The sequence below is a fragment of the Frigidibacter sp. SD6-1 genome, from assembly GCF_030143255.1.
Taxonomy (GTDB): Bacteria; Pseudomonadota; Alphaproteobacteria; order Rhodobacterales; family Rhodobacteraceae; genus TMP-24.
Map to the genome: position 1 here is coordinate 224,190 of NZ_JARJNR010000005.1, position 56,244 is coordinate 280,433.

Here is a 56,244-nt window from a genome sequence, read left to right on the forward strand (position 1 = left end):
GGACAGGGAGAGAAGATCGGCCATCGCCTCGCGTCCGATATCGCGCAGCCCGGCCTTGGCCAGAAGCGCCTCGATCTCCTCCCGGCTTGGCGGATCGTCATAGATCGCCACGGCATAGGCGTTGGCGTGATCCTCGAACAGCTTCTTCAGGGCCGATGCCTTGGTGAGCGCTCCCGCCGTCACGATCAGCGTCGCGTCGCCCGTCTGCCATTCCGCCAGCGCATTCTTGAGAATCAGGGCAATCCCGTCGCCTGCCTCCTCGACGAAAGCCACGCGCGGGCCGGGGAAGAAGCCCTGCGCCTTCAGCGCGTCCTGCACCAGGGCTGGGTCCTTGCGCAGGTCGGAGGCCGGGATCCGGGTCAGGCGCATTTCCGCCTCGCCCTCCGGCCCCACAAGCGCCGCGATCACCTCTTGCCGCTTCAGCGCGACGCGCATCGGATCGGCGCCGTGAATCAGCAGGCCCGCGCGGTCGGGTTCGGGCCGGGCGAAATAGCGCGAGGCGGCGGCCCCGGCGAGCTTCATGTGCCCGCCCAGGCGGCCGATGTGGCGATGAGGTCGGTGACGATCTGGTCGGCAAGGATCCGCATCAGCCGTTCATGCGCGTCCTGTTCGGACGCTGCGGTGGAGATGACGGTGCCCGAGGCCGAATAGGAGGTGAAATTCTTCACTTTCCCCTTGGTTGCGGTGCGGCCCGTCGCCACCTCGGTCAGCCGGTAGGTGACGATGCCGACGACATTGTAGCGGGTGATGGCGTTCGAGGAGGTGATGCCCAGCCCGACCCGGCTGACACTGATCGAATAGCCCAGTTGCCAGCGCGGGTTGCGCGAGCGGCCGAGCCGTTCCTGCAGGCGCCCGACCAGATCGAAACTGTCGCGGTCGGAGGGGTCGGCGATGCCGATCTGGCCGGTCATGCCGCGCGCCGGACCCGCGGGCCCATAGGCGGGCGTGAAGCCGCAGGCCGCGAGCGGCAGGGCGGCCATCAGGCCCAGAAAGATGCGGCGATCAGATGACGACATTGACGATGCGGCCCGGAACAACGATCAGCTTCTTCACCGGCTGACCGGCAAGGAACCGGATCACAGCTTCATCCGCCAGCGCGATCTTTTCAACCTCTGCCGGCGGCATATCTTTCGGCACGCTGATTTCCGCCCGCCGCTTGCCATTGATCTGGATCGGCAGGGTGACGGTATCGTCCTCGAGCATCGCCGGATCGGCCTTGGGCCAGGGCGCATTCGCCACAAGCCCCGCGCCGCCTTGGTGCGCCCAGATATCCTCGGCCAGATGCGGCGTCATCGGCGCCATGAGTTGCGCGAGCACCATGACCGCCCGCCGCTGCGCGGCTTTCGAGGCATCCGAGCGCTGGATCGCGTTCGCGAGTTCGTAAAGCTTCGCAATCGCCTTGTTGAAGGCAAAGCCCTCGATCCCCTTTGTCACGTCGGCGATGGCGCGGTGGGTGGCGCGCATCAGGTCTTCGTCGCCGGTGCCGGGCTTGTCCGCAGGCAAGCTGGCGATCCGGTCGCAGAGCGTCCAGACCCGGTTCAGGTGCTTGAAGGCCGCGTCCGCCCCGGCGGCGGTCCATTCCACGTCGCGCTCGGGCGGGCTGTCGGACATCACGAACCAGCGCGCGGTATCGGCGCCATACTGGGCGATGATGTTCATCGGATCGACGACATTCTTCTTCGACTTCGACATCTTGGCCGAAGGGACGACTTCCACCAGAAGTCCTTCATCGCTGAGGGCGCGCATCCAGGCGTCAACGTCGTCAACCAGGTCAAGGGGCGGGGGCACGTTGCCGCGCACGACGATCCGCCGGTCGGCAACGTTGAAGATGGTGACATCCTCGGGCAGGTGATAGACCGGGCGGCCCTGCGCATCGCGCGTCATGTAGATCTCGTGCGTCACCATCCCTTGGGTGAAGAGCGCGTTGAAGGGTTCGATCGCCTTCGCAGGCAGATGGCCGGTCTTCATCATCGCCCGAGCGAAGAAGCGGGAATAGAGCAGGTGCAGGATCGCATGTTCGATCCCGCCGATATATTGATCGACGTTCATCCAGTAATCGGCATCCGCCATCACGGTCGGCGTCTTGGCATGCGGCGCGGTGAAGCGGGCGAAATACCAGGACGAATCGACGAACGTATCCATCGTGTCCGTCTCGCGCTTCGCGGGCGCCCCGCAGTTCGGGCAGGCGCAATCGCGCCAGGTGGGGTGACGGTCGAGCGGATTGCCCGGTTTGTCGAACTTCACATCATAGGGCAGCTCGACCGGCAGGTTTTCCTTCTTCTCCGGCACGATGCCGCAGGCGTCGCAATGGACGACCGGAATCGGGCAGCCCCAGTAGCGCTGGCGTGAAATGCCCCAGTCGCGCAGCCGGTATTTGGTGACGCCCGCGCCATAACCGTTCGCCTCGGCATGGGCGATGGCGGCGGCGATGGCCTCGTCCCCGGTCTGCAGATCGGCCCCGGCGAAACCGCGCACATAATGGACGCGCTCGGATTTCATCGGCACATAGGCTTCCGTGAGGCGCGTATCCTCGGCGCCGTCGGCGATATAGACCGATTCGATCGGCAGGGCGTATTTGGTCGCGAATTCGAAGTCGCGCTGGTCATGCGCCGGGCAGCCGAAGATGGCGCCGGTGCCGTAATCCATCAGGATGAAATTGGCGATCCAGACCGGCAGTTCCCATGACGGATCAAGCGGGTGTTTCACCTTGATGCCTGTGTCGAAACCGATCTTCTCGGCGGTCTCGATCTCTTCGGCGCTCGTGCCGCCCTTGCGGCATTCGGCGACGAAGGCCGCGACCTTCGGGTCGCTTTCCAAGGCCTTCGCCAGCGGATGGTCGGGCGAGATTGCGGCAAAGGACGCGCCCATCAAAGTATCGGGGCGGGTCGTGTAAACCTCAAGTTTTTCAAAGCCTTCCGGCGCGCCGACCGTGTCGAAAGCAAACTGCAAACCGCGCGACTTGCCGATCCAGTTGGCCTGCATCAGCCGCACCTTCTCGGGCCAGTTGGCCAGCCCGTCGAGCGCCTCCAGGAGCTCCTCGGAATAGTCCGAGATGCGGAAGAACCATTGCGTCAGTTCCCGCCGCTCGACCGCCGCGCCGGAACGCCAGCCCTTGCCGTCGATCACCTGTTCATTGGCCAGAACCGTCATATCGACCGGGTCCCAGTTCACGACTGCCGCCTTGCGGTAGACGAGGCCCGCCTCAAGGAAATCGATGAACATGGATTGCTGCTGGCCGTAATAGTCCGGGTCGCAGGTGGCGAACTCGCGGCTCCAGTCGATGGAGAGGCCCAAGGGCTTCATCTGCGCCCGCATGTCGGCGATGTTGCCGTAGGTCCAGTCCTTCGGATGGCCGCCGCGTTCCATCGCGGCGTTTTCGGCGGGCATGCCGAACGCGTCCCAGCCCATCGGATGCAGGACACTGAACCCCTGCGCGGCTTTGGTGCGCGCCACCACATCGCCCATCGTATAGTTGCGCACATGGCCCATGTGGATGCGCCCCGAGGGGTAGGGAAACATCTCCAGCACATAGTACTTGGGCTTCGCCGGATCGCGCAGGGCCCGGAAGGTTCCGGCCTCGTCCCAGGCCTTCTGCCACTTCGGTTCGATGTTTGCGGGATCGTAGCGCGACATGTCAGGCCTCAAGACTGGATCGCGCCGGTTATACAGGCCAAAAGGCCGAGGTCCAGTGCCTCGGCCCCGTCACTCCTGCCGAAAGTCCGGCGCGTCTACAGCTTTCCGTCGCGGATGCGCAGCTGGCGCGCGCGCGTCAGAATCGCATCCTCGACCGCCCGGACGGTCGCCGCATCGACCGGCCCGCCGCCGCGGTTCACCAAGGCGATCTTCAGCGAGCGGGCGTCAAGGGCGGGGTCCTGCACATAGATCGTCGCGCGATAGGCCCGCCCGCCGCCGGGCGGTGTGCCGTAACCGGTCACGATCACGCCAGAGAACGGATCGACCGATTCGATGGGCAGGAAGTTCAGAACCTCGAGCGAGGCCTGCCAGAGGTACTTGTTCACCTTGACGGTGGTGTTCGGATCATCCTGGCCCGAGAACAGGTCCCAGATCGTGCGGCGCTTCTTCACGCCGTTGATCTTGTCGAGATTCGCCCGCTGTTCCAGCGCCACGGCGCGCTTTTCAGCGGTGTCGGCGGTCGGAGCCTTGTTGCGGCGTCCGAACAACCCGCTGTCGCCGCTGCCGATCCCGCCGCAGGAAGCGGTTGCAGCAACAAGCGTGCAGAGAATCGCCGCGCGCGTGAGAGACCCTGCCGTTTTCCGCATGCCCGCCCGCTCCTTCACTGCCCGCATCATGAGACCCGCTTGCCCGTCCATTTCGTCCTGAAGGCTGTCTAGCCGACGCCCCCGCGCCGGACAAGGCTTTTCCCGGCCGGGTCCCGCCGGGCAGGACTGTGGCAAGTCTGCACCATCGCCCCCGTTCTTCCCGGCCGTCCGCCCCTTTCGATTGCATTGACCGGGGCGAGAGGGGAAATAGAAGCCCATACCCAATTCGGATTCCCCTGAGTTGGGCCTACCTTTGACACAACGAGGGAAAACGAAATGAAAAAGATCCTTCTTGCGACCACCGCTCTCGTCGGCTTCGCCGGCGCTGCGGCCGCTGAAGTCAGCCTCTCGGGCTACGCCGAAATCGGTATCGCCGGCGGTTCGGGCGATATCGATCCGCTAACTCCCGGCATTCAGGAGTTCGACACCCAGTTCTGGAATGACATCGACGTCACCGTCACGCTCTCGGGCGAGTCGGACTCGGGCCTGTCGTTCGGCGCGACCATCGATCTGGACGAACTGAACGGCGACTCGATCGACGCTACGGGTGGCGGCAACGCCGGCCCCAAAGAAAATGACTCGTCCGTCTGGGTTTCGGGCTCGTTCGGCAAGGTCACCCTGGGTGACACCGACGGCGCGCTCGACTGGGCGGTCTCGGAAATCTACACCGGAACGGCGATCGCTGACGACCACTCGACCCATGCTGGCGCTTACTGGAACACCGGCCTTGACGGTCTCTACGACGGTCAGGTCATGCGCTACGAATATTCGTTCGGTGACTTCGGTGTTGCCGTCTCGGCAGAGCTCGACGACACCGGTACTGGCGATCCGGTTCTCGGCCTCGGTCTGAAATGGTCGGGCGATATGAACGGCACCGAAGTGTCGGCCGGTATCGGTTATCAGGCGGCAAGCATCGGTGCGTTCGATGTTGATGCGACCGCTATATCGCTCGGCGCAAAAATGGCGAATGGCTTCTCGGCTAACCTCGGCTGGGCCAGCTATGACCTCACGGGCGCTGGCGATATCGACTGGTGGGGCCTCGGGCTCGCTTACACCACGGGCGCTCTGACGGTTGGTGCGAACTACGGTTCCTACGACCTCGGCGCGACCGATGTTGACGGCTGGGGCCTCGTGGTCAACTACGATCTCGGCGGTGGCGCAGTTGCGATGTTCGGCTACGGTGATGGCGATTTCAATTCGTCGAACGGTCATGGCGACAAGACCTGGTCGGCTGGTCTCGGCCTGTCGTTCTGATCCTCGGGTCGGATGGACTTCTGGAAGAGCGGGCTTCGGCCCGCTCTTTCTTTTTCGCGACCTCATTTTCGGGCCGTGAACTCGACAATAGCAGGGGGGCTAGATAAGGTCCGCGCGACTTTATCAATCGGACCTTGATGATGCCGCCTCTGACCAACGACCAGCTCAAGAGCTTCTATGCCGCAGCTCTGAAGGATATCGCGGCAAAGCGGTTTGACGAGGCGCTGAAGCGGCTGGAAGCGATCGTCGAGACCAACCCGAACCTGGCCGAGGCGCATTTTCAGGTCGGCCGCGTTGCGATCGAATCCAACCGACCGAAACTCGGCCTGAAGCCCCTGCGGTCCGCCGCCCGGCTGAAGCCAGCCGAAAGCGCGATCTGGCTCAGCTGGGCCGAGGCGCTGGCATTAGGCGGCGCGGCCGAGGATGAGGCCGAATTCCTCACGGCGATCAAGGGCGCGATGCTTCGTCCCGAGCTGAAGATCGAGCTTCAGGACCGCTTCGCCACCAAACGCGCCAAATCGCACCGCTCCGGAATCGGGCAGAAGGCCCGTGACACGGCACGGCTTCTCGACTTGATGGGCAAGGGCGACTTCGAGAAGGCCGAAGCACTGGCGTCTGCCCTTCTCAGGCAGGACCCGACACTGGCGGTGGCTGCGAATGTTCTCGGTGGCACGAAGGCCATGCGTGGCCGTCTCGCGGAGGCCGCCCCGCACTTTCGGCATGCGATCAAGATCGACCCCGGCTATGCCGAAGCGCACGACAATCTCGGCCGGGTTCTGATGGAGCTGCATCGCCCCGCCGAGGCAATTCCGCATCTGCGGCAGGCGGTGATCGTCGCACCCTACATGGTTTCGGCCATCATCAATCACGCCGCCTGCCTCGCACTCCTCGGGCAGGCGCCAGCGGGCATACCGCCGCTGGAACGGGCGGTCGCGGCCAATCCCAAATCGCCGACCTGCTGGCTTGCGCTCGGCAATGCACACACACGCGCGCGCAATTATGCGAAGGCAGAAACGGCGCTTGAGAAGGCGGTGGAGCTCAGCGACGGCAAGATGGCAGAGGCGCTCGGCATGCTCGCCCAGGCGCAGGCCCGCCTTGGCAAGGACGAATCTGCACTGGAAAACTACGAACGGGCGCTTGTGATCGACCCCAACTCGCCCATCGCGACGGGCGGCAAGGCGATGGCACTTCAGACGCTCGGCCGTTTCGAAGAAGCGCGCCCGCTCTTCTTGCGTGCCTTCGAGATCGATCCGACCAACGGGGAGAACTACCGCTCCTATATCGCCGCCCACAAGACCAAGGCGGGCGATCCGGTGATCGATCGTATGATCAATATCTATAATCAGAAAGGCCTCAGCGACTTCGACCGGATGAACCTTGGCTTCGCCATCGCCAAGGCGTTGGAAGATACGAAGGACGATGGCCGCGTATTCGGTTACCTTGACGCCGCGAACGCGTTGATGCGCAAGATATTTGCCTATGACCCTCAGAGCCAGTTGCGCGAGCGCGAGGCACTTAGGGCGGCCTATGCCGGCTCAGACTGGCGCGGCCGTATTGTCGCGGACACCACAAACTACGCTCCGATCTTCGTCACCGGCATGCCGCGATCGGGTACGACGCTTGTTGAACAGATCATCTCCAGCCACTCGCGCGTTCGAGGGGCTGGAGAAGTCGGGAAGATCACGGGCCTCGCGCAGAAACTTCTGACTCGTGGAACCGGCCTGCGGGCCGTCCGGACCCTGACCGACGCAGAGCTTGCCGGTTTTGGCGATGAATATGCCGCCTATATGCGCGAGCGGTTTGGCGACGATCTCCTTGCCTCCGACAAGTCGATCCAGACCTATCTCTATCTTGGCCTGGTAAAGCTTGCGTTGCCAAACGCCCGCATCGTCGTGGTGCGCCGTGACCCGCGCGACAATCTCCTGTCGATGTACAAGAACAAATTCCCCGACGGCGCCCATCTTTACGCATACGATCAGCACGATCTTGTCGTGCTCTACGAGACCTTCGTTCAGATCGTCGACTATTGGCGCGAGGTGATGCCAGGCGGTTTCTACGAAGTCGATTACGACAAGCTCGTCGCCGATCCCGAACCCGAAACCCGCAAGCTGATCGCGGCCTGCGGGCTGGAATGGGAAGATGCCTGCCTGCGGCCCGAGGACAACGATCGCAAGGTCGAGACGCTAAGCCTCTATCAGGTGAGGCAACCGATCACCAAAAGCTCGGTCAAGGGGTGGAAACGGTTCGAGAAGGATCTCAAGCCCATGCTCGACGAACTGAAGGCGCGCGGCCTTGTCTCTGACTGATATCCTTGCCCGGGTGCGGGCGGCCGAGGCGGCAGCGGGGCGGGCGGCGGGTTCGGTCCGGCTGATCGCCGTGTCGAAGGTCCAGCCGGCGGAGCGCGTCGAGGCGGTGCTGGGCGAGGGGCACAGGCTTTTCGGCGAGAATTACGTGCAGGAGGCGGGAGCCAAGTGGCCCGGCTGGCGGGCGCGGTTTCCCGGCGTCGAGGTCCATATGATCGGGCCCTTGCAGACCAACAAGGCCAAGCTTGCGGTCGAGCTCTTTGAGGCGATCCATACGCTCGACCGGCCGTCGCTTGCGGAAAAACTCGCGCGGCTCGCCGAGGCGCGGGGCGCCTCGCCGGACCTGTTCGTGCAGGTGAACACGGGCGAGGAGCCGCAGAAGGCGGGCGTCCTGCCGGGCGATGCGGACGGATATGTCCGCGACTGCCGGGCGATGGGGCTGCCACTTTCGGGCCTGATGTGCATTCCGCCGGAAGGCGAGGCGCCGACGCCGCACTTCCGGCTTCTGCGGTCGATCGCAGAGGCGAACGGCCTTTCGGGGCTTTCCATGGGCATGTCGGGTGACTTCGAGGCGGCAATCGCCGAAGGCGCCACCCATGTGCGCGTCGGATCGGCGATCTTCGGCGCCCGCGCCTACGGCTAGCCGCTCATCGGGCCTTGCAGCCCTCTTCGCTGCGAAGACGCCTGTCAGGGCGGATGAGCAGCCGGGTGCCCGGCGCGGCGCGGCCCGCGATCCAGATCAGATGGTCGCGGCGGAAAGCGAGGCAACCGGCGGTCGGATGGCACATCCGCCGCCATTGATGCAGGAAGATCGCCGATCCGCGATAGGGTACCGCCTCGGGCCAGTTCCAGTCGGTGATCATCACCAGGTCATAGAGCGGATCGGCGCGGCGCAGGCGTTCATTGGTCTGGCCGAAGGGTTTGGTCACCAGCTGATTATAGTCGGGATGGTCGGGCGCATCGCACCAGCGGTCCTGCAGGCCGATCGGCGCCGCCCAGGGCGGGATTTCTTGTGGTGACATTCGGTCGGGCCGGTAGAGCGTGGCGACGATCCTGAGGCTGCCCGACGGGGTGCAAAGGTCGCCCTCCCGCTTCTTATCCGTGATGCCCCTGCGACCCCAGGTGACCGGGAAGCGGCGACCGTGAAAGAGAAGGCCGGTCGGTGTCAGCACCATGTCGGCGGGGCTCACAAGAGGTGCCCCGACTTCTTCGCCTTGGTCGCAAGGTAGGCGGCGTTCTGGCGCGTTCGGCCCACCTTCAGCGCCACGCGCTCGGTCACGGCGATGCCAGTGCGTTCCATCATCGTGATCTTCGCCGGATTGTTGGTCAGAAGCCGGACCGCGGCAAAACCCATCCGCCTTAGAATCTCGGCCCCGATGCGGAAATCGCGTTCGTCATCCTCAAAGCCCAGCCGGTGGTTGGCCTCGACCGTATCGAACCCCTGATCCTGCAGCGAATAGGCGCGCATCTTGTTGGCAAGGCCGATGCCCCGGCCTTCCTGATTGAGATAGAGGAGCACGCCCGCGCCTTCTTCCGCCATCTGCGCCAGCGCGGCCGCAAGCTGCGCGCCGCAATCGCATTTCAGACTGCCGAGCACATCGCCGGTGAAACAGGCTGAATGGAGCCGCGCCAGAACCGGCCTGTTGCGGTCGGGGCTGCCGATCTCGATGGCATAATGATCCTCGCCGCCTGCCGCGGGCCGGAAGACATGGACGCGGCCCGCCTCGGCTGCGGCCAGCGGCACGCGGGCGGCTGCGACCGGATGGAAGGGCGAGGCGGCGGCCAGAAGCGCAGGCAGTTCGGCCAGGTCGAGATGCGTCAGCCCGGCCTCGGCCCCGGTCAGCGTCACGGCGATGGCGGCGGGCAGAAGATGCGCCGATTTGATCAGCGACAGTGCGGCGCGCATGGGCGCAGCATCACCGGCGCGCTCTGCCCGGAACGGGCCTTTCATCGGCCGCGACAGATCGTGCGACGGATCGGCAAGGTCGCGGATCCAGCCGATATCGGCGTCCGCGGGCAGCGCGATCCTGACCAGATCGCCGTCATAGGCAGCGATCTTCAACACCTCGGCCCGGCGCGCGGTCAGCCCGACGACGGGTGGCCCGAGCGCGCGAAGGGCCGCCAGCCGCCCAGGCTCAAGCGTTTCGGCGGCCGCGACCACCAGCGCCGCCCCGGCCGAGACGATCGCCACCGGCACCCCCATGCGCAGATCGGCGCGGGCGCGGTTCAGCCGTTCGACGGGAGAGGGGCCGAGCGTCATCGGTATTCCAGGGCGCGTGGTTTGCAACAATCGACCCGCCCTAGATAGTCCGCGCTGCAGGAAATTGAAACATAGCGCGGCTTTTCGACACGACCGCGTGAGACTTATGTCGCATCCCTTGTCGATCAGGGTCCAAGCCGCCAAGTCTCGATCAACGATATAGGCGGAGGGCAGCATGGCGACCCTGAAGAAAATCCTGCTTGTCGACGATGACGAGGACCTGCGCGAGGCACTGGCCGAACAGCTCGTCTCGACCGACGACTTCGATGTGTTCGAGGCGGGCAATGGCGCGGAAGCGGTCGAGAAGACCAAGGGTGCCGCCTATGACCTGATCGTGCTTGACGTGGGCCTGCCCGATACCGACGGGCGCGAGCTGTGCCGCAAGCTTCGGAAGCTGGGCGTCAAATGCCCGATTCTCATGCTGACCGGGCATGATACGGATGCTGACACAATCCTCGGGCTCGACGCGGGCGCGAACGATTATGTGACGAAGCCCTTCAAGTTCCCGGTTCTGCTGGCGCGCATCCGCGCGCAGCTGAGGACGCATGAACAGTCGGAAGACGCGGTCTTCGGCCTTGGGCCCTATACGTTCAAGCCGGCGATGAAGATGCTAATTGACGTGAAAGACAAGAAAATCCGCCTGACCGAGAAGGAAACCAGCATCCTGAAGTTCCTTTATCGCGCGGGCGAAACGGTCGTGGCGCGCGATGTGCTGCTGCACGAGGTCTGGGGCTATAATGCCGGGGTGACTACCCACACTTTGGAAACACACATTTACCGATTGAGACAAAAAATAGAACCAGATCCGTCAAACGCCCGCCTTCTTGTTACCGAATCCGGCGGCTATAGACTTAACCCATGAGTTCCCCTGGCCGCATCGGGGTCATGATGCGGCATCCTCCCTGTTGGACTGGCCCGGGCTCACGCCCGGGTCTTTTTTTGGCGGAAGGCGCGGGTGGGCGGCCCGGCGAAGGCCCCTGTCATGGCCGGGCCACGAACCTTAAGGCCGCTTGGCGAAGCGCAGGTAGGGCAGCTTGATATCAAGCTTGCCGAACCGTTCTTCCGCCTCCGCGGTCGGCACGGAAAGCGCCACGATCACATCCTGGCCGGGAACCCAGTTCGCGGGCGTGGCGAAGGGCACGCCATCGGTCGCGCGCACCGCGTCAAGCGCGCGCAGGATTTCCGCGAAGTTCCGGCCGATCGACATGGGGTAGGTCATGGTCAGGCGCACCTTCTTGTCCGGCCCGATGATATAGACGGTGCGGACGGTGGCCGAATGGGCGGGTGTGCGCCCTTCGGTCGGCAGGTAATAGTCGGCGGGCAGCATGTCATAGGCCTTGGCAACGGCCAGCGACGTATCGTCGATGATCGGGAAGTTCGCGGGCGCACCGGCGAAGGCCTCGATGTCGCGTTTCCATTTGGCGTGGTCTTCGACGGAATCGACAGACACGCCCATCACCTTGGTGCCGCGCTTCTCGAACTCGGCCGCAAGCTGCGCCACGGCGCCGAATTCGGTGGTGCAGACCGGCGTGAAGTCGCGCGGGTGGGAAAAGAGGATGGCGTAGCCGTCACCGATCCAGTCATGGAAGCGGATCGTGCCGTCGGTCGATTCGGCGGTGAAGTCTGGGGCGATGTCATTGATGCGCAGGCCCATGGGACTCTCCTTGTCTGGTGTTGTCGTTCATGGGCCATGACATAGGTCTTTTGGAACAGAATATCACCTGCCCATGGCTAGGTTCCCGCAAAAGAGGACGAGGTTCCGCAGGAGGCGCAGCTGGGCTGACGGGCATCCCGGTTTCATGCACGGGCAAGGGGCAAGTCGATCTGTTTGAAGTCTGCCCGGCGCCATGCTAACATTTGATCAAATTATTATGCGGCATGTTCGCCGCGCCCCGGACTCGCAGGAAGGAACGACAGGATGATCGAGAAACGCGACTTCTACATCAACGGTGCCTGGGTGAAGCCCGCCGAGGCGCGCGACTGGCAGGTCATCGACCCCTCGACCGAGGAGCCCTGTGCCGTCATATCGCTTGGGTCGGTGGCCGACGCCGACCGCGCGGTGGCGGCCGCAAAGGCGGCCTTCCCGGCCTGGGCCGCGACGCCGCCCGCCGAACGGCGCGAAATCGTCGCCCGCATCCTCGACCAATACGAGACGCGGAAGGAAGAATTCGCCCAGGCGATTTCGATGGAGATGGGGGCGCCCATCGACTTCGCGCGCGAACAGCAGGCGCCCTGCCTGCCCTGGCATACGAACAATTTCCTGCGCGCGTTCGACAAGATCGACTGGATCAAGCCCCTGGGCGCTCACGCTCCCGGCGCCATGATCGCGCTGGAGCCGATCGGGGTCGCGGTTCTCATCACACCCTGGAACTGGCCGGTGAACCAGATCGCGCTGAAGGCGATACCGGCGATGCTGGCGGGCTGCACCTGCGTTCTGAAACCGTCCGAGGAAAGCCCGCTGAACGCGATGCTCTTCGCCGAGTTCTGCCATGATGCAGGCGTGCCGCCGGGGGTCTTCAACCTGGTGAACGGCGACGGCATGGGCGTGGGCAGCCGCCTCTCGGAACATCCCGATGTCGAGATGATTTCCTTCACCGGCTCGACGCGGGCGGGCAAGGCGATTTCGAAGGCCGCGTCGGAGACGCTGAAGCGCGTGACGCTGGAACTGGGCGGCAAGGGCGCGAACCTTCTCTTCGCAGATGCCGATGAGGGCGCGGTCGAGCGGTCTGTGCGGCGGATGATGGACAACACCGGCCAGTCCTGTAATGCGCCCTCGCGGCTTTTGGTCGAGCGGTCGGTCTATGAGGATACGGTCGCGAAGGCCGCCGCGATTGCCGAGGGGATCAAGGTCGGTCCGGCAAGTGCCGAGGGCGATCATGTCGGCCCGGTCGTCAACAAGCGCCAGTGGGAGCAGATCCAGGGCTACATCCAGAAGGGCATCGACGAAGGCGCGCGGCTGGTCGCGGGCGGCCCGGGCCTGCCGGACGGGTTCAACCGGGGCTTCTATGTGAAGCCCACGATCTTTGCCGATGTGACGCCGGGCATGACCATCGAACGCGAGGAAATCTTCGGGCCCGTCCTGTCGATCATCCCGTTCGAGAGCGAGGAAGAAGCCGTGCGCATCGCCAATGACACGCCTTACGGCCTGACGAATTACGTCCAGACCGGCGACAGCGCGCGGGCGAACCGGCTGGCCCGGGTGCTGAAGTCGGGGATGGTCGAGATGAACGGCAAGCCGCGCGGCGCAGGCGCGCCGTTCGGCGGGGTGAAGGCCTCGGGGCGCGCGCGCGAAGGCGGGCATTGGGGACTTGAGGAGTTCCTGGAAGTGAAGGCGATTTCCGGCTGGACGGCCGATCTGGCGGCCGAATGAGATGACTGACCAGCCCGGATCGCGAGGGGCATCGAGCCCCTTGCGATCCGGTCCGGCTGTGCCGGACGGCGCCCGGCCCTCGGGCGAAGTGTCAAAGCGACATTTTCGAGCCGGTTCATGTCGCCTCCGCGTCTTGTCTGCCCCGACAGGGCTCCTAGCATGTGTGAGGCATGACAGGAGGGTCCGATGAGCGAGGCGGCAAGAGCACGGCATGGCGGCCGCGAGGCGCGGCGCAGGGAACGTTCGAGCCACGACCATTCTCACCTGCACCGTCCCTACATCACCCGCAATATCCCGACCTACGACATTCTGGGCGAGGAAAGCCTGCAGGCGATCGAACGCGCCGCCGACCGTATCCTGGCCGAGGTCGGTATCGATTTCCGCGACGATCCAGAGGCTCTGGCGCTGTGGAAAAATGCGGGCGCGAAGATCGACGATCTGCGCGTCCGGTTCGAGCAGGGCATGCTGCGCGAAATCCTGAAATCGGCGCCGCCTATCTTTACCCAGCATGCGCGCAACCCGGCCAATTCCGTGCAGGTCGGCGGCAAGGGCGTGGTCTTCGCGCCGGCCTATGGCTCGCCCTTCGTGATGGACATGGACCGGGGGCGGCGGTTCGGCACGCTGCAGGATTTCCAGAACTTCATCAAGCTTGCGCAATCCTCGCCCTGGTTCCACCATTCCGGCGGCACCATCTGCGAACCGACCGACGTGCCGGTCAACAAGCGCCATCTGGACATGGTCTATTCCCACATCCGTTATTCGGACCGGGCGTTCATGGGCTCGGTAACCGCCGAAGAGCGGAGCGAGGATTCGATCGAGATGTGCCGCATCCTCTTTGGCGCGGATTTCGTCGACCGCAATTGCGTGATCCTCGGCAATGTGAACGTGAACTCGCCGCTCGTCTGGGACGGGACGATGACGAAATCGCTGCGCGCCTATGCCCGTGCCAACCAGGCAGCGGTCATCGTGCCCTTTATTCTCGGTGGCGCCATGGGTCCGGTGACGAACGCCGGTGCCATCGCCCAGGCCGTCGCCGAAACCATGGTCGGCTGCGCCCTGACCCAGCTGGAACGCAAGGGCGCGCCTGTGATCTTCGGGAACTTCCTGTCCTCGACGCAATTGAAGACCGGCTCGCCCACTTTCGGCACGCCGGAACCGGCGATCGGCTCGATGGTCATCGGCCAGATCGCGCGGCGCCTGAACCTGCCCTTGCGCTGTTCGGGCAACTTCTCCACCTCGAAGCTGCCTGACGCGCAGGCGATGACCGAAGGCACGATGTCGATGCTGGCCGCCGTGCATTGCGGGGCGAACTTCATCCTGCATTCGGCCGGCTTCCTCGACGGCCTTCTGTCGATGTCCTACGAAAAATTTATTCTGGACGCCGACCTCTGCGGCGCGCTGCACACTTATCTCGATGGCGTGAAGATCGACGAAAACCAGCTGGCGGAAGGCGCCTTTGCCGAGGTTGGCCCCGGCAACCATTTCTTCGGTTCCGCCCATACGCTGGCCAACTACGAAACCGCCTATTGGGACAGCGAGACGGCCGACAATTCGCCATTTGAGCAATGGGAGGCAGCCGGTTCGCTCGATGCTGCGACGCGCGCCAACAAGCTCTGGAAAGAACGGCTGCGCGAATATGAGGCGCCGCCCCTGGACGAGGCCACAGACGAGGCGTTGAAGGATTTCATCGCTCGCCGGAAGGACGGAATGGCGGACGCCTGGTACTGACATGGATCACCCGCGCCTCCTCTCGCCGATCACGCTGCGCGGGCAGACCCTCAAGAACCGCATCGTCTTCGGCGCCCATACGGCGAACATGTCCGACATGGGTCAGCCGGGGCCGCGCGCCGCGGGCTACCTATTGGAACGCGCGCTCGGGGGCGCGGCGATGATCGTGGCCGAACCGGTGCCCGCCCACCGCACCGGCGTGCTGACCCGCGGCAACTACCTGCACGAGACGGACGCGATCATCCCCGCCTTCCGCAAGCTCACCGAACCGGTGAAGGAGGCGGGCGCCGTCATCCTGCAGCAGATCTACCATGTCGGCGCGCATGGCGATTCCGACCTCAGCTTTCAGCCGCACTGGTCGCCCTCGGGCGGGCCCTCCTATCACGACAGCGACGGCAGCCACCGGATGACTGGCGCCGAGATCGAGGACCTGCTCGACGCGCACGCCGCCGCCGCCCGGCGGGCCAAGGCGGGCGGCTTTCAGGGGGTCGAGCTCTGGGCGGCCTATCATTCGCTGATCGACCAGTTCTGGACCCCCTGGTCGAACGACCGCACCGACCAATGGGGCGGGTCCTTGCAAAACCGCACCCGCTTCTCGCGCCTTCTGATCGAGCGTATCCGGCGCGACTGCGGCGAGGATTTCATCGTCGGCCTCGCCGTCAGCCATTCGACCGCCTATCCGGTGATACTTTCCCCCGACGACCTGTGCGAGGTGGTCGCGCTGCACGATGCCACCGGCCATGTCGATTATGTGACAGTGGGCTATGGGTCCTACCTCGATTTCGAGGGGATCATCCCGGCCTTCACCGAGGGCGAGAAACTCACGACGCCCTTCACCCGGCAACTGAAAGGGGCGCTCGTCCACGCGAAGGTCACGTCCGAAGCGGGCATCCGCACGCCCGAGAATGCCGAGACGATCATCGCGAGCGGCGAGGCCGACATGGTCTCGATCGTGCGGGGCCAGATCGCCGACCCGCATCTGGCAAGGAAGACGATGGAGGGCCGGGCCGACGACATAAGGGGCTGCATCTCCTGCAATCAGATGTGCTGGGGCCGCCGGTCGCGCGACTACTGGATTTCCTGCCTGATAAATCCGTCGGCGGGGCGCGAATGGGAATGGGGCGGCGACCGGTTTACCCCGGCCGCAGAACCGCGCGATGTCCTGGTCGTGGGCGCCGGCCCGGCCGGGCTCGAGGCCGCGCGCGCGGCCGCCGAACGCGGTCATCGGGTCGAACTACATGAAGCCGCCCCGCAGATCGGCGGCCAGTTCCGGCTGGCCGGATTGCAGCCGCGGCGGGCGCAGATCCTCGACCTGATGGGCTGGTACGAACGCCAGTTCGCCCGGCTGGACGTCACGCTGAAGCTGAACAGTTTTCTCGACGCCGACGAGATCGCCGCCCACCCTGCTGAGAGCGTGATCCTCGCCACCGGCTCGCTGCCCGACCCGAGCGGTTTCCAGCGCTGGCTGCCGCATCTTGCCCGCCTGCCGGGGATCGACCTTGGCCATGTCTGGTCGCCCGAAGAGGTGATGCGCCGCGAGGCGCGGCTCGGGCAGACGGTCATTCTTTACGACGAAGGCTCAAACTGGCGCGGCGTCGGCACGGCCTGGGCGATGGCCGAACAGGGCAGGCAGGTCGTGATCGTCACGCCCGAACCCTTCGTCGGACGCGAAGTGGCCCGAACCTCGGCCGACGGCGCCGCCCGCCGCAAGCTCGCCCGCCTCGGCGCGCGCTTCCTGACCGAGAGTTGCATCGCCGCCTGGCACGGCAACGGCGCCACCGTACGCAGCCTGCTGACCGGCGAGGAACAGGTGATCGAAGCCTCCGATCTGGTGATGTCCACGACGAACCGGTCTTTCGACCCGTTCCCCGAAAGCTTCCCCGGCAAGGACACCCGCCGCATCGGCGACTGCGCCGCCCCGCGCCTGGCCGCCTATGCCTTCCACGATGGCCGCAAGGCAGCGCTCTCTCTCTGACCCTCTTTCGTTTCCAAATATCCCGGGGGAGTCCCGGACAGGGTCCGGGACGGGGGCAGAGCCCCCTCCGACGACCCCCCGGATGCGCTGCCGCGTCTCGACCTTGTGCCGGCCCTGAGCGGCGATATCAGAGGTTGAACACCCGGCTCGGGTGAACCTCGCCGCCGCGATATTGGCCGACGGCGATGGGGCGGCCCTGATGGCTGACCCAGACCTCCTCGCCGAACTCGGCGCCGGTGATGACCTGCCCTGGGTTGCCGTTCTTCAGCCGGACAGCACCTTCGGCGGTGGCCCGCACCTCGGTCAGGCCGTCAAGCCCGATCTCCAGCGGCAGAAGCCGCGCGTCCAGCGCCTCGGTCCGGGCCAGCCGGTCCATCTCCTCAAGGCTGATCCCATCCTTGGCCTCGAACGGGCCGGACCATTCACGGCGAAGCCACAGAACATGGCCAAGGCAACCCAAAGCTTGCCCAAGGTCGCGCGCAACCGAGCGGACATAGCCGCCCTTGCCGCAGACCATCTCCAGAAGAACCGTGTCGGCGTCTGGCCGCCCGACAAACTCCAGCCTCTCGACCCAGAGCGGGCGTGCCGCCAGATCAAGCCGTTCCCCTTCGCGGGCCAGATCATAGGCCCGCTCGCCCTCGACCTTCACGGCGGAAAACTGCGGCGGCACCTGCATGATCTCGCCCCGGAAGGCGGCGAGCGCGGCTTCGATCTCAGTCTCCTCGGGTCGTTTGTCCGACGTGGCGATGACCTCGCCTTCGGCGTCGTCGGTGGTCGTCGCCGCCCCGAGGCGCACGGCGAACCGGTAGCATTTCAGCGCGTCGGTGACATAGGGCACTGTCTTGGTCGCCTCGCCCAGAGCCACGGCCAAGACGCCGGTCGCCGCCGGGTCGAGCGTGCCCGCATGTCCCGCCTTCCTGGCATCCAACGCCCAGCGCACCTTGCCCACAACGGCGGTCGAGGTCACACCCGCCGGCTTGTCGACGATCAGCCAGCCCGAAATGTCGCGTCCCGTCTTGCGTCCCATGAGAAATCCGTCTGTAGGCCAGGTCAGTTCGAGGGCACGACAAGGCCGACCATCGGCCCCATCGGCAGGCCGAAATCGTCCCGCCCCAGTTCGGGGGCATAAAGGCGCGAAATGGTGCCATCGAAGAAGAGCGCGTTGGGCAGGTTCAGCCCGTCGCGGAAAAGCCGTGCGAAACGGTGGAAGTTCACCCGCTGGTCCGAGATCACGAAAAAGGCCCGCCGCCCGTCGCTGCTGACACCGACGCCATTGCGGATGTTCACCGAGGGCGACGCGGGCAGGAATTTCGGGTGGATCGCACCGGACAGGACCAGCATCGGCCCCGACTGGCTGGCAAAAAGGCATTCGGGTCGCGCGGCGTCGAAGGCAAGCGTCTCGATGACCGCAAACCCCTCGGCCGTCACGCAGAACACGCCGTTCGGATGCAGACCGAAATTGCCGGGCCCGGGCTTGCGCTGCAGGGGCGCCTGTTCCTGCCCCTGCTCGACATAGTAGCCGACCGGGCGGCGGTCGTCGTGATACATGCCCGCGTTCATGGCGAAGGCAAGCCGCTTTCCTTCCGACGCAAGCTGCGCCTGCACCGCGCCGAACGTGCCCAGGGGCCGCCCGTCCGGGCCATTCAGGAACAGTCGCAGATCCTCGCCCGCCGCGGCCTCGCAGACGGAATAGCGCGCCTCGTCGAATTCCATGTCCCGGCATTCGCCGCCGAAAGCGGGAAGGGCGAACAGACCGAAGCCAAGAAGTGCCGCGAGCCTAGTCCAGCTCTTCATCTTCCGGTCCATCCGTCCGGGCGATGTCGCGTTGCACGCGTTCGTCGGAAAAGAGCCTGCGCGTCTCGTCAAGACGGTCGAAGGTCTCGTCGATCATGAAACGCAGTTCGGGCGCGAATTTTAGCGTCATCTCGCGCGACACAAGGCGGCGCAGTTCCGCCCGGTTGCGGTTGAGCGCGACAAGCGCCGCATCCGCATCGCGCCCGCCAAGCGGCAGTACAAAGGCCGTCGCGATCTTGAGGTCGGGCGAGGTGCGCACTTCGCCCACCGTGATCGAAAAGCGGTTCAGGTCAGGGTCGTGCACATCGCCGCGCGCCAGAACCTGCGAAAGCGTGTGGCGGATCAGTTCGCCCACGCGCAGCTGACGTTGCGAGGGGCCGGAGCCCGAGGAGAAGCGCTTTTGTGCCATGCGCCTCCCTGTAGGCCAATCGCCCGGCAGCCGCAACGGGCCTTTGCCAAGGATGGCGCGACCGGCTAAGGAATGCCCAAGCCTGCAAGGAGAGCCACCCATGTCCGTCACGCCCCCGCTTCCCGGCATCGTGGTCACCGGCGTGTCGGGCCGCATGGGCCAGATGCTGGTCAGCGAAATCGCGCGCTCCGGCAAGGCGCGGCTGGTCGGAGCGGTGGAGCGCGAAGGTCACGGCTGGGTGGGCATGGACCTTGGTCAGGCGATGGGCGGGGCCGCACTCGGTGTTGCCGTCACCGACGACCCGCTGCAGGCCTTCGCGAACGCGCAGGCGGTGATCGACTTTACCGCACCCGCCGCGACCGTGGAATTCGCGGCTCTCGCCGCGCAGGCACGCGCCGTTCATGTCATCGGCACGACGGGCCTGGAAGAGGAGCATCTGAAGAAGATCGCCGCCGCCGCCCGTCACGCCGTGATCGTGCGGGCAGGCAACATGAGCCTCGGCGTGAACCTTCTCACGCGGTTGACGCGGAAGGTGGCCGAGGCACTTGATGCCGACTGGGACATCGAGGTGGTCGAAGCCCATCACCGGATGAAGGTCGACGCGCCTTCGGGCACCGCGCTGATGCTGGCCGAGGCCGCAGCGGCGGGGCGCGGCATCTCGCTGGCGGATCACCGCCAGAGCGGGCGCGACGGGATCACCGGCGCGCGCAAGCGTGGCGACATCGGCCTTTCGGCGATCCGGGGCGGCGATGTCGTGGGCGAACATGATGTGATTTTCGCGGCTGACGGCGAGCGGATCGTGCTGCGCCATATCGCCACCGACCGCGCGATCTTTGCGCGGGGCGCGCTGAAAGCGGCACTCTGGGGCCAGGACCGCAAGCCCGGGCAGTACGACATGATGGATGTGCTGGGCCTCTGATCCGGCGACCCGCGCAAACGAGACGAGGCCGCCCCGGCGGGCCCCCTCCTCGATCCCTTCGTGCTCTCGTCGGGGGGGGGTGAGCCCAGCGGGGAGTGCACGCAGGGCAGGACGAGCGGCCTGCCTGGCCCGTCCCTCAGCGGGCGTACCAGCTGAGCGAGACGCGCTGGCGGGTGAAGAAATCGCCCATCATGCCGATAACGATCAGCGCGAGCGACGCGATCAGCGCATATTCGGCCGAGGAATTGCGCGGCATGTAGTTGATGAAGACCGCCCCGCGCATCTGGTCGATGACATGGAACAGCGGGTTCCAGCTGAACAGGTACAGAGTGCCAAAGCTCAGGCTGTTGCCGACCACCATCTTGCCCGAGGCGAAGATGTTCACGCGCTGGACCACAAGCATCATGGTGGGGGCAAGCTTCGGCGCCCAGGGTTTCAGTGCGCGGAGGACCAGGCCGGTGCCGATACCGAACAGCCAGGCAAGAAGCAGCATGGTGAAGGCATAGACCGGATCGTTGATTTGGACCGGCTTGAAGGCGCAATGGTATCCGAACAGAATCACGGCCGCCGTCGCAATCTGCAGATAGAGCGAGCTCAAAGCGGCGGCAGCGAGCGCGATTGCAGGATTCATCGGCGCATGCAGCATCATCGGCGATGTCGCGCCTTCGGAGCCGAAAACCGAGCCGGTGGTCTTCTTGTAGGTCACATAGGACAGCACGCCGGTCATCAGAAACACGACGAAATCCCCGCGCATCGCGTTTGAGCCATAACCCATCAGCGTCATGCTCAGGTAAAGGGCGAGAACCATGACGATCGTCTGAATGAAGTTGGAGCCAAGCTCGAACAGCGCGTTCGAACCGCCGCCGCGCAGCGAGCGCACCGTGCAGTGATAAATCAGGTCGAATGTTTCGAGCGTTGCCTCGAAAGAGCTTCGCGCCTTTCGTCCCTGGCTGAACATCGTCTTCCGCCCTGCCTGTCGGCCCGCCCCGCGGGCTTTGGCCGATACTGATACCAAATTCTTGCCGTTTCCTTTGCGCCGCATCATAAGGACCGAAGGCGCACCAATCAATCTGGCCGGAAAAAGGGGCGATATTGTGGATTTCGAGCGGCTTGCCTTCGTCATGAGACGCCTCGCGCTGGAAGCGGGCGAGCGGATCATGGAAATTTACGAGGCGCCGGATTTCGAGGTGCGGGCAAAGTCCGATGCGAGCCCGGTCACGGCGGCGGACGAAGCTGCGGATGCGTTGATTTCCGAAGGGCTGGCCGAGGCCTTCCCCGCGATAGCGCTCGTGACCGAGGAGCAGGCGGCGAGCCATGGACAATCGGTCTCGACCTTCCTCATCGTCGATCCCTTGGACGGCACCAAGGAGTTCGTCCAGCGACGCGGCGACTTCACCGTCAATATCGCCTATGTCGAGGAAGGCATTCCCCTGCGCGGCGTGGTCTATGCTCCGGCCAAGGGGCGGCTCTTCTACACGCTGGCCGACGGACGGTCGGTCGAGGAGATCGGCCCGTTCGACAAGGATCACCCGGGCGAGACGAAGCCGATCGGCGTCTCGACCCCCGACAATCGCGGGCTGATGGTCGTGGCGTCGAAATCGCACCGCGACCAGGCCACGGACGACTACATCGCCCAATATGCGGTGACCGACATGACAAGCGCGGGATCGTCGCTGAAATTCTGCCTCGTCGCGACCGGCGAGGCAGACCTCTACCCCCGCCTCGGCAGGACGATGGAATGGGACACGGCGGCAGGAGACGCCGTCTTGCGCGGCGCGGGCGGCGAGATGGTGCGATTCGACGACCATTCTGCCTTCACCTACGGCAAGCCCGGTTTCGAAAACCCCTTCTTCATCGCCTATGCCCCGGGCGTTCTTCTGGTGAAATAGTGTCTGTTCTCATTGTCATCCCCGCCCGCTATGCCTCGACCCGCTATCCCGGCAAGCCGCTGGTCGAACTGAAGGGCGCAGGCGGCGAAGCCCGCAGCCTCGTCCGCCGCAGCTGGGAAGCGGCGATGGCGGTCAAGGGCGTGGACCGGGTCGTGGTCGCGACCGACGACGAACGCATCCGTACCCACGCGCAAGCGTTCGGCGCCGAGGTTGTCATGACGTCGGAGGCCTGTCGAAACGGCACCGAACGCTGCGCCGAGGCGCAGGCGGTCCTTGGCTGGAAGTACGATATCGTGGTGAACCTGCAGGGCGATGCGCCGCTGACGCCGGCCTGGTTCGTCGAGGAGCTGGTGGCGGGCCTCAAGGCCGACCGCGGTGCTGACGTGGCGACGCCAGTCCTGCGCTGCGACGGGCGCGCGCTGAACGGCTTTCTGGAAGACCGCCGCAACGGCCGCGTCGGCGGAACGACAGCCGTATTCACCCGTGACCGCCACGCACTCTACTTCTCGAAAGAGGTCGTGCCTTTCACCGCGCGCAGCTACGCCGACGACGAAAATACACCGGTCTTCCACCATGTCGGCGTCTATGCCTACCGGCCCGGGGCACTCCGGGACTACGCGGGGTGGGACATGGGGCCACTCGAAAACCTCGAAGGGCTGGAACAGCTCAGGTTCCTGGAACGCGGCCGCCAGATCCTCTGTGTCGAGGTCCAGGCGAAGGGCCGACAGTTCTGGGAACTGAACAATCCCTCGGATGTCCCGAAGATCGAGGCGATGATGGCGGAGATGGGCATGGCATGACGGGCCGTGCGACCGTCAGCCTGATCATCGTCTCGCGCCACAGGCCCGACTGCCTGCACCGCTGCCTGACGGCAGTTTCGCTGCTCGATCATCCGGCGTTTGAGGTTCTGGTCGTTGCCGATCCGGTCAGCCTTGCGGTCGCGGCAGCGTTCCCCGTCAGGGCGATAGCCTTTGACGAGCCGAACATCTCTGCCGCGCGCAACGCCGGGATCGCAGCCGCAGCGGGCGAGGTGGTGGCCTTCCTCGACGACGACGCAGTGCCCGAGCCCTTGTGGCTGCATCACCTGACCGCACCTTTTGAAAACCCTCAGGTCGATGCGGCTGGCGGCTTCGTTCTGGGCTGGAACGGACTGTCGTTCGAATGGGCAGGCGGCACGGTCGACCGACTGCTTCGCACTGCGCCACTCGAGGTTCCGGCCGACGCGGTCAGCCTGCATCGGTCGTCGACAGATGCGGCCATCGAGATCAAGGGCGTGAACTGCGCCTACCGGCGGCGGACCATCGCCGCGCTGGGTGGATTTGACCCAGCGCTTGCCTATTATCTCGACGAGACCGAACTGAACCTGCGGCTGGCGGCACAGGGCGCGCTTGTCGCCGTGGTGCCGGAGGCGCGGGTGCAGCATCGCAAAGCAGAGGGGCCGCGCAGGCGCGCCGATCGGACGGTGACCTCGCTCGTCGACATTGGCGCCAGCAGTGCCGTCACGCTGCGCCGCCACGGCGCCACCGGTGAAGAGATCGCCCGAGCGCGTGCCGAGATGATCGTGCGCGAGCGGGGGAGAGCGGCAGCCTACCGGCGTGCGGGCCAGCTGTCGGCGGCAGCGGCCGAGGCGCTTCTGGCGACGGCGGAGGCAGGTTTCGACGCAGGCCTGACGCGCGATCTGCCGCCCCTTCCAGCCCTGCCCCCGCCGGACACGGGCGGATTCCGCCCCTACCCGCAGCCGGACCGCCCGCGAGTGATTCTCTCCGGCCGCTCGTGGCAGGCACGTCGATTGCGGCAAGAGGCACGGGACCTGGCTGCCGCTCGAGCCATCGTCCAGCTCTATCTTTTCTCGCCCACCGCGCTCTTTCACCAACGTCGATTCTCGGACGGCTACTGGCAACAGACCGGCGGCCTTTTCGGAAAATCCGTCAGAACTGACCGTTTTTTCCGCTTCTGGCGCTTCGCTTCCAGGCTTTTGCGCGAGGAAAGCCGGTTTCGGTCGGGTTTCCGGAAAACCTGACTCCCCGGTTTCCGGATTTTCAACTAACCTAGCGTTACCGGGGTGATCTTCCGCAAATTTCCCCCTTCGGCGGCGACAATTTGCCGTAGGATTGTCCAAGTCTTGTCCGAGGGTTATGGCGGAACTAGAAGGAACGCCGCGCCTGTCGGGGCGCAGTATATCAGGGTGCAGAATGAATCGCAGGGTTACGAAGGCGATATTCCCGGTGGCGGGGCTTGGAACACGGTTCCTGCCGGCCACCAAATCGATCCCGAAAGAGATCATGACGCTCGTCGATCGGCCGTTGATCCAGTATGCGATCGACGAGGCGCGCGCGGCGGGGATCGAGGAGTTCATCTTTGTCACCTCGCGCGGCAAGGGTGCGCTTGAGGATTACTTCGACCATGCGCACGAACTTGAGGCGAACCTCGAGCGCGCGGGCAAGAAAGACCTTCTCGACATCCTGAAATCGACCAACATGGATTCGGGCGCCATCGCCTATGTCCGCCAGCACAAGGCGCTTGGCCTTGGCCATGCCGTCTGGTGCGCGAGCCGCCTGATCGGCGACGAGCCGTTCGCGGTCCTTTTGCCAGACGACGTGATTGCCGCCGAAAAGCCCTGCCTGCAGCAGATGGTCGAGGCCTATCAGGAAACCGGCGGCAACATGGTTGCCGCGATGGAGGTTCCGGCCGAGAAAGCCTCGTCCTACGGCGTGCTCGACATCCGCGAGGATATGGGCGCGCTCGTATCGGTCAAGGGCATGGTCGAAAAGCCGAAGGCGGCGGAAGCGCCGTCGAACCTTGCGGTGATCGGCCGCTACATCCTGTCGCCGGGCGTTCTGCGCAACCTCGAAGCCAAGCAGCAGGGCGCGGGCGGAGAGATCCAGCTGACCGACGCGATCGCCCGCGAAATCGCCACGTCGAACAATGTCTATGGCTACCGCTTCCGTGGCCAGCGCTTCGACTGCGGATCGAAGGCAGGCTTCCTGCAGGCGACGGTTGCCTTCGGGCTTGCGCGGGCCGAGCTTCGTGACGAGTTCCAGCAATTCCTTCTCGAAATGACAGCCATGCGGAAGGCTGCCGAATAAGCAGGGCTCGATGCCACGACCAATTCTGGTGACCGGTGGGGCCGGCTATGTCGGCTCTCACGCTTGCAAGGCGCTTGCGCGTGCGGGTTATCTGCCGGTGACGTTCGACAGCCTGGTCACCGGCTGGCGCGACGCTGTGAAGTTCGGCCCGTTCGAGGAAGGCGATCTTGCCGACCGCGCGCGGCTCGACGAGGTTTTCGCCAAATGGCGACCCGAAGCAGTGATGCATTTCGCCGCCCTGTCGCTGGTCGGCGACGCGATGCGCGACCCGGGGCGGTACTGGCGCGCCAATGTCCTTTCCTCGCTCAATCTCATCGAGGCGGCGGTGGCGGCTGACTGCCGCCAGTTCATCTTCTCGTCGACCTGCGCTGTCTACGGCGATCAGGACGGCGTTGTCCTGAACGAGGACACAGCGGCCCAGCCGATCAACGCCTACGGCAAGTCGAAATATGCCATCGAGCAGATGCTGGGCGATTTCGCCGCCTCCCACGGCCTGAGGCCGGTGATCTTTCGCTATTTCAACGTGGCGGGCGCCGATCCGGATGGCGAGGTCGGAGAGTTCCACCGGCCCGAAACCCATCTTATTCCCCTGATGCTCGACGCGGTGGACGGGCAGCGCCCGGCGCTCACCGTCTTTGGCACCGATTATCCGACGGTGGACGGCACCTGCATCCGCGACTATGTGCATGTGATGGATCTGGTGGATGCACATGTCGGGGGCCTGAGGTGGCTGGAGAGCGGCGGAGCACCGCGCATCTTCTGCCTGGGCAGCGGCAAGGGCTTTTCGGTGCGCGAGGTGATCGATCAGGCCGGGACGGTGACGAACCGCGCCGTGCCCGTCACCTATGGCGACCGCCGGGCGGGCGATGCGGTGAGTCTTGTCTGCGGATCGGAACGGGCGATGCGCGACCTGCGCTGGACGCCCGCGCGCTCGACCATGAAAGAGATGATCGCCGATGCCTGGCGCTGGCATCAGTCGGGCCACTATGACCGATAGGCCACCGCTTCGCATTCTCGACATCACGCGCCTCGTGGCGCGCGCTGACGGCGGGCCGCTGACCGGCATCGACCGGGTGGAGCGCGCCTATCTGAAGGGGCTGATCGCTGCGCACGCGCCCTTCTACCTGGCGAGCCGTGCCGCCCTTGGGTGGCTGCTGATCGACGGGGCGGACGCGCGCAAGGTTCTCGGCTGGATCGACAATGTGGCGAGCCTGCCCACGCCCGGCCTCGCCGGGCGCATCCTGTCCGGCCCGCGCCGGACCCCCGCGCTTGAAGCCGCGCTGCGCGAGATCGCCGTCGCGCGCCTCAGGCCGGGCGCGCTGCCAGGCTGGCTCAAGCGCCGCGCCGAGGGCAAAGGCAGTTGGATATCGGTCGGCCACATGAACCTCGCCGACCGGACCCTGCGCAACGCCCGCAAGGCCGGGCTGCAGACGGCCGTGATGCTGCATGACGCGATACCTCTCGACCATCCCAACTGGTCTGCGACCGGCGCGACCGAACGGTTTGCTGCAGCTCTGGAAGGTGCTGCCAGCCAGGCCGACGTCATCTTCTGCCCCTCGCAGTCGGCGGCAAGGCGCCTTGCGCTGCATATGCAGCCCGAAGGCAAGGTGCTGGTCGCGCCATTGGGCGTCGAATGCGCCGAGGCCGATGCCGCGCTGATCCCGGCGAGCTTCCGGCCCGAACATGCAAGCTTCGTCTGCCTCGGCACGATCGAGCCGCGCAAGAACATCGGCCTGCTTCTCAATGTCTGGACGCAGCTTCAGGCGCATCTGCCCGCGGCCTCCGTCCCGCACCTCCATCTGGTCGGCCGCCGGGGCTGGGGCAGCGATGCGCTGCTCGGTCATCTCGCGCGGTCCTCGCTCCACGGTCGCTACATCTTCCAGCACACGGGCCTGCCCGACGCAGCGGTCGCGGCCATGCTGGTGAAATCCCGCGCGCTTCTGGCGCCCAGCCGGGCCGAAGGTTTCGGTTTTCCACCGGCCGAGGCGGCCGCCATGGGGGTTCCAGTGATCGCGACCGACCTGTCGGTGACGCAGGAAGTGATCGGCCATTATGCCACCTACCTGCCGCCCGACGATCCGCAGGCCTGGGTCGAGGCGATCCTGCCGCTGTCTGCCCCCGGCAACAGACGCGCACCTTTGGCGCTGCCCGACTGGACAGAGCATTTCAACCTGGTCTTTAATCACATCTGATAGCCGTTGCGCTGAACGAACGACGGGCCGGGGAAATCGAGTGAGGGTCTGGGAGAGATACCGTCTGCGTCTGACCCGCAAGCGCCTGCGCTTTCGCGCATTCCGCAAGCGGCGTGAACTGACGCCGGTGAAGGACCGGACCCGCCAGATCGGCAGGCAGGCGATCCTGCTTTTCTCGACGGTGCGCAACGAACGGCCGCGCCTGCCTTTTTTCCTCACCTATTACCGGACGCTCGGCATCAATCACTTTCTGTTCGTCGACAACGGATCGGACGACGGGACGGCGGACTATCTGGCCGCCCAGCCCGATGTCTCGCTCTGGACCACGCGCCGCAGCTATCAGAAGGCGCGGTTCGGCGTCGACTGGATGAACCACCTTCTGCGTCGGCACGGCACCGGACACTGGACGCTGACCGTCGATGTCGACGAATTCTTCACCTATCCCTATTGCGATACCCGCCCCATCCGCGCCCTGACCGACTGGCTGGATTCCTACGGCGTCCGCTCGTTCCCCGCGATGCTTCTCGACATGTATCCCAAAGGGCCGGTCGGCGCGCGGACCTATGCCGAGGGCCAGAACCCGTTCGAGATTGCCGATCATTTCGATAGCGGCAATTACATGATCTCGCGCAATCCGCTTTATGGAAACCTCTGGATCCAGGGCGGGCCCAGGGCGCGCACCTATTTCGCCGGCGCGCCAGAAAACGCCCCTGCGCTGAACAAGATCCCGCTGGTCAAGTGGCACCGGACTTACACCTATGTGAATTCCACCCACATGCTTCTGCCGCGCAGCCTGAACCAGACCTTCGATACCGAAGGCGGCGAGATGACGTCCGGTTGCCTGATGCATGCGAAATTTCTGTCGCTCTTCCCGGTGAAGGTTCAGGAAGAGGCGGCGCGTCGAGAGCATTTCGGCCAAAGCCGCGAATACCGGGCCTATGCGGCCGATGACGCAGCATCCGTCGATTTCTGGTGCCCCTTCAGCGAGAAGTTCATCAACTGGCGGCAACTGGAAATCCTTGGCCTCATCTCGAAGGGCAGCTGGGCATGAGCGTCGGCGTCATCATGCTCTGCCACACCGCCCTGGGCCGCGCCGCCGAAGTGGCGCGATTCTGGGCGGAAGGCGGCTCTCCCGTGGTCGTCCATGTCGATGCCCGCGTGTCGGAAAAGGCGGTCGGCGAATTCCGGGCCACGCTCTCGGACCTGCCGCAGATCAGCTTTTCGCGGCGCTTTCCCTGCGAATGGGGCACCTTCGGCCTTGTCGCCGCAACCCTTGAAGCCGCGACGGACATGCTGGCCCGCCATGGGAACGTCAGCCATGTCTACCTCGCCTCGGGCTCGTGCCTGCCGCTGCGGCCACACCGGGAACTGACCGACTATCTGCAGGCGCACCCGAGGACCGATTTCATCGAAAGCGTCACCACCGAGGACGTGCCCTGGATCGTCGACGGGCTGGCGCAGGAACGGTTCACCTTGCGCTTTCCTTTCGCCTGGCGCACGCAACGGCGGCTTTTCGACGGCTATGTCCGCCTTCAAAGGCGGCTGGGCGTCAAGCGGCGCATCCCCGCGGGGATCGAGCCGCATATGGGCTCGCAATGGTGGTGCCTCACGCGCCGCACGCTTTCCTCGATCCTCGAAGACCCGCGCCGGGCGGAATATGACCGCTATTTTCGCCGGGTCTGGATACCCGACGAAAGCTATTTCCAGACACTGGCGCGGCTTTATTCGACCAGGCTCGAAAGCCGGTCGCTGACCCTGTCGAAGTTCGACGTCACCGGCAAGCCGCACACATTCTATGACGACCATCTGCAACTTTTGCGGCGGTCGGACTGTTTCGTTGCCCGCAAGATCTGGCCCCAGGCCGAAATCCTCTATCGCACCTTCCTCGCCCCGCAGGCCGAAGGCCAGCCCCGCACCGAACCGCAACCCGGCAAGATCGACCGCCTTTTTGCCCGCGCGGTCGAGCGCCGCCGCCACGGGCGCCCGGGGCTTTACATGCAAAGCCGCTTTCCGGCGCGCGACCGCGAAAACGGCAAGACCTGCGCGCCCTATTCGGTCTTTCAGGGCTTTTCCGACCTCTTCGAGGATTTCCCGAGCTGGCTGACCAAATCGTCGGGCAGCCGGGCGCACGGCCATCTGTTTGCCCCGACGGGCGTCGAGTTTGCCGGCGGCGATCCGGTCTTCGAAGGGGCCCTGCCGTCGGTCGCGGCGCTAAGAGATTACAATCCGCGCGCGTTCCTCACCAACCTTCTGTGGAACACGCGCGGCGAGCGGCAATCCTTCCAGACCAGCCCGCGCGATCTGCAGGCGCTGAACGAATTCATCGCAACCGATGCGAATGCGCAGGTTTCGGTCATTTCCGGCGCCTGGGCGATCCCGCTCTATCTGTCCGACGCGGCCTTTGCCTCGGTCCGGGCCGAGGCCGCGCGGCTTCAGCAGATCGAGACCCTGCATCTGGCACTTCTGCGTTCGGCCGAGGTGAAGGCGCGGGTGCGGATATGGACACTCGCCGATTTCCTCGAAAGTCCGATGGAACATCTTCAGGCCATCGTCGACGAGATCGCGCCACGCGCGCCGCGCTCGATCAGCGAAGTGCCGCGTATGGTCGATCTGTCGGGCTTTCCCCAGTTCCTGCAGAACCTCAAGAACCAGGGCATGCAGCCGACGCTCGTCGGCGATTTCCCGATGGTTCTGGGCGACGCGCCGCGCGGTCCGGCACGCGGGCGGCCCTATCTGGTGCGCTAGGGCATGGCACGCTTCACCAGCTTCGTGATCCTCGCCGCCATGCGGACCGGATCGAATTTTCTGGAAGAAAGCCTGAATGCCGTGCCTGGTCTTGCGTCGCATGGCGAGGCCTTCAATCCGGTTTTCATCGGTTTTCCCAAGCGCGAGGAACTTTTCGGCATCTCAATGGCAGCACGCGATGCCAATCCCGGGGCGCTGATCGATCTGATCCGCCGCGCGCCGGGTCTGAACGGGTTCCGGCTTTTCCCTGATCACGATCCGCGCGCGCTCGACCTCGTGCTGGCCGATCCTTCCTGCGCCAAGATCATTCTCAGCCGGAATCCGGCGGAAAGCTATGTCAGCCTCGGAATCGCGCGGGCAACGGGGCAGTGGAAGCTCGGCAATGTGCGCCGCCGGAAAGAGGCGCGCATCAGATTCGATGAGGCGGCTTTCCACGCCTATCTCGACGAACTGGGGACATTCCAGTCAACGGTCAGACAAGCGCTGCAGACCAGCGGACAGACCGCCTTTCACCTGACCTACGGCGATCTCGGCGACGAGGAGGTGATCCGCGGCCTTTGCCGGTTTCTTGGCGTCGATGGCGAGGCGGCGAAGCCTGCGCGCAGCATCGTGCCGCAAAACCCCGGGCCGCTGACCGACAAGGTGACCAACCCGCGTGAGATGACCTCAGCGCTTGCGCGTCTCGATCCTTTCGGCCTGTCGCAGGCGCCAAGCTTCGAAGTCACCCGTGGCCCGCAGGTCCCGACCTTCATCGCTGCCAAGGCACCGCTGCTGTTCCTGCCGATTCCCGGCGGCCCGTCGACCACGGTCGATCGCTGGCTTTCGGCCTTCGGGCCCACAGAAACCGGATTCACCCAGAAGACGCTCAAGGACTGGATGCGCAGCCATCCGGAACTCCGCCGCTTCACCGCCCTTCGCCACCCTCTCTTGCGGGCCTTCGCGGCGTTCGAAAATTTCCTCGGGCCCGGGTTTGACAGCGCGACACGGCAGCAGATTTCGCGGAATTACAAGATCGCGGTGGCGCCCACATCGGAGGCCTTCGCCGGCTTCCTCGGCTTTCTGAGGGCCAACCTCAACGGTCAGACCCCGCACAGGACGGCGCCGGGCTGGGCCAGCCAGAGCGCGATGATCAATGGTTTCCAGCAGCTCTACGCGCCCGATCTCGTCGCGCGCGAGGACCGGATCGAAGCTGCGCTCGGCTATCTCTGCGCGGACCTCGGGCTTTCTACGCCAAGGTTCGAGGCCGAGGATGACCTGGCGAAGCGGCTGAGCGCGCTCGGCCGGAAAGACGAGCTGAACGCAGCCGCCCGTCAGGCCTATGCGCGCGATTATCTGGCTTTCGGCTTCGGCGACTGGGCGTAGGCCGCCTCAGGCCGCCTGTATCGACCGCAGATCGGTCAGAACCGCATGCAGGGCTGCAGGATCGCTGTTCTGGCGCAGCTTGATGCGCGTCTGCTCCTCGCGCAGCGTGCGCGAGACGGTCGCGAGCGCCTTCAGATGTTCGACGCCCGCATCCTTCGGCGCGAAGAGCGCGAAGATCAGATCGACCGGCACGCGATCGACCGAATCGAAATCGACAGGCCGTTCGAGGCGGATGAAGACCCCGGCCATCTTCTCAAGCCCGTCGAGGCGCGCATGCGGCAGCGCGACGCCGTTGCCGACCCCGGTCGGACCAAGCGTCTCCCGCTCCTGCAAGGCGTCGAAGGTTGCGTCGCCGTCCAGCCCGTAGACGGCCTGGGCGATGTCGCCCAGGTCCTGGAAGAGCCGCTTCTTGCTTGCGGTGCCGGCCATGACCCGCACCGCATTCGCGCTCAGGAAGCTCGATAGGTCCATTCCACCTGTCCTCGTCGGGCCGCCCGTCAATTGCGACCGGCCGGATCGATCCAGCCAACATTGCGATCCTCGCGACGGTAGACGACATTGACCCTACCGTGCTTTTCATTGCGGAAGACGAGAAACGGCGCGCCCACCAGTTCCATCTGCATCACCGCCTCGCCGACCGAAAGCGAAGGGATCTTCGTCTCCGTCTCGGCGATGATGATCGGTTGCAGCGATGCGCCGTCTGCTTCTTCCGCCTCGTCTTCAGCGGCGAGCACATACATGGGCGCCTCGTCGAATTCAACCGGTGCCCTGCGGTCACGGTGATGATCGCGCAGACGGCGCTTGTAGCGGCGCACCTGCTTGTCGAGCCGCTCTCGCGCGGCCTCGAACGCCTCGTAGACTTCGTGCGCCTGGCCGCGCGAAGCGACATGGAGGCCGGTCGACAGATGTACCGTCACCTCGCACAGGTAAGTACTCGCGTCCCGCGCGAAAACGATCGTCGCATCGGTCGGCCGCTGGGCATATTTCTCGAGCGTCTCAGTAAGCTCGGACTTCACATGGGTCTGCAGGGCCTCGCCCACATCCATCTGCCTGCCGCTGATCTGATAACGCATCATTGCCTCCTGTGCGTGAAAAGGGTGCCTTCTCGGTCCACCTCTTGCCGGGTGTCCGGAAAGTCTGGTCTTGGGGAAATTCGGGCCTTGCACCGGGGCGATCCGATCGGCTCGGGACGGGGCCGGATGGGTCGCGCAAACGGGGGCGGTGGGATTGGGCATTTGTGATATTTGGCGCCAGTTCTGCCGCTTCTGTCAACGGCTTCCTTTTCGACATAGGCGCGGAATGCGGCACCGCAAGGGCGAGGGGCGCGACCGCAGGGCCGAAAAATCTTCGCGAAGATTTTTCGGCGGCAACCGGCCGACAGGGATCAGGAGATGCGGAAATTCTGGCCGAGGTAGACGCGTCGGACATTCTCGTCGCGCACCACCTCGTCGGCAGTGCCGCTCATCAGCACCACGCCGTCATGCAGGATATAGGCGCGGTCCACGATCTCCAGCGTCTCGCGGACATTGTGATCGGTGATCAGCACGCCGATCCCGCGTTCCTTCAGGTCATGCACCAATGTGCGGATATCGCCGACCGAGATCGGATCGACCCCGGCGAACGGTTCGTCCAAGAGCAGATATTTCGGGTCCGCCGCCAGGCAGCGCGCGATCTCGACCCGCCGCCGCTCACCGCCCGACAGGGCCATCGCGGGCGCACGGCGCAGATGTTCGACCGAAAAGTCCGAGAGCAGCTCCTCCAGCCGCTCACGCCGCTTGTGCGGGTCGCTCTCGGCGATCTCCAGCACCGCGAGGATATTGTCCTCGACCGACAGACCGCGGAAGATCGACACTTCCTGCGGCAGATAGCCGATGCCGAGGCGCGCGCGGCGGTACATCGGCAGGCCGGTCACCTCCTGCCCGTCGATCATCACCTGGCCCGCGTCGGGCGTGATCAGCCCGGCGATATTGTAAAAGCAGGTGGTCTTGCCCGATCCGTTCGGGCCGAGAAGCGCCACCACCTCGCCGCGCGCCAGATCCAGCGACACATCGCGGATCACCGGGCGCCGCCGGTAACTTTTCCGCAGGTGCCGGACTTTCAGCCCCTGGCCGCCTTCGGCAAGGGTAAGCGTCGGGGGCGCCATGTCAGTTCCCCGCCGGCTGCAGGATGGTCTTCACCCGCCCCTGCATGCGGCCGGTGCCCGCGTCGATATCGACGATCAGCTTCTGCCCGGTCATCACATCGCCATTCTGGGTCAGGACGACATTGCCGGTCAACTCGAGTTCCCGCGTGGCGAGGAAATAGATGCCATGCTCGGCCTTCGCCGCCTCGACCGGCGTCGACAGAAGCACATTGCCATCGGCGATCAGCCGGTCGATCTTCGTCCGGTCGCCTTCGACATATTCCACGGTCAAGAGGTCGGACGACAGGCGCAGGTCGCCCTGAACCGCCTGAACATTCCCTTTGAAGACCGCCTGGTTGTCCTTCTGGCTGACCTCGAGCAGGTCGGCGGTGATCTCGACCGGCTTGCCCGCCTCGCCCTTGAGCCCGGAGAAGGCCACTGGCGCGCCGCCTTGCGTCTCTGCCAAGCTTGCGCCCGCCGCCGGAATGACCGCCAGCGCGCAGAGTGCAGCGAAAAGCATGTGTCGCATCGTGACCCTTCAGTTCTCAGGCCTGTATATCAGGCGGACCGCGCCTTTGAAAACCAGCAGTTGCTCACCCGCAGGACCGGAAATCCTGACTTTCTCTGACGAAATCGTGCCCAGGGGCGCCTTGCCGCGCACATCGCCCTCGGCAACGATGTCAGTTCTGTCGAGCGGCCCCTCCATCGTCCTTGCGCGAAGGTCGTAGCCATTATCGGTCAGGACCGTCACTTCGCCCTCCAGATGCAGCCGCTGGGCGATCTGATCCATGGTCGCGGTGCGGGCGCTGACAGTGACTTTCCCGCCATCCTCAAGGTCATAGACCGCGAGGACATTCTCGGCCGTTGCGGGGTCTTCCGGGGTCGGTCCCGGCCGTGCGCTGTCGGCCACCACGCGGATCGCGGTGCCGTCTTCGGTCACCGTCGAATAGGCGGGCGCGGTCAGGCGCGGGTCATTGGCCAGCGCGTTGATATCAACCTCGGCATAGGGCAGCGCCCCCTCGAAATCGATCCGGCGGGCAAAGAGAAAAAGCGTCGACAGGATGATCAGCGCCACGATCGGCAGCGCGATCTTCAGCCAGAAGATCACGCGCGAATAGCCCGATAGCGCCGCCGCCATGGCTCAGACCACCCCGGCGCGGAAGCAATCGTGAATGTTGAGGATGCCCTCGGGCGCACCCGAGGTGCCCAACACGAAAAGGCAGGTGATCTTGCGCTCCTTCATCAGCGCCAGCGCCTGTTCGGCCAGCGCCCCGGCCGCGATCGTCTGCGGGGCGCGCGTCATGATCTCGCCCGCGCTGTGACCCAGAAGCCCGTCCATATGCCGTCTGAGGTCGCCATCGGTGACGATCCCGATCAGGCGCCCGGCGGCGCCCACGACACCGGCCACGCCAAAACCCTTGCGCGTCATTTCCAGAAGCACGTCCGCCATCGGCAGGTCTTCGGCAACGATCGGCATCGCTGCGCCGACATGCATCAGGTCGCCGACCTTCAACAGCTTCGCGCCAAGCTTGCCGCCCGGATGGAAGGTGCGGAAATGATCGGGCGTGAAGCGTCGGTGCTCCATCAGCGCGACTGCGAGCGCATCGCCAAGCGCCAGCGTCATCGTGGTCGAGGTGGTGGGCACGATGCCGGTGCCGCAAGCCTCTTCCGCCTGCGGCAGAAGGATCGCCACATCGGCCTGGGTCAGCAGGGTCGAACCGTCGCGGCTTGCCACGCCGATCAGCGGAATGCCGAAGCGCCGGGTATGGGCGATGATATCGGAAAGCTCCGGCGTCTCGCCCGAGTTCGACAGAACCAGCGCCACATCGCCCTCGGTCACCATGCCCAGATCGCCGTGGCTTGCCTCGGCCGGATGGACATACTGGGCGGGCGTGCCGGTCGAGGCGAGCGTCGCGGCGATCTTGCGTCCGACATGGCCCGACTTGCCCATGCCCGACACGATGACCCGGCCCTTTGCGGCAAGGATCAGATCGACCGCCGCCGCGAAAGAGGGGCCGAGTGTGGTGCCAAGCGCCGCGAGGCCCCGCGCCTCAAGCTCGATCACGCGGCGGGCGGTCGCGAGGAATGTCTCTTGGTCGGTCATGTCAGTGCCTGAAAATGTCCGTCTCGTCGCCCCAGCCCAGGAGGTCAAGCTCGGCCCGCCGCGGCAGGAAATCGAAGCAGGCCTGCGCCAGCCCGGTCCGCCCCTCGCGTTCCAGAAGCTTGTCCAACTCTGCCTTCAGCCGGTGCAGATAGAGGACGTCCGAGGCCGCATAGTCGCGCTGCGCCTCGCTGAGCGTTTCCGCGCCCCAGTCCGACGTCTGCTGCTGCTTGGAAATGTCGATGCCCAGCAGCTCCTGCAACAGGTTCTTCAGCCCGTGCCGGTCGGTGAAGGTCCGCACCATCTTGGCCGCGATCTTGGTGCAATAGACCGGCTGCGTCGTGACCCCGAAGGCCGCCTTGAGGGCGGCAATGTCGAACCGGCCGAAATGGAAGAGCTTCAGCACTTTGCGGTTCTTCAGAAGCTTTTCGAGATTCGGCGCCCGGCGCTGTCCCGGTGCGATCTGCACCAGATAGGCCTTGCCGTCCCCAGAGGACAGCTGGACCAGGCACAACCGGTCGCGTCGCGGGTCAAGCCCCATCGTCTCGGTATCGATCGCGACCACGGGGCCGAGGTCAAGGCCATCGGGCAGGTCGTTGTGGAACAGTTCAGTGGTCATGAGATTCTCATTCGTCAATAACAGCGTGCTGCCGAGCGCATGGTACAAGCGACCCATCCCCGCCGACCAGTCCTCTGCCGAGCCACCCCTGCCGGTTTCGGGCAGCCCCAGCGAGACGGGCAAACCATCGGCAGGCATGCTGTTGCTCGTAGCGAGCGCATGGCTGTTTGGCAACTCCGCGAAGGTCGGTTTGGCCGTTGGCCGCCAGCGACGGCAGCTTTTCTGTGCCAAGCCCCGGCTGCGCCTTCGACTGTCCGCCCCGCTGATCCACCAGGCCAGCTGCGCAGAATGAGCCTTGCGCACCGTGCCACGCCGTAGTAGGGCCGGGGCCGAGAAGCGTGCCGGTGTAGCTCAGCTGGTAGAGCACGTCATTCGTAATGATGGGGTCGGGGGTTCGAGTCCCTTCACCGGCACCACGCTTCCAAGGCCTGATCCCGCGATTGTCGAAGCTTGCACGGGGCGCCGTCAGCCCGTCACCCTAGCTTTGGTGTCGCCGCGCCATCATCCAGATGAAGAAGACCCCGCCCACAAGGCCGGTGACCACTCCGATCGGCATGTCCTCGGGCGCCACTGCTACGCGGGCAAGAGCATCCGCCCAGATCAGGAATAGCGCCCCCGCCAGCGCCGACGCGGGCATGACCCGGGCGTTGTCGCCGCCGACCACCAGCCGGACAAGGTGTGGCATCATCAGTCCGACAAAGCCGATCAGCCCGGAAAAGGCGACCATGACCCCGGTTATCAGCGCCGCCGCGACAAAGACGGTCAGGCGAAAGCGGCTGACCTCGATCCCCAGGCTTGCGGCCGTCTCGTCGCCAAGGCTCATGGCATTCAGTCGGCCCGCCTGCGCCCAAAGCCACAATCCGCAAGGGACTAGCACGGCCAGGGGCCAGATCAGTTGGCTCCATTGCGCAAGGCCAAGCCCACCGAGCATCCAGAAAACGACGGTATGGGTGGCCCGCGGGTCGCCAAGGAAGATCAGGATGTTGGCACCTGCCATGATGATGAAGCTGACCGCGACGCCTGCCAGCACCAGCCGGTCGGCGCTGCCGGCCCCTGCCAGCCTAGCGACGCCAAGGACAAGCAGTGTAGCCAGCAATGCGCCGCCGAAAGCCATCAGCGGCACGGTCAGCAGGCCAAGAAACATCCCGGTATGCAGCAGAGCGGCAATAGCCCCGAAGGCCCCGCCAGACGAGATGCCCAGAAGATGCGGGTCGGCGAGCGGATTGCGTGTGACCGCTTGCAGCGCCGCCCCCACGAACCCCAGCCCTGCCCCCACGAGCCCGGCCAGGATCACGCGGGGAAAGCGGATTTCCCAGACGATGGTCTCGTGCCCCGCGCTCCAGTCCGACATGACAAGGCCGGGGGCAAGTCTCTCCAGTGCGACGCCCCAGACCGTGTCCGGCGGGATGGCAACCGCTCCGACCGACACTGCCAGGACGATGGACAGCACCAGAACCGCCGCCACGCCAAGGGTAATGCCAGTGCCTGTCCCGATCCGCCGGGCAAATGTCGGGGCGACAGCCTCGGTCATCGGTCAGTTGCCCCAGAAGCCAGCGACCAGCTTTTCCACCGCCTTGATGTTGCGGGGACCGGGCGTCGCCTCGACATATTCCAGCACGACGAAACGGTCATTCTTGACCGCGTCGATGTCGGATAATGCGGGGTTCGCCTTCATGAAGGCGATCTTCTGCTCGGCCGTTACCTCACCATAGTTCACGATCACCACCACCTCGGGGTTGCGCTCGACCACCGGCTCCCAGCCGATCTCGGCCCAGCTTTTCTCCAGGTCGGCCATGATGTTGACCCCGCCCGCCGCTTCGATCATCGCGGTCGGCATCGCATAGGCGCCAGCGGTGAAAGGGGCCTTCTCGCCACTGTCGTAGACAAAGACCCTGAGGGGCGCGCTGCGGTCGACAGTCGCCGTTACCTCGGCCAGCCGGGCCTGCCAGCCGTTGACCAGTTCCTCGGCCTTCGCCTCGACCCCGAAGATTTTCCCAAGGTTCAGGATGTCGTTGTACATGTCATCCATGCTGGATCTGGCCTTGGGGCCGATATGGATGCAGCTTTCCGTCAGCTCGTAGACGGCAATATCGAAGGCGGCGAGGGTTTCGGGCGTCACCTCGCCACCTACCTTCATGCCGTAGTTCCACCCGGCAAAGAAGAAGTCGGGCTCGGCCGCCGCCAGAACCTCCTTGGTCGGATACCTGGCCGACAGTTCGGGCAGTTCCACGACATCCGCGCGCATTTCCTCGTCCAGAGTCTTCCAGCCCGAAATGCCGGTGTAGCCGACCATCCGCTCGCGCAGGCCGAGGACCAGCATCATCTCGGTCAGGTTCACATCGTTGGAAATCGCGCGGGTGGGCGCGGCGTCGAAGGTCACGTCGCGGTCGCAGCTTTGCACGGTGACGGGAAAGGCAAAGGCAGCGGTTGCAGAGAGAAGCAGGGCGGCAAGTGAAAGACGGATCATGTCTTGGTCCTTGTTTGGTCAGAGATGGAAGGAAAAGCGCGGGGCCTCACCCGTCCGGTCGATGCGCGCGCGGACGTTGAAGGCTTGGGCGAGGGTCGCCTCGGTCAGGGTGGTATTGGGCGGGCCGTCGGCGAGGATGCGACCCTCGCGCAGGATCAGAACACGGTCGGCAAATTCTGCGGCCAGCGTCAGGTCATGCAGCGTGGCGATGACTGTCAGGCCCAGACCCTTGAGGAGGGCCAGCAACTCCAGCTGGTGGCGGATATCGAGGTGGTTGGTCGGCTCATCCAGCACGATGACACGCGGCTCCTGTGCCAGGGCACGCGCCACCATCACCCGCTGACGTTCGCCCCCCGACAGCGTGCCGAAGGCGCGCTCGGTCATCGCGCCAAGATCCATCCGGCGCATTGCCGCGGCAATGATCGCGGCATCTTCGCCGCCGGCGGTCGAGAGACCCGCCCCCCAGCCCCGCCGGTGCGGCAAGCGGCCAAGTGCCACGATCTGCCTCGCCGTCAGGGCAAAGTCGGTCGGTTGTTCCTGCAAGACGGCCGCCAGATGGCGCGCAGCCTCGGCCGCGCGCATCAGCCAGATATCCTTGCCCATCAGGCGCACCGTGCCGCGACGGGGGGGCTGATGGCGGTAAATCAGTCGCAGAAGCGAGGATTTGCCCGCGCCATTGGCCCCGCAGATCGCCATGATCTGGCCCTGCGGCACGACAAAACTGATTTCCGACAGAATATCCTCGCGCCCCCGGGGCCCCCAGGACGCGCCGTCAACCTCGACGACGTTCATCGAATGGCACCGTCGCGGGTGACGATGACTGCCGCCGGGATGCGGGCAAGGGTGTTGTCGCACAGCTGCGGCGGGCAGTCGCGGCCCGACATCCAGCCATCATGCTTCGCTGCGTAAAGGCGCGAGAATTCGACCAGATCATCCATCGGCCGGGCCGGGTCGATAGCGCCGAAAAGCCATGTCGCCTTGGCCGTCGCGCGCCAGCCCACAACGCACGGCGCGCCATGCTCCGTCACGCAGCCTGCCAGACAGGCCGTGCCTGTCACTTCGAAATCCTCAGCCAGACCCGCCGCCGCAATCGCCGCACGCAGGCGTTTCGCCAGGGCAAAGCCCGGCCCGCAACTGCTGCCCTCGTGCTTGCAGGCCTTGCACACCAGGATCTGGTGCGGCGCAGACTGCGCCACAGAATAGAACGGCGTCGTCGTTCCCCTTGCAGCGCGGCGCCGCTTCAAACTGTCCATCGCATGCTCCTTCCGGGACACCCCGCCCGGGTCAGTTTCCGCTTGCGATGGCAGGTCTCCTGACTCGCGGGTCTTTGCGCACCCCGCCTTCCCGGCCCTTTCGGGCCAGTGGCATCGGGGGTTGCTCGCCGCCTACAGTTGCGGGGGCAGTCACGGCTTGGGCGGCTGATGCCTACACCCGACCCGTATTCCCTTTTCACCCGGCCGCGCGTGGTTTGGCCGGGAACCATCACGGTCAAGCTGCCTCCCTCTGGCGCCGCGGTCAAGCCATGAACCGACCGGGCGGCACAGGGGAACGACATTGCATGCCCTCGCGATTCGGTTTGCAGTCGTTTGCTGTGACATGACATTCGCGGCCACATCCCCCCTGCCGCCGCTGTTGCCAAATCTCCTGCGGGACCTTTGGGGGCAGAATGCTCTTTCATGCCACGACCTGACCCCTTCAATCCGAATAAACGGTCAGACCGTGACCGGCAGACTGGGGATGACCCCATTTGCGGTCGAGCTTCAGCGGTAAAATATCGTGAATCCGGTCGTGCGGTGGCGAACTTGTGTAGGCTGGTCGAAAGGCGGCACTTCAAGGCGGGAGGGGCGACGATGGGCTATGCTTGGGACGAGATAGGCGCGGGCGAGACAGAGAGTGAGGCAGCACTCGACAAGATCAATCCCTATGAGGACTGGGAGAAGGTGACCAGGCCGGATGGCGGTCCGGATTCACTGACTCCAGACCAACAGCGGTGGCAACCGGTCTATGTGATGCTCCAGAGCCGTCCTTTGTCCTATCAGGATAGCGCGACTGCTTTGCTGGCGGCTGTACATCCAGGCACTGTTGCCATCGGCCAGGACACGCAAGAGATGCTGGAGCAGGTCAAGAACCACCCGGCCAAAGCGAACAACCCGGTTCCGGAGCATCTGTTGCGGTTCTTCCTCTTCCGGCCCGAAGGCGAAGCCTACTCTGACATCGCAGACGGCCAGCCGTTGCCCTACGAGGTGATCGAGGTCGGCCCGGCGATCCCTGGCGCCTTCGTGGACCAAACCGCGACTGTCCCTCTTCGCGACCGGGTCGTTTCGAAAGGCCGGCGCGCGGCCGGAACCGAAGTGGTGACCGCAGTGATCGACGATATAATGGGCATCGCCAACGAGCGCTTCCGCGCCAGCCCGACAGAAAGCCGCTTTCGCTATTTCTGGGCGCAAAGCCTGCCGAGCATGACGACCCGCAGCGGCCCTACGGGACCCTACGTCTATCCGGTCATCGGGACGGAGTGGGAAAAGAAGACTATCGATGCGTTCCTGGCAGGGTCGGCAAGCGAGGAGGACTTCTACCGCATACTGTTTCCCGGCGGTTTGCAGATGCTGTTTCCCGTGGAAAGGGGCGGTGCAGCAAGCAATATCTACGACCCGGAGTACCGCCGTCCGATTGGATTCGCCGCGACCCACGGCACGCATGTCGCTGACCTGGCCGCCGGCTGTCCGATGGGCAGCCAGACAGGGCGGCCCATCGTCGGCGTTCAGCTGCCGCAGCTGGCCACGTTCGAAACCTGGGGGGCGCGGCTCGATCTGTTCATCCTGATGGCGGTCCATCGCATCCTGCATCTGGCAGACAATTGGGATCAGGGCGGTACCACCGTCTTCGCTCCCGTCGTCATAAACGTCAGCTACGGAACGTTGGCCGGGCCGAAGGACGGCAGCGGCTTTCTGGAGGCGGAGATCGCCCGGCTGGTGCGCTTGCGCAACCGTCGGGGCTATCCAACCGCCGTGGTTTTGCCCACGGGCAACGGCTACAGGGCGCAGACACATGCCGAGATGCGTCTTGCAAGAGGGCAGCAGCGCTCTGTCACGCTGCGTGTACAGCCCGAGGACCAGTCGGTGAGTTTTCTGGAGTTGTGGATAGACGGTCTTCGCGATGCCCGCCTGACCTTCGCGCCGCCTGTCGGTCCGGACCAGCGAATTTCCCTGTCCCCGAATGTTCCCGCTGTCTGGGACTGGAAGCGGAACGGTACCACGGTGGGGCGGCTCTATGTTCAGCCGCGTGGTGCGCGCACCCGGGTGATCGTCGCGCTTTGCCCGACGCTTAACCACGCCGACCCCGCACACACCGCGCTGCCCGGCGCCTACCGGATAACGATTGCGAACCGAGGCGCGGCGCACCTGATCGCTCTCTTCGACGTGCAGCGAGACGATACGCCCTCGTCTTTTCCGATCTTCGGCCGCCAGGCCTATCTCGACCATGAAACGGTCGACGGACTTGACCCCGAGACCTTTCGCTATGATCTGCCGCGCGCCGGAAGCCCGATCCAGCGACGGGGCACACTGTCGGCCCTGACCACCGCGAACGACCCTAACGTGATCATCGTCGGCGGGGCGTTCGATCGTGATGGGCTGCCCCGCGATGAGCTGCGCGCCGCGCTCTATGCCGGATCCGGGCCGACTGCAGGCCGGTCTGCTCCCGATCTTGCAGCAGTCAGCGAAGAAACCCGCAGCCATCCAGGCATACTTGCGGCCGGAACCTTTTCGGGATCAGCAGCGATCTTTGCCGGTACAAGCACCGCCGCCCCGCAGGTGACCCGGGCCATTGTCGACCAGTGGAGCCTCTTGCCAGGCGTGACACAGGTGGACCTCAACGCGCTGGTGGCACGGCCGGTACGGCCCCCGCTCCGGCCGCAGCTTGGCCGGGGCATTCTGGCCTTCCCGCCGGATCGGACCCGTCAGGCACGCCGCTTGCCAGACTGATCGCGCGCGCCGCTACTTCGGCCATTCGCCGTCGGCCATTCGCCAGAACTCCGCGAGGATCGCGCTGGTCGGGTCCTTTGGCGAAGCGGGCGAGGCCGGAACCCGACGATCCGGGGGCAAGCCGTCGCCCAGCCAGTCGAGGTCGAAATCTTCCGCGCAGTTGAACTGCGGGGCTGCGTGGTTGTTCAGGTTCGGGACGACGAGCACCGCCCTTCTTTTCCGCGCGCCGGTCGCAAGGCCGAAAAGATGTTCGCCCAAGCAGCAACCGAGAACCGCACCGGCGGCGGAATCAACCGGGAAATGCACGCCTGCGACCGTCCGGTTGGCGGCGATCCGGCTGGCCAGCCGGAAGGGCTGATCCCGATCGCTGATCCCTTTGCGCGGGCCCTCGCCGGTCATCAAACGGTGCATGACCGTTGCCACGGCGAACGCTTCGGTCGCGTGGCCGCTGGGATAGCTTGAATGATCCGGCGTTTGGACGATCGGCTGCAGTTGCGGCGCGAAGTCGATCGGGCGCGGAGAGCGGCAGATGTGCTTTACCTTCATCTCGATATGAATGCAGAAGCGCACCGTCGCCTCAAGCAGTTCAAGCGTGCGCAACCGTCGCTGGTCGTCGATCAGCCCAAGCGCCCCGTAGAACGACAAGATGTCATCCTGTTGCAGATGAATCTCGGGCAGGCGGTCGTCGCGCAGGTCAGCGTAGGACCGCAGCCATTTCAGCTGCGCCTCGAACATGGCGACATTCGGTTTGGCAATACTGCACAGCAGCCCCGACCCGCTGCGCCGTTTTACTTCTGCGGTTCCGCCCCCGCCCGCAACCTCGATCGATCCGAACAGTTCGTGATCGAGCATGAGGCCGCGGGTCGAATACCGCAGGTAGAGTATCTCGTGATCGTGGGCTGGGCTGTCCCCGCCGAGATAGAGATTGACCGCGTTCTTGCGGTCGCCATCCCAGAACCCGGCGATGCCGTCGTGGGTTACAGTCAGGGCGGCATTCAGAAGCGACGAGCTTTCGCCGCCGGCATGGTCGAACAGGTCGCCTTCTCCGGATCGACCGGACCGGCCCGATCTGCCGGACCGTCCCGACCTTCCCGAACGGCCCGAACGGCCGGATCTGCCAAATTCACTCATCGTGCCCTCCCCAAGCGGTTCTATGTCCGATGCTCCGGTTTTGGCGGATCACGTCAACTCGCCAGTCTGCTGTCAGGTGGATTTTACGCAAAAATGACGCTAGGGTAGGTCATTGACCGGAAGAAGCGCCGGACAATGAACGGTCTGTGGTGGGGTTCAGGCTTGGGTGGCTAATTGGACGGTTTGGCTGATCCCAAAGGGGAGGAGAAGCTCAGGCTACATCTGTTTGGAGTATTTCGGCTCGAAACAGCGGCCGGGCAGGACCTAACTCCGAAAGGCGCCAAGACCTGCGGGATGCTGGCGCTGCTTGCCTGTGACGCGCTCAGGCCGAAGGCGCGGACCTGGCTGCAGGACAAACTGTGGAGCAACCGGGACCGCGATCAGGGAGCGGCGAGCCTTCGCCAGGTGCTCAGCCAGCTGCGACGCGACCTTGGCCCGAATGCAGATATCTTGCAGATTGGGCGCACCCGGGTCGCTCTCGATCCGGTCAGGATCGACGTGATCGCGGATCCGGGGAACGGTCGCCGCGAGTTCCTGGAAGGCATGGATGTTCGTGACCCGGAATTCGAAAGCTGGCTCAGCAGCGAACGCAGCGCCTTCGCCCGGCCCACGCCAGAGCCGGGAGGGGCAGTAGGCAGCGCGGCGGGCCGGGCGGCGGACGGGGCGCTGGCCGCGCCCGGATTTGCGGCACCGGACCGCACGCGCGTCGTTCATTTGCTGGCCCACACCAGTCGCGACGGGCCGGAGCGGCTGTTCGAGACCCTGTTCATTGACTGTCTGGAACGCAGCCTGTCGGAAACACTTGTGGCCGAGATCTATCGCCATCCACCGCTGGTCGATCAGCCCGCGCAGATCGTGGTTGCGGTGCAAGCCTACATGGCAGGCCCCGGCGAAATAGGCCTCAGGCTCGCGGTCGAGGAAGGGGCGACGCGACGCGCTGTCTGGTCGGGGCGGCGGATAGTGCGCATGAACGGCGCGCCGCCGGTCGATCATCTCGACATCCTGTCTTTCGTGACCGAAACGACAGAGGCGGTGGCGGATGCGCTGGTCCTTCGGGTGCGTCGACAGTGCGAGACCGCGGACGCAGCCGTGCTGGGCCGTATCGCCGTGCGCAAGATCTTCTCGATGAGGCCGGCCGAGGTGGCGCAGGCGGATGTGCTTCTTGCGCAAGCCTACGCGCTCGATCCGCGCGCCGTCTTCCTGGCATGGCGTGTACAGTTGCGCGTCATTCAACGCATGGAACGGCATATTCCCGAGGACGATATCGAACACGATGGTCTTGTGCGATTGATCAGCGAAGCGCTTGATCTTGAGCCAACCAATTCCCTTGTCCTGTCTGCGGCCGCCAATTCCATGGTGCTGGTCGAAGATGACTTGCCCGCCGGTGTCGACCTGGCGCGGCGCAGCCTGGCGCTGAACACCGCCAACCCCTTCGCCTGGGATTGCCTGAGCATCGCTCTCTTGATGGACGGCAAGGCGGAAGAGGCGCATCGCCTCCAGATGCGGGCCTGTACGCTTGCGGCGCGGTCGCCCATCCGCCACTTCTGGGACATGGGGGCCTGTCTGACATCGGTGGTGACCGGGCGCCATGATGCGGCATTGCGCTTGGCACAGGCCGCGTCGGTCATGGTGCCGGATTTCCGGCCGCCCCTGCGCTATATGGCCGCGCTACACGCCGCGCGGGGCGAAGCCGACCGGGCCGCGACGGCGCTAGAGCGGCTCGGCCGGGCCGAGGCCGACTTTTCTCTGGACCGCATGCTCGAGGATCGTTCCTACCCCGTCGCCGCCCTGCGCCGAAGCGGGCTTCTGTCCAATCACCGCCTGCGCGACCTTCTCTGACCTCGGGAATCAATTATTTCGCCGCCAGAGCGCGGAATTACCTGCGGATTCACGATCGATTCACATCCCGCTCACGGCACCCGGCGCAGCCTTCCTGATGACCGGCATTGCGCGTTGCACCGCATTTGCCGGTCGCATCGCAACCGCCCGCTTGGGCATCAGGGGGAAACGTCATGAAACAGCAAATCAGCAGCGCCAGTGCGCTGGCAGTCCTGGCCGCACTGTCGGCCTGCGGCGGGTCAGGAACCCCGTCGATCGTTCAGCCATCCACCACCCGTCTTTTCGCGGCCGACAGCGGCACGGCTGGAAAGGCGCTTCAGGATAGCAAGACGCTGACCGCCCAGACCGGAAGCACCTCGACCTACGAGATCGACTGGAACAATCACACCACCACGCTGAAAAGCGGCACGTTCGAGGTCTTCAAGAATGCGAGCGGCGAACTCAGCATGGTCGTGGACGGCAAGACCTATGATTTCGCGCCGGGCGACCGGTTCGTCGACCCGAGCGACGGGCTGGTCTACGAATATGATATTCAGGATCCGGCAAACCAGGTCTGGCTCTATCTCGGAAGCAGTACCGGTACGCTCGATGAGGCGCTCGATCCGAACCAGAGCGGCTATGCGCAGGTATGGAGCTATTATGTTGACGTAGACCAGAACGGTATTGCGCAGCAGGGTTATGCGGTGGTCGGCACGGAAACCCAAGCCGCCGACCTGGCGCTTCTGCCGTCGGCGACCTATTCGGGCCGGGCGCGCATGAACCTGGTGCCGGACACGGGCTACACGGGCGGTTCAACGAGCCGCACACGCGTCCGTTCCGACATGGATCTCGCCGCCGATTTCGGCGCCGGGACCATTGCCGGAAACCTGACCAACATCTCGGTCGAACCGCCGGGCGGAGCCGAGACCGCCGTGGCGGGCTCCATCTCGATGGATCAGACGACGCTCGCCGGGAACGGCTTTTCAGGATCCCTGACCCCGGACGCGGCCTTCATCGCTGGACAGGGGGCGGGCTTCTCGGCCAACGGCACCTACGCCGGCATCTTCTACGGTCCGGCAGCCGATCAGGTCGCCGGAACCTTGTCCATGACCGGCACCGACGCCAGCGGCAACTGGAACGGTTCCGGTTACTTCATCGGAACCCAGAACTAAGACCGGACATTTCGGCCGGACGGTTCCAGGTTCCGGCGCGGGCGCAACCCAAGCTGCGCCCGCGCTCACACAGGCGGGCCCTGCCCGGATCACGGCTTGGGACGGAAGGCGCCGGCAGGTCACGCATGGCCCGGAAATCGCGGCCCGCCCATCGCCGGTACAGCTTGGGAGATGCCATCATGTTCCGCAAATCGCTTTTGGCGGCTGTTGTCGCGCTTGGGCTTTTCTCAGGCCCTGTGGCCGCGCAAAGCCATCTCGACCTTCTTCGGGCCGGCAACTATCCGGCCGCCCGCGAGGCGCTGGCCCGGCTGGTCGGTGGCCGACCCGATGCCGATCTTCATCAGGCCTTTCTGGAAGCGCTGATCCTGATCCGCGAGGGCAAGGACGACCGCGCCGCCGGGGCGCTGAGAGCGATCCTCGACCGCGAACCGAGGTTCGAGCCGGCGCGGCGCGAACTTGCCATGCTTCTGGCCCGGACAGGCCAGGTACAGGGTGCGCTCTATCATGCAGAGACGTTGCTGGGCACGACGAACGACTCCGGCCTGCGCGCGGCGCTGGAAGGTTTCATCGCCAGCCAGTCTGCGGGCAAGCCGCGCGGCATCACGACGCGTTTCAGCCTCTTGCCCTCGACCAATGCCAACGGCGGCACCGACGCCGAGACGATCGTCATCGGCGGCCTGCCCTTCACGCCCGATCCTGCCTCCCGCGCAACTCCCGCGCTGGGGCTGAGTTTCGGGATCACCGGTTGGAACCGCTGGTCCCTGTCCGAGACCTGGAACGCCACCCTGTCCGGCAGCGTCGATGTGCGCCGCTACGATCACGATGCGGTGGCCGACGAGACGGTCGTGGCGGTCCGGCTCGACTTCGGTACGGCGGGGTCGCGGCACCGGCTGACATTCGGGCCGGTCGCCGACCGGATGTGGAAGAACGACCGACCCTACCGCACCCGCCTCGGGGCTGGCGTCAGCTATCAGTACCGGTGGAGACCCGATCTGGTGGTCGGCGCCAGCGCGACCCGGTGGCGCCAGGCCCACGATGACCTTGGCTATCTGGACGGTAACTTGCTGAGCGGTGCCCTGTCCGCCACCTGGATCGCGGACGCCGACCTGACATTCTCGGTCGCGCTGCCGTTCGAGGTTGAACAGACCGGCAGCCCGCATCTCGATCATCAGAGCCTCGGCCTTCGCCTTGGCCTCGACAAGACCTGGAATGGCGGCCTCAGCACCGGCCTTAACTTGGGCTATAGCGAGGACCGCTATGACGGCCCCTATCCAGCCTTCGGCTTCCCGCGCAAGGACAAGGTGACGACGGTGGGCCTCACCCTGCGCAGTGCCAAAGTGCAAATCGGCCGATTCGTTCCAGAACTGTCGCTCACCTACGAGCGCGCGCGTTCGAACATCCCTTTCCACGATCACGGGAAGATCGATGTCGGCCTGTCGCTGACCCAGCGGTTCTGATCAGGCGGGCGACACAGTCCGACCAGGTCAGCGGTGAATTGAAAGGCGGTGCATCCCTGCAAATGCAGGGAGCGGCGTCGGTGTAAGGCATCGATATGTGATGTTGCCCACAACATCAGGCGACCGTGGGTCTTTTGCCGTCGCGCGGCGCCCAAGCTGCCGGGAAGAACGACGAGAGCTTCAGCCCGTCGAGAATCGGCCGATGACTGGCGCATCTGGCCACAGGCGGCGAAGTCAAGGACCTGTTCGCCTCCCGCGCCCTCCAGAACCTTCGGGAGCGTTCCCTGCTGGGCCTCGGCACCCGGCGGGACGGCAATCCTGTCTCGGCGGCGTTGGCAGACAGGCAGGTCGCACGGTGCAGCGGCCAGCAAGCAGGGCAGCGCCCTTGTGCCGAAGTCCCTCGGCCGCAAGGCGGACAAAACAGCTGTTGGTTGAGGCCGTTTCACCGAATGCCTTACGCTAGGTAAGGCGTCTTTTCACATGAACGGCGCATGAGCTTGCGGTCAAGGATTCCCTCGGCGATCAGCTGCCGATCGTCGGCCAATCTTCGCCGAGCACTCACGTCTTTCGTTCAATGCGTTGATTTTATAAGATTTATTTTGTCTGTGATTTGCGTCTCGCTGCGTAGACAGGTCCGCAAAAATAAAACATCATCGCTTCCATCAACAGTAACTTGCCGACATACGCCGTGCGACGCGATGGTCCTGCGTCCTGCGCGCGTGTGCAATCAAAACAACTCTAGGTAGTAGAACAGGGAGCCTTCAGACATGCCGTCCCAACTTCAAGTCAGTGACCAGTGGTGGATCAACGACCAGACGCCCGACAACCCGTTTGGCAAGAGCGACGATTACGAAGCCTTCCTCGATTACCTCGGCGCGCTGAACCGCGACCTGACGCCGGCACTCGCCTCGCAGCCGCTCGTCATCAATGTGTCGGAACTGGCCGACCATCCGGAATATCTGGCGGCGGCGGTGGGTGCGCTTCAGATGTGGGCGTCCGTGACGCCGCTGCAGTTCCAGATCGTCGATGACCGGCCCTATGACGCGAACACCGACTGGATGGAGGTGGTTAGCCCCGAAGTGGGCGAAGAGGACGACGGCAGCGCCTATTCCTCGGATCGCTATGTCAGCGTCGGCCAGCGCTTCCACGATACCGAGCCGAACAAGACCGATATCGGCGGCTATGTCTTCAATACCTTCCTGCACGAGTTCGGCCATGAGTTCGGTCTCAACCACCCCGGGCTTTACAATTACAGCGGTCCGGGCGGGGTGCAGATCAACTATCTGAACAATGCGACCTGGATCTATGACCGGCAGCAATACAGCCTGATGTCCTATTTCGACGGGATCGATGTGGGCGAACCCACCCGCTGGACGGCCTCGACGCCGATGACGGCCGATATAGAGTCGGTGATCCGCAGCTATTTCTCGACCGTCGATACGAATGGCGTCCGGACCTATCAGGACATTCAGCTGAATACCGGCGACAATGTCTATGGCTTCAACAGCAGCCAGTATGGCTATCTGCTGACCACGACGGGCATGCAGCACAACGTCGGCTTCGTGATCCACGATACCGGCGGCAATGATACGATCGACTTTTCGGGTTCGACCGCGGGCACGATCCTCGACCTGCGCGCTGGCCATTTTTCCAGCGTGAACGGGCACAGCAACAATGTCTCGATCTTCGCCGGGCATAATGCGGACCAGACCGAATATTACATCGAGAGCGGGATCGGCAGCGCCTATGACGACGTGATCATCGGCAATGACGGGAACAATGTGATCGACGGCCGCGGCGGCGCCGACAGCATGGCAGGCGGTGCCGGAGACGATGTCTATTTCGTCGATTCCCTTGACGATATCGTTCGCGAGGACGCGGGCGGCGGCAATGACACGATCTATGTGATGGTGGATGGGCTGGATATCGGCGACGTCGCCAATGTCGAGAATATCATCTACGTCGGTGGCACCCCGACCCCGCCGCCGGGCGGCGGCGGTACGCCTCCCGGCGGTTCGGTCAGCCCGCCCGGCAACATCGTGCGCGGCGACGGCGGGTCCGAGACCATCGACGGCGGCGCGGGCGGACAGACGATCTTCGGCCTGGGCGGTGATGACCTGATCATCGGTGGCCGCGATACGCTTGCCAGCCGCGACATCAACAACACAATCGCTATCGAAGACCTCGACGACCAGACCGAAACCGACGATGGCAGCGATGCACTTTACGGCGGGCGCGGCAATGACACGATCATGGGCGGCGCGGGCGACGACACGCTTGACGGCGGCGCGGGCGACGATGTGCTGATGGGCCAGGCCGGTGCCGACGTCTTCCGCGGTGGCGACGGGATCGACACGGTCGACTTCAGCCATGAAAGCCCGTTCCAGCTGATCGTCAACCTCGCGCTGAATTTCGCGCAGGGCGGCACGGCCTCCGGCGACACGTTCTACAGCATCGAGAACCTGATCGGCTCGGACGACCGGATCGACCGTTTCATCGGCACCGACGCGGCCAACCATTTCTGGGGCCAGGGCGGCGGTGACTATTTCAACGGCGGCGGCGGCGACGACATTCTGGATGGCGGCCGCGACGGCGACATCCTCTATGGCGAGGCGGGCAACGACACGCTGATCGGCGGCAGCGGCCAGGACTATATGGATGGCGGCGAAGGTATCGACACGGTCGACTATTCCGGCAGTTCCGCGGGCGTCACGGTCGATCTGGCGAACGGCACGGCCAGCGGCGGCGATGCCGACGGGCCGGTGCAGATCGTCGGGCGCGGAACGGCCATCCGGCACGACATGATCGTCAATGTCGAGAATGTGGTGGGTTCGCTTCACGACGACCGCCTCATCGGCAATGATCTGGCCAACAACCTTGCCGGCGGCGCGGGAGACGATACGCTGACCGGCGGCGGCGGGCGCGACACGCTGAACGGCGGTCAGGGCAGCGACACGGCGGATTATTCCGACGCGACCAGCGGTGTCCGGCTCAACCTCAACGGCGACGGGTCCGGCGGCGATCGCTATATCTCGATCGAGAATCTTGCCGGGTCCGGCTTTGACGATGACATCAGGGGCGACAGAAGCGCCAATGTGCTGACCGGTCAGGGCGGGGACGATACGATCCGCGGCGGCGCGGGCGACGACACGCTCCTGGGCGATTTCGCCTATCAGGGCGACATCCCTCCCAGCATCGGCATGGGCTCCGGCTATGCAACGCTCGATGGCAGCGCCACCAACAATTCGATCGCGACCGCTTTCGATATCACCAACAACTTCACGCTGGCCGACGATCCCGACATCTTCGATGCCACAACGACCCCGCACACCACGGTCAATGCCACGGGGAACGGGCAGGGCGGCTACTACCGCATCGACCTGGCTGCCGGGTCGATCATCACGATCGACATCGACGGCATCGCCGACCCGAACGTGCATGACAGCTGGGTCCGGCTTCTCGACAGCAACGGCAATATCGTGGCCGAGAATGACGACGGCGGCGGCGACCCCGGCTCTACCTCGGGCCGGGATTCGAGCACCGTCTTCGTCGTGCAGCAGACCGGCACCTATTACATCGTGGAAGGCAGCTGGTCGCCGACCGCACCGGGCAGCGGCTGGGCCGAGGAGGTTCCGGCAGGTTCGACCTACGAATTGAACGTGTCGGTCGATATGCCGTCCGGGCCTACACAGCCCGGTGTTTCGGGCGATGATCGCCTGATCGGCGGCGCGGGCAGCGATCTGCTGGATGGCGGCCTCGGCAACGACATACTGACCGGCGGCATCGGCGAGGATTCCTTCCGCTTCTCGACCGCGCTTGGCGATGACAATGTCGACCGGATCACCGACTTCAACGTGGCCGACGATCTGATCCTGCTTGATCACCTGATCTTCGACCAGGTGGGCGGCGTCGGCGTTCTTGCGATGAACGCCTTCCACAGCAGTGCCACGGGTCTCAGCCATGACGCGGACGACCGCATCATCTACAACACCAGCAACGGCCTGTTGTGCTATGATGCGGACGGGACCGGGGCAGGCGAGGCGATCGCCTTCGCGCGGCTCGGCGCGCACCTGAACCTGGCCGCCAGCGACTTCGTGATCGTGTAGAATAGAATGCCGGGGCGCGCCCCGCGCCCCGGCAACCAGTGAGCGACAGAGGTTCGCGCGCGCCACGGCATTGGCCCGCGAGGCGCGCGACCAGGATGGAAAGCACGATGAAACGTTCAAACCGAAGACCCGGACTGTTGCGCGCGGTCGGCCTTGCCGCCGCCATCATCGCCGGTCCGGCAGCCGGGCAACCGTCTGACCTGCGGGGCACGATCCTGTTCGAAGACGGGAAAGCCATCCCCGAAGGTTATATCGAGATCGCGCTCGACGATCCGGCGACCCGCGCCCTCGCGGGCCAGCACCCGGCAAGCGTGCGGATCAGGAGCGACGGCAAGACAAGGGAGATACCCTTTGCGATCCACCTGCCCGACACTCTGACCGTGACGCCCTCGCTGCGGGTCGTGGTGCGCCTTGAGCGGACAGATGGCTGGCTGCTTGCGCGCGGTACAGCCCCGGTCGTGGCCGACGCTGCGACCGACATCACGCTGAACGTGGCCATGTACTGAGGGCGCCGGAACACGGCCACGACCAGTGGACCGAAACGGCCCGGCCAGCTTATCGCCGCCGATATGGGCACCGGTCGCCGCCCGCGGGCGCAGCATAGGCACATGGACAGCGCGCGGATGGCTCAGTTGGCGACGCACGGCGTGCGGTAGACGCGAACGAGCGGATAGGTAGCACAGGCCCCGACCGCTCCGGCCCAGGCGCCACCCGGGCCACCCAGGCCACCCAGGCCACGGTGAACGGGGCCCCCCACTTTGTCGACGGTCTGCTGATGACCGGTCCCGGACAGCAGAACCGCGGTCGGATTGCCGACGCAGCCGGCTTCACCGACCACCTCAGCGCGGTTCCCCTCCTGCCTGCGGTGCCGGTCGTTCCGGGCATCTATTTCCTCCTGTCGCAGCACTATTTTTTCTTCGGGTCCGCCGCCTGCCGGACATAGCTGGAAGGGCTGATCGGCGGCAGGATCAAGGAAAGTCTTGTCGCCGCGAGCTGGCCCGACATCCTGCGCAGCGCGGTCATCAAGGCGACCCGGGTCATGCACCCGAGCCAGGTCTTGCGGACATTCGCGGCCTGCCCGCTGCAGCCCGGATTGGCGGTGGCCCTTCGCCAAATCGGACCGGTCTGACGGATTCCTTCTTCTGCCTGCGCGCGCATACCGCGCCACACTCGCCCGGGAACATCGCCGCGCCCCGGGCGGTTATGAACCTGATACATAAAGGAGTGAACGATGCTTGAACTGTCGGGCCTCGGCGGCCTCATTCTTCTGGTTCTCGATATCTGGGCGCTTGTTTCGATCGTCAGCTCGTCGGCCTCGACCGGCAGCAAGCTATTGTGGGCGCTTCTCGTCGTCGTGTTGCCGTTGGTCGGGTTTCTCATCTGGCTGGTGGCGGGGCCGAGTTCTTCGCGGTCCCGTCAGAGGTGACTGTCTTGCCAGGACGGCAGGAAATGATCGCCGCTGCCAAGCGGGTGTGGGACCGCATGGATGACCTGAACCTCGCGCTGATTGCAGCCGGGGTCGGATTCTTCAGTGTGCTGGCGCTTTTCCCGGCCCTTGGCCTTTCGGTCCTGCTGTGGAGTTTCTTCGCCGACCCGGCATCCATCCGTGCGCTTTTGGACAGTGCGCAGGGGTTCATGCCGAACCAGGTGCATGCGATCTTCGCGCAGCAGGTCAACAGCCTGATCACCGCCAGTTCCGGCAGCGTGTTCGGCTGGGCAACGCTGTTGACCGTCGGTTTCGCCGCGTGGTCGGTGCTGTCGGGCATCTCTTCGCTGACGCGCGGCATCAACACCGCCTACGGCGTCGAGCACAGGAACAAGACGACCCGGCGCATTCTTTCGTCCGCCGGTCTTGCGTTCGCCCTGTGCGGCCCGATCCTCGCGGCGATCGCGGTGACTGTCGTTGCACCGCTGGTGCTGGCCCACATTGACCTCGGTCCGGCAACGGAAACGGCGATTGCCCTCCTTCGCTGGGGCGTGGCGCTGTGTGTCATCACATTCGCGTTCGCGCTGATCTACCGGTTCGCGCCCAACCGTCGCGGACGGCGTCCGGGCTGGCTGACGCCGGGTGCCCTCATCGGCGGTGTGGTCTGGCTGGTGATGTCGGTGGGGTTTTCCGTCTATCTCGGCAGTTTCGGCAACTACAACAAGGTCTACGGATCGTTGGGTGCCGCCGTCGTCCTGTTCATGTGGTTCTACCTTTCGGCTTACGTCGTGCTGATTGGCGCCGCGTTCAACGCCCAGCTTGAACGGGTGCGTTCCGGCGCATCGCCGACGGAAACGCAGGATGCGCGGGAACCATCGGCGGACCTGTCGGTTTCATCCACTCTCTCACAGGACGCGCGAGCCCCGAGGGGCGCAGTCTCGGCGCGCCCGGCGACACCAAGGAGACATGATGATGACAGCGAATGATCCCAAGACAGGTCCGGCCGACACCGGCGCGGCGGATGACAGCCTGAAGGGCAAGACCGCCGAGACGATAGCGACGACGATGCACGCAGTGCGCGAGCAGGCCGCGAAGACTGCGGCAGGTGCTGGCGAGGCGGCCAAAGATGCCGCGATGGCGAGGGCATCGACGGCGAAGCAAGCGCTGTCCGACAAGGGCGAGGAAACGGCCGAACGGCTTCACGACAGCGCCGAGCGGCAAGGCGGCAACATCAGCGCCCGCATGCTCGACATCCTGGCCGACGGGGTAAGCGAAGCGTCAAGCGATCTGCGCGGCATGAGCCTGAATGCGCTCCTTTCCAAGACCGAGGCATTCGCGCGCCAGAATCCCGGTGCCTTCGTTGCGGGCGCCGCGATCGCGGGCTTCGCGATGGCCCGCTTCGCGCGCGCAAGCCAGCCGGATTCGGGCCCTTCCGCCGCGGGCGCATCGCGCGCCGGCAAGACAGGGGCAGGCGGGCCTGCCGGATCTGCCAGGATGCGGGCGATGGACGAAGGTCCGTTCGGGGCGGGCCAGTCGAGTGTCGTCGGCGAAGGACGTGCGGCGACCGACCGCCCCGGTCAATCAGGTCCGGCGGTTCTGGTCGGCGGACATCCGCGGCCGGACGAGGTCGGTCGTGATATTGGGGGACGCCGTGAACCCTGATCGTGGTCCTGATGCAAAATCGGTAGGGACGCTTCTGGGCGATGCCGTCCACTATCTTGGCCGGCTGGTCAGGGGCGAACTGGCGCTGGCGAAGGCGGAGGTCCGGGAGAGCATCCGGACCGCCATCACCGGCCTCATCCTTGTGGTTGCCGCGGTGGTGATCGCGCTGTCCGCACTCAATGTCCTGTCGGCCGCGCTCGTCAGCGCACTGGTGGCACAGGGGCTGGCGCCGGTGTGGGCGGCGGTGGCGGTGGCGGTGCTGCTTTGCGTCATTGCGATGATTTTCGGCTGGCTGGGCGTGAATGCCCTGAAGCCTGCCAGCCTCATGCCTAGGGAAACTGCCGAAAACGTCCGTCGGGACGTGAAGGCGATAAAGGAGAGCCTTGACCATGACCCAACACAGTGACCTGAACGCCCGCGAGACGGAACTGGAAGAGGACCGCGAGTCGCTGGCCTCGACCCTGGATCAATTGCACGAGAGGATGTCGGTGGATCACATGGCGCGCGAGGCGCTGGGCATGCTGCGCGACAATGCAGGCTATTATTCCCGGTCCCTGGACCGGGCGATCCGTGCCAATCCCATGGCGCTGGCCATGACGGGCGTCGGCCTGGCC

Annotated in this window: 52 protein-coding genes, 1 tRNA gene and 1 riboswitch (2 of these 54 running past the window's edge); of the genes, 29 read left to right on the top strand and 24 right to left on the bottom strand. The window is 65.0% G+C overall.

Annotated elements, in window-relative coordinates:
• From holA to P0645_RS11330, 4 genes are all read right to left on the bottom strand, one after another.
• Positions 1-522, bottom strand: partial view of a DNA polymerase III subunit delta gene (gene holA, locus P0645_RS11315; RefSeq protein ID WP_284164685.1) — the 5' portion only. The gene continues 501 nt to the left of window position 1, outside the view; the window shows 522 of its 1,023 coding nt (coding positions 1-522); it begins with the start codon at positions 520-522; its stop codon lies off the left edge, out of view.
• Positions 519-1,016 (bottom strand): LPS assembly lipoprotein LptE, encoded by a 498-nt coding sequence (lptE, locus tag P0645_RS11320; RefSeq protein ID WP_284164686.1) that lies wholly within the window; start codon positions 1,014-1,016, stop codon positions 519-521. Before lptE ends, holA begins: the two co-directional genes overlap by 4 nt.
• Positions 1,003-3,633 carry a leucine--tRNA ligase gene (gene leuS / locus P0645_RS11325; RefSeq protein ID WP_284164687.1) on the bottom strand — a complete coding sequence of 877 codons (2,631 nt, stop codon included), beginning with the start codon at positions 3,631-3,633 and terminating at the stop codon, positions 1,003-1,005. The genes lptE and leuS overlap by 14 nt, the downstream gene beginning before the upstream one ends.
• A gap of 95 nt (positions 3,634-3,728) precedes the next feature.
• Positions 3,729-4,280 carry a DUF3576 domain-containing protein gene (locus P0645_RS11330; protein WP_284164688.1) on the bottom strand — a complete coding sequence of 184 codons (552 nt, stop codon included), beginning with the start codon at positions 4,278-4,280 and terminating at the stop codon, positions 3,729-3,731.
• Between the two features lie 276 nt (positions 4,281-4,556).
• Between P0645_RS11330 and P0645_RS11335 the strand changes: the two genes are divergently transcribed.
• From P0645_RS11335 to P0645_RS11345, 3 genes are all read left to right on the top strand, one after another.
• Positions 4,557-5,534, top strand: a complete 978-nt coding sequence (locus P0645_RS11335; protein ID WP_284164689.1) for a porin — start codon at positions 4,557-4,559, stop codon at positions 5,532-5,534.
• 140 nt (positions 5,535-5,674) lie between these two features.
• Complete coding sequence (locus P0645_RS11340; protein WP_284164690.1) at positions 5,675-7,840, top strand: tetratricopeptide repeat-containing sulfotransferase family protein; 2,166 nt, start codon at positions 5,675-5,677, stop codon at positions 7,838-7,840.
• Entirely contained in the window at positions 7,827-8,480 is a 654-nt protein-coding gene (locus P0645_RS11345) for a YggS family pyridoxal phosphate-dependent enzyme (RefSeq protein WP_284164691.1), read from the top strand. The genes P0645_RS11340 and P0645_RS11345 overlap by 14 nt, the downstream gene beginning before the upstream one ends.
• 4 nt (positions 8,481-8,484) lie before the next feature.
• Here the strand turns inward: P0645_RS11345 and P0645_RS11350 are convergent, their stop codons facing one another.
• Positions 8,485-9,027: a L,D-transpeptidase family protein gene (locus tag P0645_RS11350; protein ID WP_284164692.1), complete on the bottom strand. Its 543-nt coding sequence runs from the start codon at positions 9,025-9,027 to the stop codon at positions 8,485-8,487.
• Positions 9,024-10,097, bottom strand: a complete 1,074-nt coding sequence (gene ribA / locus P0645_RS11355; protein WP_284164693.1) for a GTP cyclohydrolase II — start codon at positions 10,095-10,097, stop codon at positions 9,024-9,026. Before ribA ends, P0645_RS11350 begins: the two co-directional genes overlap by 4 nt.
• Before the next feature lie 175 nt (positions 10,098-10,272).
• Between ribA and P0645_RS11360 the strand changes: the two genes are divergently transcribed.
• On the top strand, positions 10,273-10,959 hold the full coding sequence (locus P0645_RS11360) for a response regulator transcription factor (protein WP_284164694.1): 687 nt from the start codon (positions 10,273-10,275) through the stop codon (positions 10,957-10,959).
• Positions 10,960-11,097: 138 nt separating this feature from the next.
• Here P0645_RS11360 and P0645_RS11365 read toward each other — a convergent pair whose 3' ends face one another.
• Entirely contained in the window at positions 11,098-11,751 is a 654-nt protein-coding gene (locus tag P0645_RS11365) for a peroxiredoxin (protein ID WP_284164695.1), read from the bottom strand.
• Positions 11,752-12,015: 264 nt separating this feature from the next.
• Here P0645_RS11365 and P0645_RS11370 point away from each other — a divergent pair, with 264 nt between their 5' ends.
• The 3 genes from P0645_RS11370 (at position 12,016) to P0645_RS11380 (ending at position 17,170) form a co-directional block, all read left to right on the top strand.
• Positions 12,016-13,467 carry an aldehyde dehydrogenase family protein gene (locus tag P0645_RS11370; RefSeq protein ID WP_284164696.1) on the top strand — a complete coding sequence of 484 codons (1,452 nt, stop codon included), beginning with the start codon at positions 12,016-12,018 and terminating at the stop codon, positions 13,465-13,467.
• 186 nt (positions 13,468-13,653) lie between these two features.
• Positions 13,654-15,195: a trimethylamine methyltransferase family protein gene (locus P0645_RS11375; protein WP_284164697.1), complete on the top strand. Its 1,542-nt coding sequence runs from the start codon at positions 13,654-13,656 to the stop codon at positions 15,193-15,195.
• A gap of 1 nt (position 15,196) precedes the next feature.
• Positions 15,197-17,170, top strand: a complete 1,974-nt coding sequence (locus P0645_RS11380; protein ID WP_284164698.1) for an oxidoreductase — start codon at positions 15,197-15,199, stop codon at positions 17,168-17,170.
• Between the two features lie 127 nt (positions 17,171-17,297).
• Here the strand turns inward: P0645_RS11380 and truB are convergent, their stop codons facing one another.
• Genes truB through rbfA form a run of 3 tightly spaced genes read right to left on the bottom strand, consistent with a single transcriptional unit; the run spans position 17,298 to position 19,373 of the window.
• Positions 17,298-18,197 carry a tRNA pseudouridine(55) synthase TruB gene (gene truB / locus P0645_RS11385; protein WP_284164699.1) on the bottom strand — a complete coding sequence of 300 codons (900 nt, stop codon included), beginning with the start codon at positions 18,195-18,197 and terminating at the stop codon, positions 17,298-17,300.
• Between the two features lie 23 nt (positions 18,198-18,220).
• Positions 18,221-18,964 carry a phosphodiester glycosidase family protein gene (locus P0645_RS11390; protein ID WP_502854850.1) on the bottom strand — a complete coding sequence of 248 codons (744 nt, stop codon included), beginning with the start codon at positions 18,962-18,964 and terminating at the stop codon, positions 18,221-18,223.
• Entirely contained in the window at positions 18,948-19,373 is a 426-nt protein-coding gene (gene rbfA, locus P0645_RS11395) for a 30S ribosome-binding factor RbfA (protein WP_284164700.1), read from the bottom strand. The genes P0645_RS11390 and rbfA overlap by 17 nt, the downstream gene beginning before the upstream one ends.
• Positions 19,374-19,473: 100 nt before the next feature.
• Here rbfA and dapB point away from each other — a divergent pair, with 100 nt between their 5' ends.
• A complete protein-coding gene (gene dapB, locus P0645_RS11400) occupies positions 19,474-20,292 on the top strand; it encodes a 4-hydroxy-tetrahydrodipicolinate reductase (protein WP_284164701.1) in 819 nt (272 codons plus the stop codon).
• 136 nt (positions 20,293-20,428) lie between these two features.
• On the opposite strand, the gene P0645_RS11405 is transcribed toward dapB, so the two are convergent.
• Complete coding sequence (locus P0645_RS11405; protein ID WP_284164702.1) at positions 20,429-21,451, bottom strand: ABC transporter permease; 1,023 nt, start codon at positions 21,449-21,451, stop codon at positions 20,429-20,431.
• On the opposite strand from P0645_RS11405, the gene cysQ reads away from it, so the two are divergent.
• From cysQ to P0645_RS11450, 9 genes are all read left to right on the top strand, one after another.
• Positions 21,414-22,181: a 3'(2'),5'-bisphosphate nucleotidase CysQ gene (gene cysQ / locus P0645_RS11410; protein WP_502866310.1), complete on the top strand. Its 768-nt coding sequence runs from the start codon at positions 21,414-21,416 to the stop codon at positions 22,179-22,181. The genes P0645_RS11405 and cysQ overlap by 38 nt on opposite strands.
• Complete coding sequence (gene kdsB / locus P0645_RS11415) at positions 22,181-22,981, top strand: 3-deoxy-manno-octulosonate cytidylyltransferase (RefSeq protein WP_284164704.1); 801 nt, start codon at positions 22,181-22,183, stop codon at positions 22,979-22,981. Before cysQ ends, kdsB begins: the two co-directional genes overlap by 1 nt.
• Positions 22,978-24,201 carry a glycosyltransferase family 2 protein gene (locus P0645_RS11420; RefSeq protein ID WP_284164705.1) on the top strand — a complete coding sequence of 408 codons (1,224 nt, stop codon included), beginning with the start codon at positions 22,978-22,980 and terminating at the stop codon, positions 24,199-24,201. The genes kdsB and P0645_RS11420 overlap by 4 nt, the downstream gene beginning before the upstream one ends.
• A gap of 172 nt (positions 24,202-24,373) precedes the next feature.
• Positions 24,374-25,267 carry a UTP--glucose-1-phosphate uridylyltransferase GalU gene (gene galU, locus P0645_RS11425; protein WP_284164706.1) on the top strand — a complete coding sequence of 298 codons (894 nt, stop codon included), beginning with the start codon at positions 24,374-24,376 and terminating at the stop codon, positions 25,265-25,267.
• Between the two features lie 10 nt (positions 25,268-25,277).
• Positions 25,278-26,264 (top strand): UDP-glucose 4-epimerase GalE, encoded by a 987-nt coding sequence (galE, locus tag P0645_RS11430; RefSeq protein ID WP_284164707.1) that lies wholly within the window; start codon positions 25,278-25,280, stop codon positions 26,262-26,264.
• Entirely contained in the window at positions 26,254-27,459 is a 1,206-nt protein-coding gene (locus P0645_RS11435) for a glycosyltransferase family 4 protein (protein ID WP_284164708.1), read from the top strand. Before galE ends, P0645_RS11435 begins: the two co-directional genes overlap by 11 nt.
• 40 nt (positions 27,460-27,499) lie before the next feature.
• Positions 27,500-28,510 (top strand): glycosyltransferase family 2 protein, encoded by a 1,011-nt coding sequence (locus P0645_RS11440; RefSeq protein WP_284164709.1) that lies wholly within the window; start codon positions 27,500-27,502, stop codon positions 28,508-28,510.
• Complete coding sequence (locus P0645_RS11445; RefSeq protein ID WP_284164710.1) at positions 28,507-30,204, top strand: DUF5927 domain-containing protein; 1,698 nt, start codon at positions 28,507-28,509, stop codon at positions 30,202-30,204. Before P0645_RS11440 ends, P0645_RS11445 begins: the two co-directional genes overlap by 4 nt.
• Positions 30,205-30,207: 3 nt before the next feature.
• Positions 30,208-31,566, top strand: a complete 1,359-nt coding sequence (locus tag P0645_RS11450) for a nodulation protein NodH (RefSeq protein WP_284164711.1) — start codon at positions 30,208-30,210, stop codon at positions 31,564-31,566.
• 6 nt (positions 31,567-31,572) lie between these two features.
• Here the strand turns inward: P0645_RS11450 and P0645_RS11455 are convergent, their stop codons facing one another.
• The 7 genes from P0645_RS11455 to P0645_RS11485 all read right to left on the bottom strand — a co-directional run bounded on the left by P0645_RS11455 (position 31,573) and on the right by P0645_RS11485 (position 36,408).
• Positions 31,573-32,037 carry a PTS sugar transporter subunit IIA gene (locus tag P0645_RS11455; RefSeq protein ID WP_284164712.1) on the bottom strand — a complete coding sequence of 155 codons (465 nt, stop codon included), beginning with the start codon at positions 32,035-32,037 and terminating at the stop codon, positions 31,573-31,575.
• Between the two features lie 26 nt (positions 32,038-32,063).
• Positions 32,064-32,639, bottom strand: a complete 576-nt coding sequence (gene hpf, locus P0645_RS11460) for a ribosome hibernation-promoting factor, HPF/YfiA family (RefSeq protein WP_284164713.1) — start codon at positions 32,637-32,639, stop codon at positions 32,064-32,066.
• Positions 32,640-32,950: 311 nt separating this feature from the next.
• Positions 32,951-33,709: an LPS export ABC transporter ATP-binding protein gene (lptB, locus tag P0645_RS11465; protein WP_284164714.1), complete on the bottom strand. Its 759-nt coding sequence runs from the start codon at positions 33,707-33,709 to the stop codon at positions 32,951-32,953.
• A 1-nt stretch (position 33,710) separates the two neighbouring features.
• Entirely contained in the window at positions 33,711-34,217 is a 507-nt protein-coding gene (lptA, locus tag P0645_RS11470; RefSeq protein WP_284164715.1) for a lipopolysaccharide transport periplasmic protein LptA, read from the bottom strand.
• 9 nt (positions 34,218-34,226) lie between these two features.
• Complete coding sequence (locus tag P0645_RS11475; RefSeq protein WP_284164716.1) at positions 34,227-34,826, bottom strand: hypothetical protein; 600 nt, start codon at positions 34,824-34,826, stop codon at positions 34,227-34,229.
• Between the two features lie 3 nt (positions 34,827-34,829).
• On the bottom strand, positions 34,830-35,792 hold the full coding sequence (locus P0645_RS11480) for a KpsF/GutQ family sugar-phosphate isomerase (RefSeq protein ID WP_284164717.1): 963 nt from the start codon (positions 35,790-35,792) through the stop codon (positions 34,830-34,832).
• 1 nt (position 35,793) lies between these two features.
• Entirely contained in the window at positions 35,794-36,408 is a 615-nt protein-coding gene (locus P0645_RS11485) for a ribonuclease D (RefSeq protein ID WP_284164718.1), read from the bottom strand.
• A gap of 340 nt (positions 36,409-36,748) precedes the next feature.
• Between P0645_RS11485 and P0645_RS11490 the strand changes: the two genes are divergently transcribed.
• Positions 36,749-36,824 (top strand) — tRNA-Thr (locus tag P0645_RS11490).
• Between the two features lie 62 nt (positions 36,825-36,886).
• Here the strand turns inward: P0645_RS11490 and P0645_RS11495 are convergent.
• From P0645_RS11495 to P0645_RS11510, 4 genes are read right to left on the bottom strand one after another with little or no spacing between them, the layout of a single operon-like run.
• A complete protein-coding gene (locus tag P0645_RS11495; protein WP_284164719.1) occupies positions 36,887-37,939 on the bottom strand; it encodes a FecCD family ABC transporter permease in 1,053 nt (350 codons plus the stop codon).
• A gap of 3 nt (positions 37,940-37,942) precedes the next feature.
• Entirely contained in the window at positions 37,943-38,875 is a 933-nt protein-coding gene (locus P0645_RS11500; protein WP_284164720.1) for an ABC transporter substrate-binding protein, read from the bottom strand.
• 18 nt (positions 38,876-38,893) lie between these two features.
• On the bottom strand, positions 38,894-39,667 hold the full coding sequence (locus P0645_RS11505) for an ABC transporter ATP-binding protein (protein WP_284164721.1): 774 nt from the start codon (positions 39,665-39,667) through the stop codon (positions 38,894-38,896).
• A complete protein-coding gene (locus tag P0645_RS11510) occupies positions 39,664-40,128 on the bottom strand; it encodes a DUF1636 family protein (protein WP_284164722.1) in 465 nt (154 codons plus the stop codon). Before P0645_RS11510 ends, P0645_RS11505 begins: the two co-directional genes overlap by 4 nt.
• A gap of 32 nt (positions 40,129-40,160) precedes the next feature.
• Positions 40,161-40,374, bottom strand: a riboswitch (cobalamin riboswitch).
• A 351-nt stretch (positions 40,375-40,725) separates the two neighbouring features.
• Here P0645_RS11510 and P0645_RS11515 point away from each other — a divergent pair.
• Positions 40,726-42,858, top strand: a complete 2,133-nt coding sequence (locus P0645_RS11515; protein ID WP_284164723.1) for a S8/S53 family peptidase — start codon at positions 40,726-40,728, stop codon at positions 42,856-42,858.
• Positions 42,859-42,870: 12 nt separating this feature from the next.
• On the opposite strand, the gene P0645_RS11520 is transcribed toward P0645_RS11515, so the two are convergent.
• On the bottom strand, positions 42,871-43,989 hold the full coding sequence (locus tag P0645_RS11520; RefSeq protein ID WP_284164724.1) for a phosphatase PAP2 family protein: 1,119 nt from the start codon (positions 43,987-43,989) through the stop codon (positions 42,871-42,873).
• Positions 43,990-44,283: 294 nt separating this feature from the next.
• On the opposite strand from P0645_RS11520, the gene P0645_RS11525 reads away from it, so the two are divergent.
• The 5 genes from P0645_RS11525 to P0645_RS11545 all read left to right on the top strand — a co-directional run bounded on the left by P0645_RS11525 (position 44,284) and on the right by P0645_RS11545 (position 53,048).
• Complete coding sequence (locus tag P0645_RS11525) at positions 44,284-45,828, top strand: AfsR/SARP family transcriptional regulator (RefSeq protein WP_284164725.1); 1,545 nt, start codon at positions 44,284-44,286, stop codon at positions 45,826-45,828.
• A 173-nt stretch (positions 45,829-46,001) separates the two neighbouring features.
• Positions 46,002-46,979 (top strand): transferrin-binding protein-like solute binding protein, encoded by a 978-nt coding sequence (locus P0645_RS11530; protein ID WP_284164726.1) that lies wholly within the window; start codon positions 46,002-46,004, stop codon positions 46,977-46,979.
• 179 nt (positions 46,980-47,158) lie between these two features.
• A complete protein-coding gene (locus tag P0645_RS11535; RefSeq protein WP_284164727.1) occupies positions 47,159-48,436 on the top strand; it encodes a surface lipoprotein assembly modifier in 1,278 nt (425 codons plus the stop codon).
• A 767-nt stretch (positions 48,437-49,203) separates the two neighbouring features.
• Entirely contained in the window at positions 49,204-52,542 is a 3,339-nt protein-coding gene (locus P0645_RS11540; RefSeq protein ID WP_284164728.1) for a M10 family metallopeptidase C-terminal domain-containing protein, read from the top strand.
• Between the two features lie 107 nt (positions 52,543-52,649).
• Entirely contained in the window at positions 52,650-53,048 is a 399-nt protein-coding gene (locus P0645_RS11545; RefSeq protein ID WP_284164729.1) for a hypothetical protein, read from the top strand.
• Between the two features lie 400 nt (positions 53,049-53,448).
• Here the strand turns inward: P0645_RS11545 and P0645_RS11550 are convergent, their stop codons facing one another.
• The gene (locus P0645_RS11550; RefSeq protein WP_284164730.1) at positions 53,449-53,700 is read right to left on the bottom strand and encodes a hypothetical protein; all 252 of its coding nucleotides are present in this window, start codon (positions 53,698-53,700) and stop codon (positions 53,449-53,451) included.
• A gap of 73 nt (positions 53,701-53,773) precedes the next feature.
• Here P0645_RS11550 and P0645_RS11555 point away from each other — a divergent pair, with 73 nt between their 5' ends.
• The 5 genes in view from P0645_RS11555 to P0645_RS11575 are tightly spaced (at most 23 nt apart) and all read left to right on the top strand, a layout consistent with a single transcriptional unit that may run on beyond the window.
• Positions 53,774-53,968 (top strand): PLDc N-terminal domain-containing protein, encoded by a 195-nt coding sequence (locus P0645_RS11555; RefSeq protein WP_284164731.1) that lies wholly within the window; start codon positions 53,774-53,776, stop codon positions 53,966-53,968.
• A 23-nt stretch (positions 53,969-53,991) separates the two neighbouring features.
• Positions 53,992-54,954, top strand: a complete 963-nt coding sequence (locus P0645_RS11560) for a YihY/virulence factor BrkB family protein (protein ID WP_284164732.1) — start codon at positions 53,992-53,994, stop codon at positions 54,952-54,954.
• Positions 54,938-55,630 carry a TrbL/VirB6 family protein gene (locus P0645_RS11565; RefSeq protein WP_284164733.1) on the top strand — a complete coding sequence of 231 codons (693 nt, stop codon included), beginning with the start codon at positions 54,938-54,940 and terminating at the stop codon, positions 55,628-55,630. The genes P0645_RS11560 and P0645_RS11565 overlap by 17 nt, the downstream gene beginning before the upstream one ends.
• A complete protein-coding gene (locus tag P0645_RS11570) occupies positions 55,620-56,036 on the top strand; it encodes a phage holin family protein (protein ID WP_284164734.1) in 417 nt (138 codons plus the stop codon). The genes P0645_RS11565 and P0645_RS11570 overlap by 11 nt, the downstream gene beginning before the upstream one ends.
• On the top strand, positions 56,020-56,244 hold the 5' portion of the coding sequence (locus P0645_RS11575; RefSeq protein WP_284164735.1) for a DUF3618 domain-containing protein. It continues 759 nt past the right edge of the window; only the first 225 of its 984 coding nucleotides appear in the window; its start codon is at positions 56,020-56,022; its stop codon lies off the right edge, out of view. Before P0645_RS11570 ends, P0645_RS11575 begins: the two co-directional genes overlap by 17 nt.

What these genes read in the sequence shown, in the direction of transcription:
- lptE (WP_284164686.1), bottom strand. Translation starts at nt 1,016, where the DNA reads ATGTCGTCATCTGATCGCCGCATCTTTCTGGGCCTGATGGCCGCCCTG.
- leuS (WP_284164687.1), bottom strand. Translation starts at nt 3,633, where the DNA reads ATGTCGCGCTACGATCCCGCAAACATCGAACCGAAGTGGCAGAAGGCC.
- P0645_RS11330 (WP_284164688.1), bottom strand. Translation starts at nt 4,280, where the DNA reads ATGCGGAAAACGGCAGGGTCTCTCACGCGCGCGGCGATTCTCTGCACG.
- P0645_RS11335 (WP_284164689.1), top strand. Translation starts at nt 4,557, where the DNA reads ATGAAAAAGATCCTTCTTGCGACCACCGCTCTCGTCGGCTTCGCCGGC.
- P0645_RS11340 (WP_284164690.1), top strand. Translation starts at nt 5,675, where the DNA reads ATGCCGCCTCTGACCAACGACCAGCTCAAGAGCTTCTATGCCGCAGCT.
- ribA (WP_284164693.1), bottom strand. Translation starts at nt 10,097, where the DNA reads ATGACGCTCGGCCCCTCTCCCGTCGAACGGCTGAACCGCGCCCGCGCC.
- P0645_RS11360 (WP_284164694.1), top strand. Translation starts at nt 10,273, where the DNA reads ATGGCGACCCTGAAGAAAATCCTGCTTGTCGACGATGACGAGGACCTG.
- P0645_RS11365 (WP_284164695.1), bottom strand. Translation starts at nt 11,751, where the DNA reads ATGGGCCTGCGCATCAATGACATCGCCCCAGACTTCACCGCCGAATCG.
- P0645_RS11370 (WP_284164696.1), top strand. Translation starts at nt 12,016, where the DNA reads ATGATCGAGAAACGCGACTTCTACATCAACGGTGCCTGGGTGAAGCCC.
- P0645_RS11375 (WP_284164697.1), top strand. Translation starts at nt 13,654, where the DNA reads ATGAGCGAGGCGGCAAGAGCACGGCATGGCGGCCGCGAGGCGCGGCGC.
- P0645_RS11380 (WP_284164698.1), top strand. Translation starts at nt 15,197, where the DNA reads ATGGATCACCCGCGCCTCCTCTCGCCGATCACGCTGCGCGGGCAGACC.
- truB (WP_284164699.1), bottom strand. Translation starts at nt 18,197, where the DNA reads ATGGGACGCAAGACGGGACGCGACATTTCGGGCTGGCTGATCGTCGAC.
- P0645_RS11390 (WP_502854850.1), bottom strand. Translation starts at nt 18,964, where the DNA reads ATGAAGAGCTGGACTAGGCTCGCGGCACTTCTTGGCTTCGGTCTGTTC.
- rbfA (WP_284164700.1), bottom strand. Translation starts at nt 19,373, where the DNA reads ATGGCACAAAAGCGCTTCTCCTCGGGCTCCGGCCCCTCGCAACGTCAG.
- dapB (WP_284164701.1), top strand. Translation starts at nt 19,474, where the DNA reads ATGTCCGTCACGCCCCCGCTTCCCGGCATCGTGGTCACCGGCGTGTCG.
- cysQ (WP_502866310.1), top strand. Translation starts at nt 21,414, where the DNA reads ATGAGACGCCTCGCGCTGGAAGCGGGCGAGCGGATCATGGAAATTTAC.
- P0645_RS11405 (WP_284164702.1), bottom strand. Translation starts at nt 21,451, where the DNA reads ATGATCCGCTCGCCCGCTTCCAGCGCGAGGCGTCTCATGACGAAGGCA.
- P0645_RS11420 (WP_284164705.1), top strand. Translation starts at nt 22,978, where the DNA reads ATGACGGGCCGTGCGACCGTCAGCCTGATCATCGTCTCGCGCCACAGG.
- galU (WP_284164706.1), top strand. Translation starts at nt 24,374, where the DNA reads ATGAATCGCAGGGTTACGAAGGCGATATTCCCGGTGGCGGGGCTTGGA.
- galE (WP_284164707.1), top strand. Translation starts at nt 25,278, where the DNA reads ATGCCACGACCAATTCTGGTGACCGGTGGGGCCGGCTATGTCGGCTCT.
- P0645_RS11435 (WP_284164708.1), top strand. Translation starts at nt 26,254, where the DNA reads ATGACCGATAGGCCACCGCTTCGCATTCTCGACATCACGCGCCTCGTG.
- P0645_RS11445 (WP_284164710.1), top strand. Translation starts at nt 28,507, where the DNA reads ATGAGCGTCGGCGTCATCATGCTCTGCCACACCGCCCTGGGCCGCGCC.
- P0645_RS11450 (WP_284164711.1), top strand. Translation starts at nt 30,208, where the DNA reads ATGGCACGCTTCACCAGCTTCGTGATCCTCGCCGCCATGCGGACCGGA.
- P0645_RS11455 (WP_284164712.1), bottom strand. Translation starts at nt 32,037, where the DNA reads ATGGACCTATCGAGCTTCCTGAGCGCGAATGCGGTGCGGGTCATGGCC.
- hpf (WP_284164713.1), bottom strand. Translation starts at nt 32,639, where the DNA reads ATGCGTTATCAGATCAGCGGCAGGCAGATGGATGTGGGCGAGGCCCTG.
- lptB (WP_284164714.1), bottom strand. Translation starts at nt 33,709, where the DNA reads ATGGCGCCCCCGACGCTTACCCTTGCCGAAGGCGGCCAGGGGCTGAAA.
- lptA (WP_284164715.1), bottom strand. Translation starts at nt 34,217, where the DNA reads ATGCGACACATGCTTTTCGCTGCACTCTGCGCGCTGGCGGTCATTCCG.
- P0645_RS11475 (WP_284164716.1), bottom strand. Translation starts at nt 34,826, where the DNA reads ATGGCGGCGGCGCTATCGGGCTATTCGCGCGTGATCTTCTGGCTGAAG.
- P0645_RS11480 (WP_284164717.1), bottom strand. Translation starts at nt 35,792, where the DNA reads ATGACCGACCAAGAGACATTCCTCGCGACCGCCCGCCGCGTGATCGAG.
- P0645_RS11485 (WP_284164718.1), bottom strand. Translation starts at nt 36,408, where the DNA reads ATGACCACTGAACTGTTCCACAACGACCTGCCCGATGGCCTTGACCTC.
- P0645_RS11495 (WP_284164719.1), bottom strand. Translation starts at nt 37,939, where the DNA reads ATGACCGAGGCTGTCGCCCCGACATTTGCCCGGCGGATCGGGACAGGC.
- P0645_RS11500 (WP_284164720.1), bottom strand. Translation starts at nt 38,875, where the DNA reads ATGATCCGTCTTTCACTTGCCGCCCTGCTTCTCTCTGCAACCGCTGCC.
- P0645_RS11505 (WP_284164721.1), bottom strand. Translation starts at nt 39,667, where the DNA reads ATGAACGTCGTCGAGGTTGACGGCGCGTCCTGGGGGCCCCGGGGGCGC.
- P0645_RS11510 (WP_284164722.1), bottom strand. Translation starts at nt 40,128, where the DNA reads ATGGACAGTTTGAAGCGGCGCCGCGCTGCAAGGGGAACGACGACGCCG.
- P0645_RS11515 (WP_284164723.1), top strand. Translation starts at nt 40,726, where the DNA reads ATGGGCTATGCTTGGGACGAGATAGGCGCGGGCGAGACAGAGAGTGAG.
- P0645_RS11520 (WP_284164724.1), bottom strand. Translation starts at nt 43,989, where the DNA reads ATGAGTGAATTTGGCAGATCCGGCCGTTCGGGCCGTTCGGGAAGGTCG.
- P0645_RS11525 (WP_284164725.1), top strand. Translation starts at nt 44,284, where the DNA reads ATGCTGGCGCTGCTTGCCTGTGACGCGCTCAGGCCGAAGGCGCGGACC.
- P0645_RS11530 (WP_284164726.1), top strand. Translation starts at nt 46,002, where the DNA reads ATGAAACAGCAAATCAGCAGCGCCAGTGCGCTGGCAGTCCTGGCCGCA.
- P0645_RS11535 (WP_284164727.1), top strand. Translation starts at nt 47,159, where the DNA reads ATGTTCCGCAAATCGCTTTTGGCGGCTGTTGTCGCGCTTGGGCTTTTC.
- P0645_RS11540 (WP_284164728.1), top strand. Translation starts at nt 49,204, where the DNA reads ATGCCGTCCCAACTTCAAGTCAGTGACCAGTGGTGGATCAACGACCAG.
- P0645_RS11545 (WP_284164729.1), top strand. Translation starts at nt 52,650, where the DNA reads ATGAAACGTTCAAACCGAAGACCCGGACTGTTGCGCGCGGTCGGCCTT.
- P0645_RS11550 (WP_284164730.1), bottom strand. Translation starts at nt 53,700, where the DNA reads ATGCGCGCGCAGGCAGAAGAAGGAATCCGTCAGACCGGTCCGATTTGG.
- P0645_RS11555 (WP_284164731.1), top strand. Translation starts at nt 53,774, where the DNA reads ATGCTTGAACTGTCGGGCCTCGGCGGCCTCATTCTTCTGGTTCTCGAT.
- P0645_RS11560 (WP_284164732.1), top strand. Translation starts at nt 53,992, where the DNA reads ATGATCGCCGCTGCCAAGCGGGTGTGGGACCGCATGGATGACCTGAAC.
- P0645_RS11565 (WP_284164733.1), top strand. Translation starts at nt 54,938, where the DNA reads ATGATGACAGCGAATGATCCCAAGACAGGTCCGGCCGACACCGGCGCG.